Here is a 49,178-nt window from a genome sequence, read left to right as displayed (position 1 = left end):
CAAATGATTGGCAGCATGAGTCGCAAGGGCAACTGTTACGACAATGCCTGCATCGAATCTTTCCACAGCGTTCTCAAGAAAGAGCTCATTTACCAAACGAAATTTAACACTCGTAAACAGGCGTATGATGCGATTTACGAGTACATTGAATTGGAGTATAACCGCATCCGTATCCATTCGTCGATCGGTTATCTGACTCCGTATTTGTACGAAAAAAGGTACTATGAGCAACTCCAGGCAGGATAAAAGTTGTGTCCACTTTCTTGACAGTGATCCAGGATACCCGATTGAATTGCCTTTTCGGCACTTAAATCGGGGGCCGAGGCGAAAACGGACTTTGCAGTTGCTATTAAGGCAACTGCAATCCCGCTAGACCGGTTTGGCGAGTCGGATACCCGATTGAATTGCCTTTTCGGCACTTAAATCGGGGGTCGTGGCGAAAACGGGCTTTGCAGTTGCTATTAAGGCAACTGCATTCCCGCCCGGCCGGTTCGCTTGGGGAAGCGGCAGAACATGGAACCGAAATAGAAATGAACCTCCAATCTCCACGATTGCCGTGGTTTTTGGAGGTTCGTTTGTTCTTATATCCGCCTAAATCATCAGCAGCTCGCGAATTTCCTCTTCGGTAATGGCCGACAGCGCTTCTTCGCCGGGCTGGATGACTTCGGCGATCAAGTCCTTTTTGCGCTGCTGCAGCTCCACGATTTTTTCCTCGATGGTGCCCTGCGCGACGAGCCGGATGACCTGCACGACCTTTTTTTGCCCGATCCGGTGCGCGCGGTCCGCCGCCTGCTGCTCGACCGCAGGGTTCCACCACAGATCGTACAGAATGACGGTGTCGGCGCCCGTCAGGTTCAGGCCCGTACCGCCCGCCCGAAGCGAGATGAGGAATAGATCCTTCTCCCCTTCGTTGTATCTCCCGCACAGTTCCACCCGCTCCTTCGCAGGCGTTTGGCCGTCGAGGTAAAAGTACGGCAGCCCCCGCAGCTCAAGCTCCTCGCGAATCAGACCCAGCATGGACGTGAATTGCGAGAAAATGAGCAGCCGTTTGCCGCCGGCAAGCGCCTCCTCGACAATTTCCAGCAGCTGTTCCAGCTTGCCCGAATCGCCCGTGTAATTTTCCACGAACAACGCGGGATGGCAGCACAGCTGGCGCAGCCGCGTCAAGCCGGCCAAAATCTTCATCCGGCTCTTCTGGAAACCTTCCGTGTTCAGATGGGCGATCGTCTCCGCCTGCAGCTTGGCCAAGTAGGCCACATACAGCTTCTTCTGCTCGGCGGTCAATTCCGACATTTGCAGCGTTTCGATTTTGTCCGGCAGCTCTTTCAGCACATCGCTCTTCAGCCGCCGCAGAATGAACGGCCGAACCCGCCTGGCCACCGTCTCGCGGGGCAGCTCGGCAAACCGGCTGCGACTTCCGAACAGCTCCGGGAATACGGCGTCGAACAGCGACCACAGCTCCTCCAGCGAATTCTCGATCGGCGTCCCGGTCAGCGCAAAGCGGCACCCCGCCCGGAGGACCTTGACCGCTTGGAATGTTTGGGTCGCATGGTTTTTGAGCGCCTGCGCCTCGTCGAGAAACAGCGTGTGAAACCGCTGCTTGGCGTAATGCTCCATATCCCTCCGCAGCAGCGGATAGGAAGTGATCAGCACGTCCACACCGTCAAGGTTCTCAAGGACGCCGCTTCGCTCCTGCTTATCGCCGGCGGCGAGGCTCACCCGGAGCTCGGGGGCGAACTTCGCGATTTCGTTGCGCCAGTTGTAGATCAGCGAAGCGGGGGACACGATCAGCGCCGGCAAGCCCGACTCCCGTATCTGGTCCCGGACGGATTCGATGAAGGCGATGGCCTGCAGCGTCTTGCCGAGTCCCATATCGTCGGCGAGTATGCCGCCAAAACGATAATGGGCGAGCGTCTTCAGCCACTGGAAGCCGAATTTCTGATAATCCCGCAAAACGGGCGCGAGCCCTTCCGGCACGGCGAAGTCCAGGTTGTCCGGATTGCGCATGTTGTCCAGCATTTGCCTGAGCGCGCGGCCAAGCTTGACGTTCCGGGTTCTCGGGCCTGCATCCATCAGCGGCAGCCCCCGCACGGGGGCGAGGTCGAGCCGGGAGCCTTTGATCTCGTTTTTCCGAACGCCCATTTCCTCCATGAGGCGGGCGACTTCCGCAAATCCTTCGTCTTCCAGCGACAGGAACGCACCGCTGGACAGGCGGTAATATGTTTTTTTCTCGATCAGCGTCTTCAGGATCAGGCCGATTTCCCGTTCGTCGATGCCGTCCATATCGAAGCGGACTTCCAGCCATTGCGTCCGGGCATCGAGGTCGATCGTCATGCGGGGCGGGGGAGGCGTGTCGCGCAGCATCGCTTCCAGGGCGGCCGTCGCCGAGACGTCGGCCCATTTCTCCAGCTGCGGGAGCAGCCGGTATTGGAACCGGCAGATCCGCTCCTCGTCATCGAGATACAGCTCGCTGCCGTTGTACTTGAACGAAGCCCGTTCGATAAGGCTCATAATGCGCCCTTCGGTTTCCATATCGCGCAGCAGGATGCGGTCCGCGTCCGCTTGCCTGCTTTTGCCCGGCTGCATCGGATCGATCGCGATGTCATCGTAGATGTAGGTCAGCCTGGCGAGCAGCCGGTTGTTCAGCCAATCCAGCTCCACTTTCGCCTGCAGCTTGGGGCTGACGATCCGATCGGCGACCGCCTGGGCGATGGTTACGTTTCCGATCCGGCGCAGCCCCGGGATGACCCGATCCATGAACGGCTCGATCTGCGCCGGGGGAATGAGCATCTGCTTCCCCGGCTTATAGGCGAACATGCGCTTCAACTCGTCAAGCCGCCGCAGCGAGGCATCGTCCATCCGGTGCAGGATGCCGTCCGCCACGACAACGCCGTAGCTGTCCATGACAAGCGTCCGTTCGAGGCCGCGGATGTCCAGCTGAAAACCTTCCTTCGGCGCCTGGTTCAGCTCGAACTCCAGCGGCGGCGGCTCGTCGGTCACGATAATCCGTTCGGCGGTCCGCATGCCGTGCTCGAACCGGACGTTCGCCGATTCAAACAGCGGCAGCATTTCCTCCCACGCGTACGGGGGGATGATCATGCGGCGCTCAAGATGCAGGGAGGAGCCGCCGTTATGGCTGCGGAAGGCTTCGCGGTAGGCTTCCTCGCTGCGCCCGATTTCGATCAGGCGGCGCACGATCGCCTGATCCTCCGGCTTGAACGCGTGCACCGTCGGATCGTACGTGAACAGCTTGGCGAACGCATACGGCAGCTTGGCCTCGACCTTTTGCAAAAAATCTTTTATTTTCTGAACGACATACAGCCGTTTCGGCCCCACTTTCATTTCGACGGCCATCAAAGGGGAACGGCCGTGGTCGTTTACGGGCGAACAGACGAACTCCGTCTCGAGTAACTGCGGCTCGCTTCCGGGCTCTTCGTCGTTCGGATAGGCGGCCGCGGGCGGCGCGTCGAACAGGGAGATCATGTTTTTCGCAAACTGAATATCCCGGCTGGTGAAGACCGGCGCCGGAGGCGGCGTGAACGGAACGATGCGGGACGGCTCCGCGGGCTTGGGCTGCGACTCGTAGAGATGGATGAGCACGGCGGCGATATGCTTGCAAAGGTACTGGCTATGATAGGCAGGACATGTGCATCTGGCGTCCTGAATGCCGGTATCGTCCATCACGATCCGCTGATAATAATCCGTGCCGCCGGCCACGCAGGCGCTGTATTGCCGATGGGCCGCGTCGTATTCGACGCCGGTTACCCGATGTTCCTCGTAATATTTGCGCCCGCGTTCATACGAAAGATGTCCGCACAGCAGCTTGATTTGTTGAAGCGACAGGGAGCTGGTCATCGTTCGTTTCCTTCCGCTTATTGTCAATACTTCATTATACCACAAGCGATAAGCGGTAAACGATGCGGGTTGCGCGCGAACGCGGGATTCCGGCTTACCTTTCTTTAAGTTGAACCAGATGCGTGAGCCGGGGGGAAACGATCACTTTGATGACGTGGCGGTCTTTGTCGTACTCCAGCTTGCCGGAACCGGCGGAAGAAACGGGGGATGCGCCGAGCACGTAAAACAGATCGTCGGCCAGCGTCCGCAGGCACACGTCCCGCTCCGACTCTTCGAGTTCGTCCCATTCGTATCGCGTCATTTCAAACGTTTCGTAGCAGTCGGGAATGGAAACCAAAGCATTGGTCAAATCGTCCAAAATACGATCGTACGGCCTTGTGTATCGGATCGCCATCGGCTCACGTCCTCTCGCGGGTTCAGGATCAACGTATTCCAGGTATTGCATAAACTTTATTTGCAAAGAATAAGTCCGTATAATGATTACTTGAAACCGATCTGCGCGGAAGAACGATAGGAAGAACTACAGGGGATGATCAAAGTGACTGCCAGGCAGCGAATATGGCGCCTGCTATCGAAACCGTTCGTCTTTTTTTCCATTCTGATGGCACTCAAAATTTATCTGGCCCGGTTCGTGATCTTCGACGGAGGCCATGTCTGGATGCCGCTCGCGACGGGCATTCCCTCGGTATGGGTGGCGTTTTGCCTCGTCGAGCTGCTGTTTCACAAACGCAAGCTGGGCGCTTATTTGGTGGTCAATCTGATTCTGACGACCGTTTATTTTGCCGTCATCATGTATTACAAGTATTTTGGCGTCATCGTCACTTACCATGCCTTGCAGCAGGTCGGCCAGGTAACGGAAGTGAAGAGCAGCGTCTTCTCGCTTTTGCATCCTTATTTTCTTCTGATCTACGTCGACATTGTCGTTTTGTTTATTTTACTGCTTGTCAGCCGCAAGGTGCGGGCTTGGGGAAGAAGCCTTGCCGTCCGCGAGCCGCGGAGCGCCACCGCTGCCGTCGGCGTTCTCTCGCTCGCCATGTGCGTGGCCAGCATCTATCCCTATAAAGACGGAATGAACGAGATTTTGCAGGCCCAAAACATGGGCATTCTCAATTATGAAGCGTACGTCGCGTTCGGAGCCTCGAAGGACGAGACGATCGATTCGAGCAAGGTGACGCAAGAGAAAATCCGGGAAATCAAAGGGAACGAAGCCAAGGCCAACCCCGCCTATTGGGGAGCGGCGAAAGGCAAAAACGTCATCGTCATCCAGCTCGAGGCGTTCCAGAACTTCCTGATCGGCTTGAAGCTGGACGGGCAGGAGATTACGCCCAATTTGAACCGGCTGGCGAGCGAAAGCCTTTATTTCCCGCATTTCTATCAACAGGTCGGTCAGGGCAACACCTCCGATGCGGAATTTGTCGTGAACACGTCGTTCTACATCCCCCAGCACGGCGCCGCATCGCAGGTTTATGCGGACAAAGAGCTGCCCAGCATGCCCAAGACGTTTGCGGAGAACGGCTATGAAACGGCCACTTTCCACACGAACGACGTCATCTTCTGGAACCGCAAAGAGCTTTACAAGGCGCTCGGATTCGGCAAGTACTACGACAAGACGTTTTTCGGCGAAGAGGACCCCGTCATGTTCGGCGCATCGGACGAAGTGCTGTACGACAAGACGGCGGCCAAGCTCGGATCGATGCAGCAAAGCGGCAAGCCGTTCTATGTGCAGGTCATCTCCATGTCCGGCCATCACCCGTTTAATTTGCCGGAGCGCAAATACAAGATGAAGCTGCCCGACAAATACGAGGACACGCTGGTGGGAGACTACATCCGGGCCCAGAATTACGCGGACTTCGCGTTAGGCCAGTTCATCGACAAGCTGAAGGCGAACGGCGTCTGGGATAACAGCCTCGTTGTCATCTATGGTGACCACCAGGGGCTGCCCGTATACTCGCTGACCAAATACGAGAAACGATTGATGCGGGAAATCTACGGCCGCGAATACGAGGCTCCGGATATGCTGAATATTCCGCTCATCATCAAGCTTCCCGGACAAACCGAAGGCAAGGTGCTCGAGCAGACGGGCGGGCAATCCGATCTGTTCCCGACCATCGCGAATTTGGCGGGCATTTCGTTGGCGAACCATATTCATTTCGGCCAGGATATCCTGAACGAAACGCATAACGTGCTGCCGCAGCGGTACTACCTGCCTTCGGGATCGTTTATCAACGACAAGGCCGTATTCGTCCCCGGACTCGACTTTAAGGACGGAGTCGTCTATCCGTTCGGCGGGGGAGAAGCCGGGAAGGACCTGGTGACCGAAGAGCAATATAAAAATGCGCTGGAGCTGATCAGCATGTCGGACAGCTATGTGGAGTCTCTGCCGGAAAGAAAGTAACAAAATCAAGCAGACGTCTCCACCAATCGGCTGCAAGCAATTGGACGACCCCCGCCGGATAATCCCGGCGGGGGTCTTGTTTAGCTTAAGCGCAACCGCGCGACTCTTCCTGAATTCACTTGCACGAATACAACGAAAGCCCTGCCTCTCAATCGTTCTTGCGGCTCCTCGGCCGCTCCAGTGAGAATTCGTGTTTCCTTCCAGCAGCCGTTTGAACATAAGGAATGTGAAAGGGAACGGGAGGCATAATCCCCTTTGACGGAAAAATCAGAGGGTTACACTTAAATTAGTGCTTAATGTTATCATGAATGGATAGGAATGTCAACTTCCTTCCGCCGTTTTCGGCAAAACGACGGTCACGATCGTTCCTTCCCCCGGCGCGGAGCGGACTTGGGTCTGGCCGCCGACTCCTCTGGCGCGCTCTTCCATGCTGAACAGTCCGACGCCCTGCCTTTCCGGCATCGGCACGAATCCGACGCCGCGGTCTTCCACCCGCGCGTGGACATGCGTTTCGGATTCCCATACGTCGACCCGGGCTTCGGCAACGCCGGCATATTTGCCGATATTGGTCAACGCTTCCTGAATGATCCGGTACAAGGCGGTTTCCACTTGCCGGTCCAGCCGGCCGGAAAGCTTGCAGGTCAGATGGACGCGGATGCCGTAATGCTGGGAAAACATCTCCGAATAGCTTCGCAGGGCCGGCGCGACCCCGAGATCGTCCAGCACGGACGGGCGCAGCTCCCAGGCCAGATTCCGCACCTCTTCCATAATGGCGGTGACGTCTTGGCGAAGCTGCTTCAATTCCGGCGGGTGGTCGGGGTTGGCCAGCAGCCGGTCGAGATGAATGGCCATGCCGAACAAGCTCTGTCCGATGCCGTCGTGCAGCTCGCGGGAGAAGCGTTTGCGCTCTTCTTCCTGAATGCGCATGACGCGCGTCATCATTCGCTGCAGCTCCTGCTCCGCCTGCTTGAGCGGAGTCACTTCGTTGCGGATGGCCAAATATTGATAGGGCTCGCCCTTTTCGTCCAGAAACGGCACAATGGTCGTGTACACCCAGTAATAACTGCCGTCTTTCGCCCGGTTCCGGATTTCGCCCCGCCACACGTTCCCGGAGCGGATGGTGCGCCACAGATCGCGCATGAACGCTTTGCTATGGTAGCCCGAATTGATGATCCGGTGATCGCTGCCGATCAGTTCTTCCCGGCTGTACTTGGAAATTTCGCAAAATTTGTCGTTGACGTACTGAATGATGCCTTTGCGGTCGGTTACCGCCACGATCGACGATTCGTCCAGCGCAAGCTTCAGATGGTTGAGCTGCTGCAGCGTTTGCCTGAGGTTGCGGCGGAAGGCGGCATCCATTTGAAACGCAGGGTCGTCGAGACATTCCAGCAGCTTGTTCACGCGTTGCGTCTCTTCAGGTGTCAAACGTCAGCAACCCCTTCTTGAGCGCATATTTTACCAGGTCGGGCCGCGTCTTGAGACCGAGCTTCTCCATGATATGAGCTTTGTGGGTTTCCACCGTCTTGACGCTGATGACCAGGCGATCGGCGATTTCTTTGTTGGAATAGCCTTTGGCGATCCAGCCGAGCACTTCCTTTTCCCGTTCCGACAGCTGTTCGTAGGAATCGGCCCCGTCTCCGTTGCGGACTCGCTCCATATACTCGTTCATCAGCCGCTTCGTGGCGGTCGGATACAGATAGGCGTCGCCTTGGGACACGGACCGGATCGCGGCGAGCAGTTCCTCGTGCGGCGCGCTCTTCAGAATGTAGCCGGAAGCGCCGGCTTTAATCGAACGGAACAGGTACTCTTCGTCATCGTGCATGGTCAAAATGAGGACGGCGGTGTCCGGCAGCAGCTTTTTCAATTCGGCCGTTGCGGTGAGCCCGTCCTTCCCGTGCGGCATGCTGAGGTCCATCAAGACCAGGTCGGGCTTAATCTGTAGAGCCATCCGAATCGCTTCGTCTCCGTCCGCCGCGTCGCCGACCACTTCGATGCCGGGCTTGCTTTCCAGCAGCATCCGAAGTCCGGAGCGGACGACGGCGTGGTCGTCCACGAGCATGATCCGAACCATTCTCTCTCCTCCTTTCCCGTTTACGTCTTTATCATATCAGGAGAACTCTCCAAAACGAACCTGCCGGTCTTTCGCGTCGCATTCGCCCAGTTGGCCGAGCCAGTTGGCGGAAAGCTGGAGCACGGCCAGATTTTCCGGAGTGTAGCAGCGGACGGAACGGTTGCCCGCCAGAAGCACCCCCTTCAGGCGGCCTTGCGACAAGACGGGGAAGCCGGCTGCGACCTGCAGCTTTTCGACTAACATCAAGGGAGATTGCTCTTTCATTCGTGCGGTGCCCGGGTTGCAGGGGTCCAAGATGAGCGGCCGGCCGATTCTCGGAACGGTGCCTTCCAAACCGCGGCCGATCCGGATCGAGAGCATGCGGTACCGTTCGTCGCCGCAGCCCGACGCGACTTCCCAGACCAGGCGGCGCTCCCGCTCCCGGTACCACGCCAATGCCGCCACGTCGACCGAAATCAGTTCGCGGAGCTGCTCAAGTTCCTTTTCCGCAAGTTTGCAAACGTTTTCCACTTTCCTTTTCACCTCGTTTCCCTTGTTATGCCGACCCTTTTATCCTCTCATCATTTTATTCTTTCCACTTGCCGCTGTAAGTCGGGGAATTCCCTTAATTTCGGCTAAGAAATGGCCTGACGGAACCCTTACGGAAAAATCAGGGAACTGTCCTCGTCGTTTTCAGCGTTTGTCCCGATGGGGAAAACGGCGCCGGCAAGCTATGATGGAGCCAGAAGAGAGGAGTGGATGCAAATGGGAAACTGGCTGAGAACAAACCGGATCGCCGCCGCTTTGCTTGTGGCCGTGAGGTTTTACCTCGGGTGGAAATGGGTGGAAGCGGGCTGGCACAAGATTGCGGACGGTTTTAACGCCGCAGGGTTTTTGAACAAAGCGATCAAGAACCCGGTGCTGGAGACCGGTACGGAAAACGCGATGTACCCCAATTACGTCGCTTTTCTGAAGCATTTTGCGCTGCCGAATGTAAAGCTGTTCAACTTCCTGATTCCGTGGGGCGAATTCCTGGTCGGGCTGGGCCTGATTTTGGGCGGACTGACCCTCACGGCGGCATTTTTCGGCATGCTGATGAATTTCATGTTCCTGATGGCGGGCACCGTATCGAGCAATCCCTGGATGATCTTGTTCGGCATCATCATCCTGCTGGCCGGTCCCAACGCGGGCAAGTTCGGGCTTGACTACTATCTGCTGCCCGCACTCAAACGCGCGTACCGCCAAATCGTCAAACGTCAACCGCCAACCCCTCCGGCCGCTCCGGTGAACGGATAAGGAGCCGCGGGATGGATTCATTCGCCAACGATTCTCGACTCCCCACCCCCTGTATTGCCCCGGACTTTATGCCGCAGCTTTTGCGGCGAGGCCGGGGCGTTTTTTTGCGCGTGCGGCCGCTCCCATTAGCTCATGAACGAACAAGGATGTTTAAACGCTCTGCCGGACAGCCGCCGTAGCCCATGAGCAGTCGCAGTCTGAGCGTCCTTATCTTGGTTAACGCGACAATATAGCAACTCGATAGCAACTCGGCTAAGCGTCTAAAGGTGCGCGGCTAAATTGGAATAAATCCAATCGAATGCATCGTTCAGGCGCAGGAAGCCGGTCTATGTTGGATATATCCAGTGTTTTGGCCCGAAGAAGCCGAATCTGCACGGCTCTCGGGCCTTTTCGTTGGAGAAAATCCAGCATAAGTGCCGGAAAGAAGCGAAAGGAGCCGGTATCCTGCACAAAATCCAATGCCCGGAAGGAACCCGACGGTTCCGCCCCATTCCGAATCCGGTCTTCAAAAAACGCCGATAGAAGCCGACAGAGAATGTGGATGGGGCCGTCGTCTTTTTTTTTGGCGTGCCCCGGCGGCCACAAAAAGTCGAACGTGCGGTCGAACGAACGGTCGAAAAATTTTGAAACCATGTCCGGCTAGGCTCGTATATTAGGATGAAAATTGCGGCCTATCGGACGGAAAGACGCCAGATCGGCTTTCGACCGGCCGTTCGATAAGATGGCGCCGCGATGGCCAAGTTCAAAAGGGAGTGGAGAGATGAAGAGCGTCATCAAGTTTTCGCTGAACAACAAGTTTGCGCTTTGGTTGTTCACCCTCATCGTCCTCGTATCCGGTTTATATTCCGGTGTGACGATGAAGCAAGAGAGTTTGCCCAATCTGTCGCTGCCGTTCCTGAGCGTGACGGCCGTGTATCCGGGCGCGACGCCCGACGCGGTGGTCGACGAAGTGACGGCGCCGCTGGAGCAGCGGCTTCGCAATCTGGACAACGTGAAAAACGTAACGTCCACCTCCATGGAAAATGCCGCCAACATCATCGTGGAGTTTAACTACGGCCAAGACATGGACAGGGCGGCCACCGACGTTCGCGAAGCGATCGACGCGGTGACTTTGCCGAGCGGCGTGGAGACGCCGACGGTGTCCAAGTTCTCGTTCAATTCCTTCCCGGTCATCTCGGTTAGCGCAGCCGGTCAAGGCAGCCTCGAGGATCTGACCAAAATCGTCGAAGACGAAATCAAGCCCGCGCTGGAAGATATCCAAGGCGTCGCTTCGGTGTCGGTGGCCGGACAGTATATGAAAGAAGTGCGGCTGACCTTCGACAAGGCCAAGCTTGCCCAGTTGGGCCTTAGCGAAGATACCGTCAAAAGCCTGATCCAGGCCGCCGCCGTCAAGGCTCCGCTCGGCGTGTTCGAGCTGGACCGTTCGGAAAAATCGGTCGTCGTGGACGGCCGCGTGGCGACGCTGGACGACTTGCGCAATCTGACGATTCCGGCCGTCGGTTCCGGTGCCGCCGCCGGTTCCCCGGCAGGCGCTTCCGCCGGCTTCCCCGCAGGCGGGGCTGCCGGTGCGGGCGGTCCGGGCGCTGCCGCCGGTACGGGCGCGGCTGCCGGAGCAGGAGCCTCCATGCCGGCGCTGCCGGCCGGGGTGCCTACCGTCAAGCTGGGCGAAATCGCCAAGCTGGAGCTGGTCGGCCAGGCGGAGTCGATTTCCCGGACGAACGGGAAAGAATCGATCGGCATCCAGGTCGTTAAAGCCAACGACGCCAATACGGTCGATGTCGTCAACGCCGTCAAGGACGAAGTGGACGCATTCAAGAAAAAGTATCCGGACATGGAGTTGGTCGTTCTTCTCGACCAAGGCAAGCCGATCGAAGATTCCGTGATGACGATGGTGGAAAAGGCGTTGTTCGGCGCTCTGTTCGCCGTCATTATCATCCTGCTGTTCCTGCGGAATTTCCGGTCGACGATCATTTCCGTCGTTTCGATTCCGCTCTCGCTCATTATCGGCGTGCTTTTGCTCCGGCAATTCGATATTACGCTTAACATCATGACGCTCGGCGCAATGACGGTCGCGATCGGCCGGGTCGTCGACGATTCGATCGTCGTCATCGAGAACATTTACCGCAGGATGTCGCTGTCCGGCGAGAAGCTGAAAGGGAAAGAGCTTATCATCGACGCGACCCGGGAGATGTTCACGCCGATCATGTCCTCGACGATCGTGACCATCGCGGTGTTCCTGCCGATCGCGCTGGTAAGCGGCATGGTCGGGCAGCTGTTCATCCCGTTTGCGCTCACGATGGTGTTCACGCTGCTCGCCTCCCTGCTTGTCGCCATTACGATCGTGCCGATGATGGCGCATTCGATGTTCCGCAGCGGCGTCAAGCCGGGCAAGAACGAGCATCACGACAAGCCGGGACGGCTCGCCGAATGGTACAAGCGGATGCTTGCTTCCACCTTGCGGCACAAGGTCATTACCGTTGTCGTGGCGTTTGCCCTGCTGTTTGGCAGCTTCCTCCTGGTGCCGCTGATCGGGACCAGCTTCCTGCCGGAAGAAGAAGACAAGTACATGATGATTACCTACAAGCCGGAACCGGGCGCCCGCCTCGAAGATGTGGAAAAGAGGGCGCTGCAGGCGGAAAGCTATCTTCTGGAGCAGCCGGACGTGACGAACATGCAGTATTCGGTCGGAGGCAGCGGCAATCCGTTCATGATGGGCGGTTCCAAATCGGGGCTGTTCTATCTCCAATTCGATCCTGACATCAAGCAATTCGAGGAGAAAAAAGAAGCGATCGTCGCCGGCCTGCAGAAGAAGGTTCCGGAGGGAACCTGGAGCGAAATGGACATGTCGGGCGGAATGGGCGGATCCAGCTTCAGCCTCGGCGTTTACGGCGAATCGCTGGATCAGATCCGGCCGGTAGCCGAAAAGATCGCGGAGATGATGAAGCAGGATCCGGCCTTCGCCAAAGTCGACACGAGCCTGTCCGAAACGTTCGGCCAATACACGATCGTCGCCGACCACGCGAAGCTGAGCCGGTACGGTTTGACCGCCGGGCAAATCGCGATGAAGCTGATGCCAAACCGCGATCGGCCGGTGCTGACGACCGTTCAGGAAGAAGGCAAAACGTATAACGTGTATGTGGAAGTCGACAATAAAGCATACGCCACAATTGCCGACATCGAAAACGAAACGCTGCAATCGCCGCTTGGAATGGAAGTCCCGATCAAGGACGTAGCCAAGGTCGAGGAAGGAACGGCTCCGAGCTCCATCACCCGCGAGGACGGCCGGATGGTGGTCAACGTAACGGCGGAAGTGACCACCAATGACGTCGGCAAAGCTTCCTCCGATCTGCAAAAGAAAATCGACGAGCTGGACTTGCCGGTCGGCGTCGAGGTCAAGTTCGGCGGCGTAACCGAACAAATCAACGAGACCTTCACGCAGCTCGGGCTGGCGATGGCGGCGGCCGTCGCGATCGTGTACCTGGTGCTTGTCCTGACGTTCGGCGGCGCGCTGGCTCCGTTTGCGATCATGTTCTCGCTGCCGTTTGCCATCATTGGCGGCCTGGTGGCGCTGTGGCTGGCCGGCGAAACGCTCAGCGTATCGGCGCTTATGGGGGCGCTTATGCTGATCGGGATTGTCGTGACGAACGCGATCGTGCTCATCGACCGCGTCATTCACAAGGAGCGGGAAGGCCTGCCGACGAGAGAGGCCATTCTGGAAGCGGCCGGAACCCGTTTGCGTCCGATTCTGATGACGGCGCTGGCGACGATCGGATCGCTGCTTCCGCTGGTGTTCGGAATCGGAGGCGGAGGCGGCATCATTTCCCGCGGACTTGCCGTTACCGTCGTCGGCGGTTTGATCAGCTCCACCCTGCTGACGCTGTTTATCGTGCCGATCGCATACGAGGTGTTGATGAAGCTGCGGCGCAAGCCTAAGGAAGGTTAAGATGAACGACAAAAAGAGGATGGTGCTGGAGGCGGCCCTCCGATGCTTTTCCCAAAAGGGGTTCCGGGCCACCTCGATGCAGGATATCGCGGACGAAATCGGAATGGCCAAAGGTTCCTTGTACTTCTATTTCAAATCCAAGGACGAATTGCTTTTGTCGGTGGTCGGTTTCGTCATCGAGCGCCTGATGTCCGGGATGAGGGAACTGCCGGAAGAGCGGCATTTCCCTCCAAGGGAGAAGCTTTGCCTTCAGCTCGCCCGCCATTTCGCCAACTTCCGCCGGGAACGGGAATTCGCCGCATTGCTCATGAGAGAGCCTGCTCTCGGAGCGAAATCGGAAGTACGGGACGCTTTTTTGGCTTTCAAGAGCCGTATTATCCTGTGGTACCAACAGCGCATTCTCGAGATTTACGGCCGGGAGGCCGAGCCGTATTCCTGGGACGGGGCGGAGCTGCTGAGCGGAATGTCGCTCCACTACATGAGCCGGATGCTGGAGGGAGGCAAGGCGTTTGGCGACCGTCGGCTCGCGCGTTTTCTGGTCCAGCGGCTTGACGATGTGATGGAGGGGATGATTCGCAAAAAGGAGCGGCCTCTGCTCAGCCGGGAAGACGTGCTTTCGTACGACGGCTCCTATTCCGATCCGGAGATGAAGTTCCGTCTAGCCGCAAGCGAGCTGCGCAAGGCGGCGGAGCAGGCGAAGGACGGGGAGTTTCCGGCCGAGCGCAAAGCGGACTTGTTCGCCAGCTTGTCCTTGATGGAGGACGAATTGGCGAAGCCGGTTCCGGAACCCCTTGTTCTCCGCGGCATGCTGGCTTACGTGAAAGAGCTGTCGCTTCCGGCCTGGGCCGACCTGGTCGAGCGGCTGGAGTCGAGCCTGTACCTTGACCGATAGCCGCCGGGCCATACGGTTGTCTTGCATTGGAGACACAAGCTTAGGCCGGGAAAATCAAAAAAGGGCGCCTCGCGCCGATCCTTGCGGATCGGGCGGGGCGCCCTTTTTGCCGCTCTCCATGCTTTACGGACAGACGGAATACGAAATGCCGAAATCCAGCTCGAGCGCGCTGCCGGGTTCGACAAGGATCAGTCCTTCCTTGCGGTTCAATGCTCCGTTCGGAGCGGTCCACGGCTCGACGCAGATGAACGGCTTGCCTTCCACCGACCACAGCACGACCGTACCGAATTGCGGGCTGTAGTCAAGCTGAACCCGGCCGTTCTGGCCGAATGGAAACGCGACGGTCGGCGTCTTGGGATCGAGAAGCGCCACCGATTCGACGAGCCCGCTCAAATCGACGGTGCCGGCAAACGGCTTGATCTGGCCGTCATTGTAGTCGAGCAGGCGGGTGGCGTCGGACTCGTAGAACAGCCGTTTGTTTTCGCCTGTGGCGAAATACGGGTGAAACCCGGCCTGAACGGGCATCGGCCGGTCCGACAGATTGCGGTACGTCTGCCGGATACCGAGCCTGCCTTCCTTGAGCTGAAAGGCAAACCTCAGTTCGAAATCAAACGGATAGGAAGCGAGCGTCTCCTCGCTGCTTTTGAGAACAAGCGTCAGCGCGGCTTCGCCGTCGGTTTTCTCGTCGGCCACTTCCCAAGCGGAGGTGCGGGCGACGCCGTGGTTGCGCATCCGGTAGACGGCGCCCTCCCACTCATACTGCCCGTCCTTCAATTGCCCGCAAATCGGGAACAGGATCGGAATGCCGCCGCGGATGTTGGCGCTCGGATCGAGAAAGGTGGCGCGATCCAGATACAACAGTTCTTGGCCGTGAAGCTGGCAGCCGATGACGATGCCGCCGCGTTCCGGACATATTTTCACGCTTGACCGGGTAGCCGGTTCTTTCAGTTCGTAAATCCGGTAAGTGTCGGTATAGGAATCAATCGCATACGCATTCGTTGCGGTCATGCTTGTCCCTCCTTTGTCTTCTTCCCTACATTATAGAGCTTGCGCGTCCGAAAGTGGAGCAAGGCCGTTGGGCCTTAATCCCGCAACAAGTCCCACTTCTCTCTCGTCTATTAGCAGTAGGCACAGAGATGGGGGAGTGGAGACGATGGACCCGCGCGCAACGGCGGCCAAACCGGCGGCGCACCCGCCTCGCGGCGGAAAAAGAAGGGCTGTCCGCAAGCGGCGGCTTGGATTTTGGCGGGCGATCGGGCGGCTGTTCGTGCTGGGGATGGTGCTTGCCGCGCTGTCCGCCGCGTGGCTGTTCCTGACGCCTTCCGGCACCGCGCTGCGGTACCGGGCGGCCGATACGCTGATCACGACGCAGCACCGGCATTGGGCGAAATATATTATTGGCGAAAAGGGATTGCGCGAACGGGTCGCGGCTTATGCCGCGAAATTCGAGCAAATGGGCGAGGAACGGGACACCCATGTCATTCGTCCGCCTGCGGAGAACGGCGATGCGAATCCAGGGGAGAACGTGGAGACGAAGCCGCTTACGCAAGTGGAGGAAGTGGACGGAAGCGGTTACCACGGCTACTTGCTGACCGTCAGTGATCCGAAAAAAATCCGCCTTGTCGTCCCCGCCGTCAAAGGGCGCGGGGAAAAGGTCTCCAGCATGGTGAAGCGGACCGGAGCCGTGGCCGGCGTCAACGCCGGAGGTTTTGCCGATCCGAACTGGAAGGGAAACGGATTTCAGCCGATCGGGATCGTAATCTCCCAGGGCAAAATTTATTATGACGGCTTGGGCGGCAGCAAGAGCACGCAAATCGTCGGCATCGACCGCGACGGCAAGATGATCGCGGGACGCTATACGGTCCAGGAGCTGCTGGACATGAACGTCTCGGAAGCGGTGACCTTCCAGCCGCGGCTGATCGTAAACGGCAAAGGACTGATCAAAAACCACAAGGACGGCTGGGGCATCGCGCCGAGAACGGTCATGGGGCAGAAGGAGGACGGTTCCATCCTGTTCCTCGTCATCGACGGCCGTCAGCCGGGATACAGCATTGGGGCGGACCTTTACGACTGCCAGCAGATTATGCTCGAGCACGGGGCGGTCATTGCGGCCAACCTCGACGGAGGATCGTCGACGGTTCTGGTGGAGGAAGGCGGAAAGGTCGTGAACAAGCCGGCGTCCAAGCACGGCGAACGTTATTTGCCTACGGCGTTTCTGGTTTTTGACGACCCTTCCTCGGTCGACGTGCCGAACATATGGGAAGGCTTGAAGCCGAGCGATATCGATCCGTCCAAGTGGTGACGGCGTTGCCGCCGATCAATACAGCATCTCCCCGAGCGGTCCTTCCTCGTCGATGATGTCCTGGATTTCATAGACCGAAATCGGGAAATAAGGAAATCCCCAAGCGTATGGAACGATGGCGTACAACGGAAAATAAAGGACAAGGGACTTGTCGGCAATGTAAAAATCCTGATCTTTTGCCATTCCGGGGAATTTTTCGAGCAGCGGAAGATCGCGCGCCTTGATTTGCGCCTCGATGATCCGGTTCAGCCGCTTCTCGTAGTCGCTTCCCGGCTTGAACAGTTCGCCGAGCGAATAGCTGCGGCCCGTATCCGCATCGAAGGTGAGCGACTTTTGCAGCGTATTGCCGTGAGCCCCGCCGGCGAACGCATAATTCAGCAAGGACAGGCTAAGGACGCCCCGCTGGTTCGTTTTGATCTCGAACGTGCCGTCCATCTCCCGGATGTCGGGGCTGGGGTAGCCTTGCTCTTTCATCAGCGATCTCGTCTGTTCCATGATGAGATCGTTGATTTTTTGTTTTGCGCCGGGATTCGTTCCTCCGGTAACGACCGGCACGTTGATCTTCACATGATCCTGCGCGATGTTGGCGATGATAATCGGGAGCATGAGCGTCTGGCCGTTCATCTTCTTTCCCCTTCCCGCATGGGCTGCCGTCTCCCTAGCATATGCGCGCCGGGAATTCGGCGTTCGCGGAGGGGAGGCTGCCGCCGGCGATGCGACCGGCTTGCCGCCGGAAGACGCATCCAGGCTTGCTGTCAGAACAAGGTCAGTTGCACCGGCGCGCACATGGCGGCCCGTTCCGCGGGTGCTTGGACGGGGCCGGCCGACGCTTGCCGCGCTTGACCGGCGCCTCCCGGCTCGGCCCGGTTCGCTGGGCGGCGTTCGCTGTACGCGCCGGTATCGGACAGCCCGTATCGCGCCAGGCACTCGGCAATCCGGCGCTTGACCGGCCGGACATACGACTCCGGCGGCCGGGCGGAGCGCCAATACAAGCGGCCGTAACGCTCCGTCAGGCGGGGGTAGGCTTGCCGCAGCACGTCGAAAAACCAGGTCTTCACTTCCGGCGTAGACAACCGGAGAAACGAAACCATCAGCCGCTTGATGCCATGATCCGCGCATGCGGACGCGAGCGCTTCCGTCGCCGCCGGGCCGTCCGTGATGTAAGGCAGGACCGGCGCCATGAAGACGTTCGTTTCAATGCCCACTTCCATCAGGGCGCGGGCGCATTTGAGCCTCTGCCACGGAGCGGGCGTTTGCGGCTCGAAGGTTCGCCATACGTGCGGATCGAGCGTATGCAGGCTGATGTTGACCGAGGAGCCGGGCATCCGGCGGAGCAGATCGAGGTCGCGGAGCACGAGCGGGGAGCGGGTGGTGATGCTGACGGGAACGCCGAACTCGGCCAACACCTCCAGGCATCCCCGGGTAAGCCGGAGCCTGGCTTCCAGCTGCTGATACGGGTCGGTTGCCGTGCCGATCGTGACCGATTCGGGAAGACGGGAAGCGGCGGCCATCCGGGTTAGCTCTTTTCGAAGGAGCGACGGCGCGTCCTCCTTCCAGAAAATCCGGTTTTGAAAAGCGTCGTCCGCAGATTGCCCGAGATAGACGTGCGTGCTGCGGGCGTAGCAGAAGCTGCAGCCGTGCTGGCATCCCCGGTAAGGGTTAATGGACCAGTCGAACGGCATGGAAGGGGCTTTGACCGCGTTCAACACCGATTTGACGGCAAGCGGCTCGTACTGCGTTCTCGTCATTTGGCGCTCCTCCTTCGGTCCTGTTTTCTAAAGGGAGTTTACCAAACATATGTTCCCCTGTAAACCGCCGGCTTTTTCCATGAAACGAGCAAAGAAACGCACAAAAAAATTTTTTTGAAAAACGCTTGACATTCTCGGTCGAATTCTGTAATCTATAAAAGTGTTCGCGAGAACTTCGCTGGTGTAGCTCAGTTGGTAGAGCAACGCATTCGTAATGCGTGGGTCGGGGGTTCGAGTCCCTTCACCAGCACCACTTAACTGTCCAATGACGGCGCGTCATTCCGATCTTGAAGGAGGACGCGCTTTTTGCTTTTCGGTGTCCGCTTGCAGACGTTTAAGCGCTCATGATTTTATGCCGTTTCCTGAAAAAATGATAGATAACCAAAGCGCCGGAATATGCGGCATATCCCATGATGCACCCGGACATATTCAGCATCGCGTCATCCGCATCCGCTATGCCTAAGCAGGTCGCGAATTGAAAACCGTCGTTTTTGTTCGCGATCGTGTTTTGGACGCTCTCTTTGACACGTCCCGGATTTCCAAAATACTTTAAGAATCGATTTTTCCAGTAAATTAAAATGAAAGGGAAATCATTGACGATTGACGATCAGGTCAGCAAAGAGGCATGTTTCTGCCCCTGGCCGGTTGGCAGCCGCCTTCGGGTGAAGGCGGTTTTTTGGCGTCGGCCGTTTCCAGAATTATGGACATTTTAAAGACCTTGTCTTTTAATCGGCGCGCCTTTTAACATGGTAGTCAAACCACGATTTGCCATTACGAAAGGAGCGCTTATGAACAACGTAGAACAGTTGGAAGCGAAGCTGGCCGAACCTTCGGACGCGCTGATCGAGGATCTGGCGCAAACCGAAGGGGATCTGCTGTTGCTCGGCATCGGCGGGAAAATGGGTCCGAGCATGGCGCGGCTGGCGCTGAACGCCATCCGAAAAGGCGGTTTGAACAAAAAAGTGATCGGCGCCTCGCGTTTTTCGTCTCCGGGTTTGCGGGAGGAGCTCGAACGGGACGGGGTCGAGACGATCGCGGTCGATCTGCTGAACGACACGGAGCTGCAGCGGCTTCCGGACGTCGAGAACCTCATCTACATGGCGGGCAACAAATTCGGCACGAGCGGGAACGAATCGTTCAGCTGGGCCATGAACGCCTATGTGCCGGGACGGGTGGCCGAAAGGTTCAAACGTTCGCGCATCGTCGTTTTTTCCACCGGGAACGTCTACCCGCTGACTCCGATCGCGCGCGGAGGGGCGACCGAAGACGGGGAGACGGGGCCGATCGGGGAGTACGCGCAATCCTGCCTGGGACGGGAGCGGGTGTTCGAATACTTTGCCAAAAAGAACGGGACGCCGATGACGATCTTCCGGCTGAACTACGCCATCGATTTGCGATACGGCGTTTTGCTGGAAATCGCCAAAGCGGTGAAGGAAGGAAGAACGATCGACCTTCGCATGGGGCACGCCAACTGCATCTGGCAGGGCGACGCCAACGAGTTCGCGCTGCGCTCCCTCAGGGTGTGTTCGACTCCGCCGAACGTGGTGAACGTGACGGGGCCGGAGACGATCTCGCTGCGCTGGGCGGCGGAAGAATTCGCCAAGCGGCTCGGAACCGATCCGGTCTTCGACGGCACGGAATCCGATACGGCGCTTCTCAGCAATGCGGCCAAATCGTTCCAACTGTTCGGTTATCCCCGCGTATCCCTCGCCCAGATGATCGACTGGATCGCCGATTGGGTCAAACAAGGCGGACAGACGTGGAACAAACCGACACACTTTCAGGAGCGGGAGGGGAAATTCTGATGAGCGGAAGCGGAACGCTCGACGAAGCGAAACGCAACGCGCTGCATGAAGGGCTGGTCATACCGGCGCACCCGCTTGCCCTGAAGGAGGACCGCAGCCTGGACGAAACCCGCCAGCGCGCGCTTACCCGGTATTATATCGCTTCCGGCGCCGGAGGCATTGCGGTCGGCGTGCATACGACCCAGTTCGAGATCCGCGAAGCGGGCCTTTACGAGACGGTGCTGCATCTGGCCTCCGAAGAAGTCGACGCGGCTTCCTTGAAACGGCCGTTCCTGCGGGTGGCCGGGATTTGCGGCCCGACGGAGCAAGCCGTGGCGGAGGCGCGGACGGCGGCCGCGCTCGGGTACGACGCCGGCCTGCTCAGCATGGGAGGGCTGCAAGGTTGGACGGAGGAAGAAGTGCTGGAACGGGCAAGGCGGGTGGCGGCGGTCATCCCCGTATTCGGATTTTATTTGCAGCCTTCCGTCGGCGGAACCATTTACAGCTACCGGTTCTGGCGGGCGTTCGCCGATATTCCAGGCGTCATCGCCATCAAGATGGCGCCGTTCAACCGCTACCAGACGATCGATGTCGTCCGCGCCGTCTGCGAATCGCCCCGCAGGGACGAAATCGCCCTATATACGGGCAACGACGACAACATCGTCGTCGATCTCCTGACCGCCTACCGTTTTCGGGTAAACGGGCGGTGGATCGAAAAGCGGATCGCGGGCGGACTGCTCGGCCATTGGGCGGTATGGACGCGGAAAGCGGTAGAACTGCTGGAGGAGATCAAGCAGGTGCGGGAATCGGGGGCCGTCCCGGCGTCCTTGCTGACGAGGAACGTGGAAATCACCGACGCGAACGCGGCTTTCTTCGATCCGGCGAACGGATTCCGGGGCTGCATCGCGGGCATTCACGAAGTGCTGGTCCGGCAAGGGCTGCTGGCCGGCCGGTGGTGCCTGAATCCGGAGGAGGACCTGTCTCCCGGACAAAAGGAGGAAATCGACCGCGTTTACAGCGCGTATCCGCATTTGAACGACGACGAGTTCGTTTCGGCGCATTTGAGCTCCTGGCTGTCGAAGTAGAACCTCGAAACGGACACGGCTCTTTTGGCGAACCGTGCCCGTTTTTCGTATAGTCAGCGGGGCGGGAGGGAAGCGAATGCGGTTCAAAGACGTTTTCTCCATTATCGGCCCGGCGATGATCGGGCCTTCCAGCTCGCATACGGCGGGCGCCGTCCGGCTCGGCCTTGCTGCCCGCCGGCTGCTGGGCGGGACGCCGGTCGAAGCGGACGTCGCTTTTTTCGGCTCGTTTGCCGAGACGTACGCCGGGCACGGCACCGATCGCGCGATTGCGGCCGGACTGCTCGGGTATGCGACGGACGACGGCAGAATCCGCACGGCGCTGGAGGCGGCGCATGCGGCCGGCATGGCGATCGCGTTCCGGGAGGGAATCGGTCCGTACCCTCATCCGAATACCGTGCGCCTGAAGTTGCGTTCGGCCGAACGCGAGACGACGATGACAGGCTGCTCCATCGGCGGAGGAGCGGTGGAAGTGGTCGAAGTGGACGGCTTCGACGTCCGCTTCTCGTGCCACTATCCGACGTTGGTGCTGTTTCACCGGGATCGGGTCGGGTTTTTGGCGGAAGCGACCGCGTCGCTGACCCGATCGGGCGTGAATATCGGCAGCATGGACGTCGACCGCAAGGAGCGGAACGGGGAAGCCCTTACCGCTCTGGAGCTGGATCAGTCCCCGCCCGCCGCTTTGATCGGCGAGCTCCGGCATCTGGCGGGCGTTCGGCGCATCTGCACGATCGATTTGACCCGGGGAGGGGAGTAAGCCATGCGGTTTCGCAGCTTGCAGGAGCTGGCGGACGTTTGCGCGGAGGAAGGAAAGCCGATTTCCGCCGTCATGATCGAGGATCAGGCGAACGAAAGCGGACTTGGCGAAGAAGAAATCCGGCGGCGCATGTCCGAATATTACGCCGTAATGAAAGAAGCGGTCGCACGGGGAATGCGGGAGGACACGACGTCGGCCAGCGGGCTGACCGGCCTGGACGCGCAGCGGGTAGGACGCCTTGTGCAGCGGGGGGAAAGCGTCCTCGGCGCCGATGCGGGCAAGGCGTTGTCTTACGCGCTGGCGGTGTCGGAGGTGAACGCCTCGATGGGAAGGATCGTCGCGACGCCGACGGCCGGCTCGTGCGGGGTCATCCCCGGCGTGTTCGTCAGCGCGCAGGAAAGGTTCGGCTGGGACGACGGGCGGATGGTCGACGGGTTGTTTTGCGCGGGGGCCATCGGGTACGTCATCGCTAACCGGTCGTTCGTCTCCGGGGCGGAGGGCGGATGCCAGGCGGAGATCGGTTCGGCGATCGCCATGGCCGCCGGAGCGCTGACGGAGCTTAGAGGCGGAACGCCGATGCAGTCCGTTCACGCCGTCGGCCTGGCGCTCAAAAACACGCTCGGCCTCATCTGCGATCCGGTCGGAGGGCTGGTGGAAATCCCCTGCATCGTCCGCAACGGCTTCGGTGCGGTGACCGCGCTGGCGGCAGCCGACATGGCGCTGGCCGGCGTCAGGAGCGTCATTCCCGGCGACGAAGTGATTCAGGCCATGCTGGAGGTCGGCTCGGCGATGCCGGAAGCGTTCCGGGAGACGGCCAAAGGCGGGTTGGCGAATACGCCGACCGGCCGAAACATCATGAAGGAATTGAAAAATCGCGCCAAGCGATCGGAAAGGGAGCGGTCCGATGACGGAGCTTGAATTGTTGAGGGAAGCGTTTGACCTGCAGGAATCGCTGGTGAGCATGCGGCGCATGTTTCATCAAAATCCCGAATTGAGCTTTCAGGAGCGGTTGACTTCCTCCGAAGTGGCCGCCGAACTGAAGCGGATCGGAAGCTGGAGCGTCAGGACGGAGGTCGGAGGGTTCGGGGTCGTCGCGGAATTGACGGGCGCGGGCGGAGGGCGGACGGTCGCCTTGCGGGCGGACATGGACGCGCTGCCGATCGCGGAAGAGACGGGGCTGCCGTACGCGTCGGTTCGGCCGAACGTCATGCACGCCTGCGGCCACGACGCCCATACGGCCATGCTGCTCGGCGCCGCCCGCCTGATCGCGCGGCGCCGAGCCGAGCTGGAGGGGACCGTCCGGCTTTTGTTCCAGTCCGCCGAAGAAATCAACGAAGGGGCCAAAGCGATGATCGCCGAGCGGGCGCTGGACGGAGTCGACGAAATTTACGGTCTGCACAACGATCCGCTGCTGCCGGCCGGCCGCTTCGCTTTGCGTTCCGGGAGCATGATGGGCTCGGTCGACCGGATCGAAATGACCGTCGAGGGCAAGGGCGGCCACGGAGCCATCCCGGATGCGAGCGTCGATCCGGTCGTCGCCGCGGCCTCCATCGTCATGGGCCTGCAGACGGCCGTAAGCCGGGAAATCTCCCCCTTCGAGCCGGCGGTGGTCACCATCGGAAGCCTGCAGGCGGGGGAAGCCGGCAACGTCATTCCTTCCCGCGCCCGCCTGACGGGAACGGTGCGGACGTTCTCGCCCGAAGTCCGGCGCTCCATGCCCGAACGTCTGGAACGGTTGGTCCGGAAGCAGGCGGAGGCGTTCCGCTGCCGGGCCGAGCTGCGCTATATCGAGCAGGTTCCCGTCCTGTCGAACGACCAAGCTTGTTGCCGGGCGGCATGGAACGTCTTGACCCGCCTCGCCGGGGAGGCGAACTTGGAGGAAGCCAGGCCGACGATGGCCGGAGAGGATTTCTCCGTCTATTTGCAAGCGGTGCCCGGGTGCTTCGTCTGGGTCGGCTCGGGGTCTTCGGACGGCGGGGAAGCGTACGGTCTGCACCACCCGAAATATACGATTGACGAACGCTGCCTGCCTTACGGGGCGGCTTATTTCGCGGCGATCGCCATGGAGCGGACGAGGCCGGACGGGTAAAAGGTTTTTTCGCGGCGGCGCCGAATGTATTTCTCATTCCGCAATGCAGCACGCGAAGACGGAGGTTGATCGATGTGGCAAGGCGAAATACGGAAGAGCAGCGCCAGGAGATCAAAATCGGCATTATCGGACCCGTCCCGGCGGTGGAGCAAATCAAGCAGACGATCAAGGCGTTCCCGACGTTCAAACCGGTTTTCAAAACGTTTCGCGAGGAAAAAGCGGTCCCCGCGCTGGCCGCCGAGTTGCGCGGACAAGTGGAAGTGATGCTGTTTTCCGGTCCCCATCCGTATCAGTTGGCGCAAGAAGCCCATCGTTTCGACATTCCGGTGCACTACGTGCCGCTGAAAGGGACGGGGCTGTTCCGCGCCCTTTACCGGCTCCATAAGGAATACGGGCTGTCCTCGCTTTCGGTCGATTCCGTTCCGCCCAAGGCTATGGCCAAGACGCTCAAGGATCTCGGAGAAGAATTCGTCGAGGTGTCCTGGTTCTCCGGCGGGCTGAACGCTCCCCTCGACGATCTTGTCGCCTTTCACGCCCAATGCTTTCGGGAAGGCCGTTCCGGCGCGGCGTTAACCGGAATCCACGCCGTATCCGAAGCGCTGAATCGGCTGAACATCCCCAACGCGTTTTTGATTCCGACGGAGCAGGACATTACGGTCGCGCTCGAGAGGGCTCTTCTGGCCACGGAAACGAGAAGGAGCAAGGAGTCGCAGGTCGTGTTCGGCTTCGTGAACGTGGACGATTTCGGCAAGGTGGCGGGAACCAAGTCGTCCGAACACGAAGTTCAGCGCCTGAAACTGGACGTTCACCGCACGCTGCTCGGATACGTCGAATCGCTGGACGGCCACCTGACCCATCTGGGCGGAGACGAGTACATGTTCGTGACGACGCGGGGGATCTTCGAGCGGGAGACCGGGGGGTACAAATCGGTCCCCCTTGCCAAAGTGATCGATCAAGAGTACGGCCTTTCCCTCAGCATCGGCATCGGCTTCGGGCGGTCGGCGGGCGAAGCGGGGATGCACGCCCGGGCGGCGCTTCGGCATTCCAAGGAAGCGGGCGGCAATTTCTGCTTCATCGTCCGGGAAGACAAGAGCCTGATCGGGCCGCTTGAAATGACGGAGTCGCTGGAATACGACCTGTCCCTGCTCGACGCCCGAATGCTGAAGGAAATCGAATCCGCCGGCCTGTCGCTCCAATATGTCAGCCGTCTGATCGGCAGCGTCACCAGACAGGGCCGGACCGACTATTACGCGCAGGAGCTGGCGGAGATACTGGGCGTAACGGTGCGAAGCACCCATCGTTACCTGACGGCTTGGTACGACGCGGGCTTGGTCGAAATCGTCGGCGAGACGAAAGGGGAGTGCAAAGGCCGGCCCCGGCAGATTTACCGCCTTTCGTTCCTCAAGGACTTGATCCGGTAGAAGCCGGAGTTGACAGGCGTTCTTCCGGTTGGCTATCATTTGGATATATACCAGATAAGAACCAATGTCGGCGGGAACCGGCATGCATAGCGAAGGGGTTTGGAGATGACCAACAAACCGAGCCGAACGACATTCCGGAAACGGTTGGATGAAATGGTATCCCTGTTGAGAGAAGAAATCGTGTCCGGCAAGCGTCCGATCGGCGAATTTTTGCCGTCCGAGCAGGCCTTGGGCGAGCAGTTCCAGCTCAGCAAAAATTCCGTCCGGAAAGGCCTCGAGATGCTGGTGGCGGAAAAGCTGATCGAGAAAGTGCCGAGAGTCGGCAACCGCGTCGCCAGACCGGACGCGGAGGGCGTCGTGACCGTAAAGTTCGGCTATTATCCGTCCGTCCTGCAGGAAGGGCTGATCAACCGGGTGCTTTCGGACTTTCACACCGGGCATCCGCATATCCGGGTGCGGTCGATTCCGCTTCCGTACGACCAGTTCGCCGGCACGGTCGCGGAATACATGCGAAGTGACCTGCTGGACGTGATGACGATCAACTATACCGATTTCCGGCACATGGCGGAGGGCGGGCTCACGGATCTGCTCGAGGAGCTGGAACCGAAGCCCGAGCTGTATCCGTTCGTTTCCAAAGCGTTTGCGGACAACGGCGCCGTCTGCGCGCTCCCCTTCATTTTTTCGCCGGTCGTCCTTTGTTACAACCGGGATCATTTCGTCGAAAAGCAGCTTCCCGAACCCGACAGCGGCTGGACGTGGGACGAATTGCTGGCCGCGGCGGAAAAACTGAGCGAAAGCCAAGGCCGGTACGGGTTTTACTTCCACCTGCTGTCCGATAACCGGTGGCCCGTCTTTCTGCTGCAGTCGGGCGCCGCATTCGCCCCCGGCGACGGCGGGAACGACGGGCGGCTCAGGCGCAGCCTGGCGCTGTTCCGCCAGATTCAGCGGGACCGCAGCCTGTTTCCGAACTATATGTCGGAAAGCGACGCCGACGCGGAGGATCTTTTTCTCCAGGGCAAGCTGTCCATGATCATGACGACCTATTTCAGCCTGAACCGCTTTATCGGCGCCCCCTTTTCGTTCGACGTGGCCCCGCTCCCGCATCTGGGCGAGGCGAGAACGCTGCTTTTGGCCATCGGGGCGGCGGTCAGCCGGAAATCGAAAGTGAAAGAAGCCGCCCGGACCTTTCTGGACTACATGCTGTCCTATCCGGTCCAGCTCAAGATCCGGCAGCGGACGCTCAGCATTCCGGCGAACAAGAAGGCTGCGGAATGGCAGGGCAAAGAATCGATGGTTCGCCCCTCCCGCTTTCATATGTACCGGGAAATCATCCCGACTTTCCGCTTGTTTACGGATTTGAATCTGGCGGCGTCCCAGCTGGAGACGGTGCGGAAGGAACTGAAGCTGTTCTGGTCCGGCATGGAAGACGAAGAATCCGTCATCCGGCGGCTGAAGTCGCAGCTTTATCCGGTTGGCGCGCGGCAATAGGAGGAATCCGGCGCAAGGAGAAGAACGGCTTCGGCCGTTTTTTGTTTATGTCATATTATCTACCCTGCCAGAACAACCCCAAGCATCCCCTGTCCTTAATCCGTCTTTATTTGTCAGTTTTGTTGACGCATACCCCGAGGTTTTCTATGATGGATATAGACTAGATATGAACAAAAACGAAGACATCGGCCGATTACGGGGAGAGGGGGAGGCGGAAAGCTTTCGGATGCGGAAAAACAGGTTCAATGGCGCGATCTGTCGGCTGTCTTTAAATGGTCCATAAAGCCGAAGGGCGTTGACGACGCTTTCAAAGCTCCTTTACAATGCAGATATGAACCAGATAAGTATTAGAAATAGCGTTGCGACATACTCCAAAACCGAAGGGAAGGTCTGCATGTTCAAAAAAGGGATTCTTCTTCTCGCGATCCTGGTCTGGTCTCTGGCGTTGGTCGCCTGCGGCTCGAACGGCAACCGGGATACCGCCGCTTCGAGCCCGCCGGCATCGCCGCCGCCGTCGGCATCGGCTTCCGGCGAAAGCTCCGGCACGCCTGCGGGCGAAGCGTTGTCCGGCGAAATCACCGTCTGGGCCCATCCGTACGTCAGCGAGGAAAAAGCTTCGGAATTGAAAGCGTTTTGGAATGCGGTCATTCAAGATTATAATGCGAAATACCCCAACGTGAAAGTGAAGTACGAGGAAATTCCGTGGAAGGAACGGGAGCAAAAAATCTTGACCGCGATCGCTTCCGGAACGGGACCGGACGTCTTCTACCAAATTCCGGACCAGGTGCCGCAGTTCGCCAATCAAGGCGTGCTGGCTCCGTTGGACGACTACCTGGCGGACGCGGATTTGGCGGATTTCAACGAAGGGGCGCTTCGGGCCGGCAACTTCGGCGGCAAGCAATACGCGCTGCCGATTCTGCAAGAGACGCAAACGCTCATTTACAATGCCGATATCGTGAAGGCGATCGGCGAGGACCCGGCGAAGCTCCCGACGACTTGGGACGAATTCAACGCCTGGGCGGAGAAGGCGGTTTCGAAAGGTTATTACGCCCGCGATTTCGCCGGAGCGGAAGCTTGCTGCAACGCGACTTTGTATCCGCTTTTATGGCAAAAAGGCGGAGACGTTCTCGCGGAAGACGGCAGCGTCATTCTGGACAACGAAGCCGGCGTGGCCACCTTCCAATACATCAAGGACATGTACGACAAAAAATGGATTCCGGCCGATTCCGTCTCGAACAAAGACCAGTTCCCCGAATTTTTGTCCGGCAAAATGATGGCGATCTGGGGAAGCGGGTATACGGTCAACGTCCTCAACGAAGAAAAAATCAACTACGTCATCGGCGAGCCGCTGACGGATAAGGTGAAAGCGACTTTCGGGACGGTCGGCATGTTCGTCGTGTCGGAAAAAAGCAAAAACAAAGCGGCGGCGGCCGAGTTCGTCAAGCTGCTTACCAATAAAGAAAATCAGGAGGCCTTCAACAAATTGACGAACTACATTCCGGCCCGGAAGTCGGCGGGGTCCATCCACGACGGCGACGAAGCGATGAAGAAGATGACCGAAATCGCCGCCGTCTCCCGCCCGGGAATCGTAAGTCCCGTCGCGCGGACGATTATGCCCAAGATCCAGGCGGAAATCGCCGCCATGCTCGAAGGCGCCAAAACGCCGCAGGAAGCCGCCGGCGCAGCCGCTCAGGCCGTGAAAGACGAATTGGCCAAATTGTAAGGAAGCCGTCGCCGCTTGCGGGCGCGCACGGTTTTGCGGGAGCCGCGCAAGGGGTGCGCGGCTCTTCTGTTCCAATCTGATCTTCGGGGGGACGCGGATTGAAAGCATATGCGACGGCGGATACCGCCAACGTCTCGGCGAAACCCGGGTTGGCCGCCCGCTTGAAAAAAGAATGGCGGAAAAACGCGTTCGTCTACGTCGTTCTGGTGCCGGTTTTGCTTCATTTTCTCGTGTTTCAGGCCTTCCCGCTCGGCTTCAGTTTCGTACTTTCGTTCATGGACTGGCCGATCATCGGAAAAGCCGAGTTTGCCGGATTCAAGAATTGGGAAACGTTCCTTCACGACAGGCTGGCCTGGAAGTCGATCGGCAATACGCTCCTCTTCTCGCTGTATTACATTTTGCCGACAATGGGGATCGGGCTGCTGCTCGCGCTGCTCGTGAGCGTCCGGTCGAAGCTGGCCGGCTTTTTCAAAAGCGTCTACTTTGTGCCGGTCGTCACGTCCTTCGTCGTCATCTCCGGCATTTGGGCCTGGATATTCAAAGGGAACGATACCGGCATTTTCAACTACGTGCTAAGCTGGTTCGGAATCGGGCCGCAATTGTTTTTCTCGGACTCGAAGCAGGCGATGATCGTGCTGGCGTCGCTGAGCGTGTTCAAAGTCTGCGGAAGCACGATGGTGTACTACTATGCGGGGCTGAAGTCGATTCCGGCGCATTTGTACGAGGCGGCCAAAATCGACGGGGCTTCGGGCTGGACGATGTTCTGGCGCATCACCTTCGTCCTGCTGCTGCCGATCCATTTTTACGTGGCCATTTTTACGACGATCGGTTCGTTTCAAATCTTCGATTCGGCCTTCCTGCTCACGTCCGGCGGACCGAATTACGCGACGACGACAATCGTCTACTACTTGTACCAGGAGGGCTTCGTCGGCCTGCGCATGGGGTATGCGAGCGTGCTGGCGTATGTCCTGTTCTTCATCGTATTGATCCTGTCCCTTGTTCAGCGGAAGTTTCTGGGCAAGGAAGTCCATTATTAACGGGGTAGCCGGAAGGGAGCCGCCGATATGCCAGCCGCGTTAAAAAGACTGCCTTTGTACGTCGTCTTCGCGCTCTTGGGCGCCGTCTTTCTGTTTCCGTTCGTCCTGATGGCGCTCGGCTCGTTTCAGAAGGTGGGACGGGCGATCGCCGACCCGCTGTTCTGGATTCCGGACGAACCGACCCTGTACAACTTCAACTACATCTTCGAAGCCAGCAACTTTGCGAGATGGATCGGCAATTCCTTGTTCCTGACCTTGGTCCCGGTAGCCGCCCAGCTTTTTCTCGCGGGCTTGCTCGGCTACATTTTCGCGAAAAAGCGGTTTTTCGGCAGGGAAACGATATTTTGGCTGCTGATGGCGGTCGTCATGGTGCCGAACCAACTGCTCATCATCCCGAAATTCATCATGTTCAGCAAGTTCGGCTGGGTCAACACGTACGCCTCCATTATCGTCCCCGAGCTCTGGTCGATTATGGGCGTATTCCTCGTCCGGCAGTTCATGCTGACCATCCCGAACGACATGGAGGAAGCGGCTTACATCGACGGCGCCGGAGACTTTCGGGTGTTCTTTCAGATCATGCTGCCGCTGGCCAAACCGGCGCTGGCCACGGTAGGGACGTTCGCTTTCATCTCGTGCTGGAACGACCTGTTTACGCCGCTCATTTTCCTGACGGCGGAAAAGATGTATCCGATCACGGTCGGCCTGTCCTCGCTATTGACCAAAGAAGGGAATTTCGGCATCGAGATGGCGGGCGCGGTCCTTTCGTTCATTCCGACGTTCTTGATTTTCCTGTTCTTTCAGCGCTATTTCACCGAAGGGATCGCCATGTCCGGCATCAAATCCTGAGCGGCGGCCGCTCCAAACGCATAGAGACATACCACTTGACGGAGGGAGAACAACCTTGAAAACTGTGATCGCCCAAGCCGGCGCCGTGAAAACGGCGGAACAGCCCAAGCCGCGGGTAGCCCCGAATTTCGTGTTGATCCAAACGGTCTTTTCGGCCATCAGTCCGGGGACCGAAATGTCCATGGTAAAGCGGGCCGGCGACCGGCCCGTTCAGCTCGGCTACAGCGCCTCCGGCATCGTGCTGGAAACGGGAGAGGGGGTTGCCCACGTGCGCCCCGGCCAAAAGGTGGCCTGCTACGGAGCGCCGTTCGTCCATCATGCCGAAACGCTGGCGGTGCCCAAACACTTGGTTGCGCCCGTGCCGGACGGCGTGACCTTCGAAGAAGCGTCGCTGGCCGGATTGGGCGCCATCGCGATCCACGCCTTGCGGCAAGCCGACCTCCATTTCGGGGAAAGCGTCATTGTCGTCGGCCTGGGGATTCTCGGCCAGATCATCGCCCAGGTCGCGCATGCCGCTTCCTGCCACGTGATCGGCCACGACCTGCTCCCTTCCCGCTGCGAGCTGCTGCGCCGGGCGGGAATATCCCGCGTGTACGATACGGCTGAAGAAATGGAGCGCCATTTGTCCGAACATACGAGAGGGGAGGGGGCGGACGCGGTTATCCTGTGCGCCGGCGGCCATGCGCCGGAGCTGATCAACGCATCGCTGAGGCGCCTCCGCGACAGAGGAAAAATCGTCGTCGTCGGCGATTTGAAGATGGAATTCGAACGGGAGCTCATGTTCGCGAAAGAAGCGCAGATTCTCATTTCCCGCGCCGGCGGACCGGGCCGGTACGACCGGGATTACGAGGTGGACGGGTTCGATTATCCCGTCGGGTACGTCCGGTGGACGGAAGGCCGCAACGTCGAGGAGTACCTGCGGTTGTTGGCCGAAAAGAAACTTCGCGTTCGGGAGCTCATCTCGGAGGTCGTGGACGTGGAAAACGCGGCGGATGCGTACCGGCTGTACACGAGCGCTCCCGAGCGGACGGTCGGCGTCCTGCTGCGGTACGCAGGCCGGCCGGCATGAGAAAACCTCCATCAGCTCGTCGATTTGGACACTTCCCATGCGGAACGGTTCGTGCCGGCAGATCGATAAACGTTGGAAAAAAGAAGAAGGTTTCGGCGCGAGCGATTCTTTTGACAAACAAATATTGCACTTACATCCGTCCGGGATTAGACTGGAATTACCTATGACGATTAGGGGCGGATTCCCGATGCGAATGAACTGGTATTACCGGATGATGCTTTCCTACACGCCGATTTTCTTTGTCGCCATTTCCTCGCTGATTTTAATTTTCTTTACTATGCTCAACCGTTCGTCCGAAAACCGCTACATGGAGACGAACAAGGCGATTGTCCGGCAATTGATGGAGAGTACGGACGCCACGCTGAAGCTGATCGAGCGGAACGTGGTGAGCGAATTGTACACGGACAAATTGCTGCAAACCTTCTTTAACGACGAGCCGAAATCGTTGTTCGACTACTACACGATTCAGAAAAAGCTGATCGACGTCAAATCGACGCTTCCGTTTGCCAGTTCCATCTATTTGTACAACGCCGCAACCGACAAAGTCTTAACGGAATCCGGCGTCTTTCTGCTGCCGTCTTTCGGCGACAAGGCGTTTTTTGCGGACGCGTACGAGAGGCGCGTTTCCGCCGGCTGGACCGATCCGCGGCCGTACAGCCTGTCGGCGGACGATCCCAACAAGCAGCAGGTCGTTTCGCTGATCAAGGTGTACCCCTACGCTGCCGACAAGCAAGGCGCCGTCGTCATCAACGTTTACTTAAGCTCGATTGTGGCGTACCTGAACCAGTTTCATCCGAAGACGACCGAATCGGTTCAGCTTCTGGGCAGCTTTTTTCATCCGCCGGACACTTCCGGGCTTGATATGTACGTGCGTTCAGAATATACCGGGTGGTATTACCGGGCGGACATCATCCACGCGGAGGAGTATTCCGTGCTGTCGATGCTGTCGAACATTTGGTTCATTATCGTGCTGGCGATCATCGTGCTGGCTCTCGTGCTGTTCACGCTGATCACGCACGTCCACTACAAGCCGATTCAGGCGATCCTCGCCAAAATGGAAGGCTACATGGCGCGGAAGAGCGAACAGCTCGGGCTCAAAACGCATGCGAACGAGTTCAAGTTCATTGAAACGGCGATCGACGACTTGCTGCGAAAATCGGTCGATTATGAAAACCTGCACAAGGAAGGCGAGCGGCTGCGGCGGCAAACGTTGTTCCTGGAGCTGCTCGAAGGGTTCCGGACCCTGACCGAGCCGGAATGGGAGAAGCAGATGCGGTCGTTCGGCCTGCCGCATACCTACAAACAGCTCGGCGTCGTGGTGCTGGAAATCGACCGCTACCGTTCTTTTACCGAGAAATACAAACCGGCCGATCAGAACCTGCTGAAATTTTTGCTGGAGACCGCGTTCCGCGAGCTTGTCCAGCAGCGGGGCTTGTCGATGTGGCACGCTTGGGTCGAACCCCGGCAAATGGCCGCCGTCCTGCACTTGCATGAGAGCGGTACGTCCGGACAGGAGACGCTGCGGCAGGCATGCGAAGAGTTCCAAAAGTGGCTTGCCGGCAATCTGGAATTGACGGTGTCGGCCGGGATCGGCGAAGCGGTCGATTCGATCGAAGACATTGCAAGCGCTTTCCGGAATGCGAAGGAAAACGTGTCCTTCAAAGCGGCATTCGGAACGGGCAGCATCATCGACAACCGAACCATCGGCGCGAGAACGAACGGAGAATCGTACCGCTGTTATCAGGCGATCATGGAGATTGCCCATTATTTCCGTTCGGGCGACGAACAATGGAAGTCCGGGCTCGCCGATCTGATGGGGAGGCTGCAGGACATGCCGGCTTCCCGCTTGGAACTTGCGGCCTTTCTGAACAACCTGATTCACAGGCTTGGGAAAGAGATCGGCGCCTTGTCGCCGGACATAAAGCGGCGGTGGTCCGACCGTTACGAACGCCGGCTCGCGCAAATCGCCGACGAGACGGAAACGATCGCCGAGCTGCACGAGAGCCTGGAGGCGGAAATGGCCGCGTTGGCCGAAGAGATCGAGCAGGAGCAAGTCAGCCGCAAGAAACATAAGATCGCCATGCAAATCAAGGAATACATCGACCGCAATTATGCCGATCCCAGCCTGTCCCTCGTTCAGGTCGGCGACCGGTACGGGCTCAAGCCGCGCAGCGTCAGCAGCCTGTTCAAAGAAGAAATCGGCGAAAATTTCCTCGATTACCTGCTCAAGGTGCGGTTTAACCACGCCAAGGAGATGCTCGTCCATACGGATGAGCCGATTCAGAACATTGCGGAGAAGGTCGGCTACACCCACGTCATTTCGTTCCATCGCGCGTTCAAAAAAATGTACGATCTGCCGCCCGGAGAATATCGGAACGTCTATCGGCTGCGGCTGTTGGAATAAGCGCCAAGCCGGCCGTTTCCCGCAGGCAGGACGGACTGTTGAGAAACGCTCAACAGTCTTTCTTTTCATTCCGTAATTTAACACGATACCGCGTTAATGTAATAAAATAAGGCAAAAAAGTAAAGCGCCGGAAAACGGTTAAGGCCTGAAGGCACGGCGTTTTTGGCGTATTGGTTAACCGGAGGATTAATGACAATTTCCCGAACGGATTTCACCTGTTACAGTGAAGGGCGAGCGTGATCACCTCATGGAGAAGCGAAAAGCGGGGAGGACTGGCATGAAATCCATTCGCCAAAATTGGCAACTGTACTTGCTGCTGTTGTTTCCCTTCGTTTATTTTGTCTTGTTCAAGTACATTCCCATGCTGGGCGTCGTGGTGGCGTTCAAGGATTACAACATTTTCAAAGGCGTCATGGCCAGCCCTTGGATCGGCTTGGAAGCGTTCCGGGAAGTGTTCGCGATGGACGGTTTCTACAATGCGCTGCGCAACACCTTCGTGCTCAATTTGCTGGATCTTGTCATCGGATTTCCGATTCCGATCGTGCTGGCGATTCTGTTGAACGAACTGCGTATCCGGTGGTTCAAGAAAAGCGTGCAGACGATTCTGTATCTTCCCCATTTTATTTCATGGGTCATTATCGGCGGAATGGCGGTTCAGCTGCTGGCGACGCATTCGGGGGTCGTCAATCAGATATTGACTTCTTTCGGTTTGAAAGCGATCCCATTTTTGTCGGAGCCGATTTACTGGATTTTCTCCTACTTGGGCATCGGCATCTGGCAAAGCGCCGGATGGGGGACGATCATTTATTTGGCCGCTTTGACGGGCATCAATAAAGATTTGTACGAGGCGGCCGAGGTCGACGGCGCGAGCCGGCTGCGGAAAATGTGGCATATCACGCTCCCGGGGATCAAGCCGACCATCGTCATCCTGCTCATCATCAACATCGGCCATATGGCCAGCATCGGTTTCGATCGTCCTTACGTGCTCAGCAATCCGCAAGTGATCGACGTATCGGAAGTCATCAGCACATACGTATACAAAATCGGCATTCAATCGGCGAGGTATACGATCGCCACCGCCATCGGCCTGTTCCAGGCGGTCGTCGGTCTTGTCTTCCTGCTGTCCGCCGAGCTGTTTTCCCGCAAAATCAACGATCAAGGCATTTGGTAAGGAGGTTGGCATGATGAAGCAGTACGGCAAGTACGGCAATGGCAAAGCGGCGGATTATGTCATCATGGGTTTTATCGCGGCGGCGAGCCTGCTGTGTTTGGCGCCGATGCTGAACATTCTGGCGCTCTCGCTCAGTTCGAACGGACCGATTATGGCCGGCAAAGTCACGTTTATTCCCGTCGACATCGATCTGACCGCTTACAAAACCGTATTCGGCAACGCCGCCATGATCAAATCGCTGGTGTTTACCGTTTGGATGGTCGCGCTGTTTACCGCCGTCTCCATGACGATGACCATCATGGCCGCTTATCCGCTCACGAAGCCGAACTTGAAGGGCCGCGGTTTTTTTCTGTTCATCATTGTCCTGACCATGTTCTTCAGCGGGGGCATCATTCCCGACTATCTGCTGATGCGAAATCTGAATTTGCTGGACACCGTCTGGGTGCTCGTTTTGCCCGGCGCCATTAACGCGTTCTACTTGCTGATTCTCAAAACCTTTTTCTCCTCCATTCCGGTTGAACTTGAGGAGTCCGCGCGCATCGACGGGGCCGGCCATTTTACCATTTTGCGCTACCTGGTATTGCCGCTGTCGCTCCCGGTTCTCGCGACGTTGGGCCTGTTCTATGCGGTCGGGCGGTGGAACGGGTTTATGGACGCGCTGCTGTACATTACGAAGTCGGACTTGTATCCGCTGCAACTGAGGCTGTACGAAATGGTCATCAACAGCCAGGTCATCGACATGGCGGAAGGGATGAACAATGCCGCCGCTCCGGTGCCGGAAAGCTTGAAGGCCGCTTCCATCATGTTCGCCACCGTCCCGATTCTGCTCGTCTATCCGTGGCTGCAGCGCTATTTCATATCCGGCATGATGATCGGGGCGGTCAAAGGCTGATAGTTACCCTTCTAAAGGGTTTCTATACAAACATATCATTCAAAAGGGAGTTGAAAAGAGATGTTCAATTGGAGGAAAGGCTTCGCGGGATTGCTTGCGGTGGTGATGACGGCCGCGCTTCTGGCCGCCTGCGGCGGGAACAAAGGCAACGACGCCCAAGCCAGCGGCTCGCCGCCGTCCGCGTCCGCATCCGGGCCGGAGAAATCCGAACCGCCCAAGGGCGATCCGATCACGCTGCGGATCGAGCTGTTCGACCGCAACAACACCCCTGCCGGGGCGCCGCCGATTACCGACAACTTCATGACCCAGTATATTCAGAAAAACTTCGGGGACCCGAACAACATCAAAGTCGAGTTCGTCACGGTGCCGAGATCGCAGGAAATCGACAAGCTGAACGTGCTGATGGCGGCGAACCAAGCGCCGGATCTGGTGTTCACCTACGACACGCCGACGGTCCGGAAGTACGTGAAGGACGGCGGCTTGACCGACCTCGGGCCGCTTCTGGAGCAATACGGGCAAAACCTGAAGAAAGTATTGGGAGACGAAGTGCTGGAATACGGCGTGTTCGAAGGCAAGCAGTACGCGATTCCCGCTCGCCGCGTTCTGCTGCCTCAGACGACGACGATTATCCGCGGCGACTGGCTGGAAGAGCTGGGCCTGCCCGTTCCGACGACGACCGAACAGTTCTACAACGCGTTGAAAGCGTTTAAAGAGAAAAAGCCGGGCAATGCGGGAGACAAAATCATTCCGTACGGCTATATCGACTACTTCCATACGCGTCCGCTGGTGTACTCCTTCTGGGAATGGGATAAAATTTCCGACGAAGATCTGTTCGCCAACCCGGAATGGCTGATGCCGGGCAACAAGGAAGGCTTCCGCTTCCTGAACAAGCTGTACAACGAAGGGCTGATCGATCCCGATTTCCCGCTGACGATGAACAAAGATACGACGCAGTTCCAGAAAGACCTGATCAACGGACGCATCGGCGCGGCCACCACCAATACGAACGAACCGGTATACCAAGGCTATTTGGCGGAAGTGCAGAAAGCGAATCCGAACGCCAAGCTCATCCCGATCGATCCGTTCTCGGACTCCCGCGGCAAGCATCCGAAGCCGGTCTATACGCCGAACGGCATCTATTTGCTCGTTCCCAAAGCGAGCAAGAATGCGGAGGCGGTCATCAAATATTTGGACTGGATGGCGCTGCCGGAAAATATTATCGCGCTGCAGAACGGCATCGAAGGCGAAACGTACGAGATGGTGAACGGCGTCCCGCAAACGCTCGACAACGATAAGGCGAAGCAAACGCTGTACAATTACACCGATTACCTGATGATTCTGAACGGCAAATTCGTCAGCCTGACCGACGAGAAACTGAACATCGCGGCCAACGCGTCCGATCCGAATTTCAAAGACTTTACCGTCGCCAGCATCGAGGCGGGATCGAACGACGGCGTCACGAAGCCGACCGTCACCGCGGCGATCGAATCGGAAATCAAGTACGCCACGACACTCAAGGAAAAAGACGACGAGATCTTTGTGAAGGTCGTGACGGCCAAACCGTCCGATTTCGATAAAGTGTACGACAAGGAAGTGCAAGACTATATGAAAATCGGCGGCCAAGCCGTCATGGACGAGAAACGGGCGGCTTACCGCGCCGAAAAAGGCCAGTAAAACCGGTTGAACCGTCCCCTGTTGCAAGCCGAACGGGGGACGGTTTCCTTCCGCATTCAACCCAAAGGAGATGCATCCTATGATCCGTGTAGCCGTCATTGGAACGGGTGCCATATCCGACGCCCACATTGGAGCGTATTCGCAGTTCGCCGATAGATGCCGGATCGTCGCCTTGTGCGACATCGCTTCGGAGAAGGCGGAAGAGAAAAAACGGAAGTTCGCCCTGGACTGCGCCGTGACCGGCGACTGCGACGAGCTGCTGTCGCGCGGCGATATCGACCTCGTCTCGGTATGCACGCCTCCGTTTACGCATGCGGAGATTGCGATTAACGCGCTTCGCGCAGGCAAGCACGTGCTGGTGGAGAAGCCGATGGCTTCGTCGCTGGCGGAGTGCGACCGGATGAACGAAGCGGCGGCGGCTTCGGGCAAGATTCTGTCGGTCGTCAGCCAGAACCGGTTCGGGGACGCGGCCATGAAGCTGAAGCGCGTGCTCGAATCCGGGCTTGTCGGGCGGATCCTGCATGCCCAGGTCGATTCGTTTTGGTGGAGAGGGTATTCCTACTACGATTTATGGTGGCGCGGCACCTGGGAAAAGGAAGGGGGAGGGTGCACGCTGAACCATGCCGTTCATCATATCGATCTGTTTCAATGGATGATGGGCATGCCGGATCAGGTGACGGCCGTCATGCGCAATACGGCGCACGACAATGCCGAGGTGGAAGACTTGTCCGTCGCCATCCTGTCCTACCCCCGGGCGATTGCGCAAGTGACGAGCTCGGTCGTGCATCATGGCCAGGAGCAGCAATTGGTCTTTCAAGGCGAGAAAGCGCGGGTCTCCATGCCGTGGCGGGCGACGGCATCGCTTGCGCAGGAGAACGGCTTTCCGGTCGTGCATGCGGAGCTGGAGCGCGAGATCGAAGCTTTCGCCAGCGGCATTCCGCCGCTGCGGCATGTCGGCCACAAAGGGCAAATCGACGACGTGCTGACCGCGATCGAAAGCGGCACCGGCCGGGTGTTGGTAACGGGACATGAGGGCCGAAAAACGCTGGAAATCATCAATGCGATTTACGAGTCGGCCGCGACGGGAGCGACGGTTGCGCTGCCGCTTCGCCCGGACAGCCCGTTCTTTACCCGGGACGGGATCCTCGCGCATGCCCCGCGCTTCTATCCGAAGAAAAACGCGATCGCCGCCTTCGGCAGCAATGAAATTTCCATCAGCGGCGAGCAGAAGTGACGGCCTGCCAATTTTCATTTCTGCGGGGGAAAACGGCTGAAGGAAGGGGATACGATGGCCATGAAGCACCGGATATACATCCCGACGCGAGCAGCGGAAGCGTAAGAGAACGGTACGAGGAGTACGCCGGAATGAAGCCGAAGGGCTTCACGGCGGAACTCTCTATCATTTGAACATCAGAACCAACTGAAAACGGGACGAAGCAGATACGGACTCTGCTTCGTCCCGTTTGCGCCGTTCGGGCGACACCCGCCCGGCGGATTACCTTTGGAAAAACTCGATCCATTCGTTTTCCGGTCCGTAGATGAAGAAGTACTTGTGGCCGTTCGGCAGCGTCGTGATTTGATCGTGGCCTTCGACAAAAGGAATATTCAGCTTCTTCAGCCTTTCGTACTCCGCCTCGAGATCGGGCACGTTGACCGCGAAGTGGTGCACTTTGCCTTCCGCCGGCAGCTGGTCGTTATATCCTTGGATCAGCTCGATTTCGGTTTCGTCCGAGCCCTCGAAGCCCAGAAAAGCGAGCTGCAGCACGCCGTTCGTGTGGGTGAACCGGGCTTTGACCTGAAGCCCTACGATTTCGGTGTAGAACCGGATCGTCGTATCCAAATCTTTGACAATGACGCCGACGTGATCGATTCGTTTCTTGGCCATGGCGGGTTTCCTCCTTTTGGAATGCCGTTCGATTTGAAAAAAGTATAATCCTTTAATATATAGTAGTCAAGTCGGAATAATAAGAAATTTGTCTTGACAAGTCGAAAGAGCATTCTATACTATGAAAATAGTTTTAGGACATCGGAATTATCGCCAATCGAATACCGGCTTACTGGTCCGCCAGCAGCTCCACAACCGCCATTCTCATCGGGAATGGCGATGTGGAGTTTTTTATTTTTTTTGGATTCGGGAGGTGAGAAGCGGCAACGACAAGTCTTTCTATGAACCGGCATTTCGATTTCATAACCATATAGGGAGTGTACGATTTTCATGAAAAAGACGTTAGCTTGGTTTCTTACGGCCGTATTTCTTCTTTTAGCCGCCTGCACCAACGAACAGAACGCGGCGGAGTCATCCTCCCCGCCCGCCTCTTCGACCGTATCGCCCTCGCCGTCGCCATCCGCTTCATCCGCCCCGTCGGCAGAGGCGGCAACGGAGAGCAGCGCGGCCGACACGCCATCGGCGGCGCTTCCGGACAAGCTGCAGAAGCCGTTGAAAATCGCGCTCGTCACCCGGATTACGACGGGTTCCTTTTTCGCCCAATACAGCCAGGGGATTAAAGACCAGGTCGCAGCCTTCGGCGGCGAGCTCAAAATATTCGATTCGAACAACGACTTGGCCAAAATGGCTTCCAACGTGGAGGCGGCCGTCAACGAGAAAGTGGACGCGATCCTGATCAACAACGGGACGGCCCAGGCGCTCGCCCCCGTCGTGCAGAAGGCGCTGGACGCGGGCATTCCCGTCGTCGCCTACGACAGCGACTTAACCCTCCCCGGCGTTACTTCCATCGATCAGGACGACTATTTGCTGGGCTGGCAGTCCTTGAAGCAGCTCGCGACCGACCTGAACGGAAAGGGCAACATCGGTATTCTGTGGGTCGCCGGCTACCTGCCGATGGAGCGCCGCGAAGTCATGATCGAAGCGTTCAAGAAGCGGTATCCGAACATCAAAGAGGTTGTCCGCGCGGGAAGCGTAACCGCCAATACGGCGCTGGACACGCAGGCCCAAGTCGACGCTTGGCTCAAGAAATATCCGGAACCGGGGCAGCTGCAGGCGATTTACACCACATGGAACGAATTCACCCGCGGCGCATACCAGGCGATCAAGCAATCGGGGCGCACCGACATCAAAATATACGGCATCGACCTGACGGAAGAAGACTTGCCGCTGTTTCAGGCGGAGGACAGTCCGTGGGTCGCGGCGTCCGCCACGAATCCGACGGACATCGGCCAGATCCAAACCCGGCTCGTCTATCAGAAGGTTGCCGGGGAAACGGTTCCGGACAGCGTGTCGATCGAGCCCCATTTGATCCTGAAATCCGCGTTGCCTAAAGAAAAAATCTCGTTTGCCGATCTCGGCAAGTACGTGCCGGGCTGGGGCAGCTCCGATACGGCCAAATCGCCGTGGATGGAGGAACTTGCGAAGAGGGCTCAAAAATGACGCTTGTTCTTCGGTCTATCGAGCATGGATTCGGCGCCCAAAAGGTGCTGGACCGGGTTACGTTCGCGGTCGCGCCGGGCGAAGTGCATGCCTTGCTGGGCATGAACGGAGCGGGAAAAAGCACCCTGCTCCATCTGGCCGCCGGGGTGTATATTCCACAGGGGGGGACGGTCGAGATCGACCGTCGTCCCGTTGCGTTCCGATCCCCGAAGGAAGCCGCGGCGGCGGGAATCGTCTTTTTGACGCAGGAGGTCGACCGCGGACTGGTTCCGGCGCTTACGGTGCACGAGAATCTGACGGTCGGCCTGCTCAAGGATGAGCGCCGAATCGGTTTCTCCCGGCGGACTAACCGTCTCAGGGCCCGGGAGATGCTGCGGCGCTTCGGACTGGACTGGAACGTCAACCGGCCGGTGGCTTCGCTGTCCATTTACGAGAAGCAAATGCTTTCGATCGTACGGGCCGTGGCGGGACAGGCAAAGTACTTGCTGCTGGACGAGCCGACGGCCTCGTTCGACCGGAAAGAGGCGGAGCGGTTCGGCCAGCTGATCGAGGAGCTCAAGCGGCAGGGCATCGGGATCGTGTTCGTTTCCCACCGGATGAACGAGATCTTCGCTTTGTCCGATCGGATCAGCGTTCTTCGCGGCGGCAAGCTGGTCCTGGAGCGAAAGACCGGCCAGACCACGCTGGAAGAGGTGGTGGCCGCGATGACCGGAGGGGAAGCGTCGATTCGGCGCCGGCCATACAAGGAGTTTGAAGGTCCGGAGCAATTCGCGGTTCGCGGCCTCCCGCTCGATCCCGATGCCCCCGGCATCGGCTTGGGGCTCAAGCCGGGGGAAATCGTGGTCGGCTTCGGCCTGCTGGGCAGCGGAAAAACCCGTCTTGCGCGCGCGCTGTTCGGAGCCTCGAAGCCCTACCGCGCCTTGATCCGCGGCAACGAGCGCCTGATCCGGGGAACGCGCGGGGCCGCCCGTCAGGGGCTTGCGTTCGTTCCCGAAGAGAGAGGAAAGCAGGGGATTTGGAAACGGTACGATATCCGGACGCACTTGGCGCTTTCTTTCCGGGGCTGGATCTTCAAATCCAGGGAAATCGCCTACGCCCGGGAACTGATCGGCGCGTTCGCCATATCGCCGGCGATCCCTTCTTACAAAGCGGGCGCGCTCAGCGGCGGGAACCAGCAGAAGGTGGCGATCGCGAAGTGGTTTGCGCGCAAGCCGGTGCTGGCCATTTTCGACGAGCCGATGAAAGGCATCGACGTGGCCGCCAAGGAGACGATCTTTCGAATGATCGAATCCTTGGCGGACCAGGGGGCTTCGATCTTGTATTTGACGGCCGAGCCGGATGATGCGCTGCGCATCGCCGACCGGATCTTTGTCCTGTCCCGGCGGCGGATCGTCGCATGGATGTGCTCCGACAAGGCAACGGCGGAGATGCTGTTATCGGTTGCGGAAAGGGGAGAACAGCCGAGTGGAGGCAATTGAAGTCCGGTCAAAAGAACGGTTGCCGGCGACAAAAACGGTGCCGGAATGGTTGTTCCGCTACGGCGCCGTCATTACGATTGTCGGCGTTATCGCTTATTTTTCCGTCGTGAACGAGCACTTTTTTACGTACAGCAATTTAAGCGATATTTTACGATCCATTTCGATTGTGACGTTTCTTGCGCTGGGCGTGACGTTCAGTCTGGTGGTCGACGGCTTCGACGTGTCTGTCGGCTCCACGACCAGCCTGGCGACGATCGCCGCAGCCTCCGCCCTGGTGCTGCACCGGCAGGAGCTGCTCGTGGCCTTGCTGATCCCGTTGCTGTGCGGCGTCTTCGTGGGGCTGCTCAACGCGCTGCTCATCGTCAAACTCAAGCTTCCGGATCTGCTCGCCACGCTGGCGGTCATGTACATGGTCAACGGGATCCAGCTCACCTATTCGAAAGGCTATTCGATTTACGAAGGGATGCCGTCTTCCGTCGGGGAACAAACCGGGCGCTTCATTCCTTCCTTTAAATTCATCGGCCAGGGGGAGCTGTTCGGCGTGCCGATGCCGGTCCTTTTGATGCTGGCGTTCGTCTTGATCTCCTATCTGTTTCTCGAATTCACCACGTTCGGCCGGCGCATGTATATGGTCGGAGGCAATCCGGAAGCGGCCAATCTGTTCGGCATTTCGGTGTCCGGCTATCGGGTGTTCGCGTATGTCGTGAGCGGCTTGTTTGCGGCCCTGGGCGGGATTTTGCTCGCCAGCCGGATCGGCACGGGACAGGTGTCCGCGGGAGCCCCGCTGCTGATGGATGCGGTCGCGTCGGCTTATATCGGGTACGCCTTGTTCGGGGAGAAGCGGCCGAGCGTCGTCGGCACGCTGCTCGGATCGATTCTGATCGGCGTGCTGCTGAACGGGCTGACGATGATGAACGTGCCTTATTTCGCGCAGGACATCGTCAAAGGCGGCATTTTGGTATTGGCGCTGGCCTTTTCGTTTTTGAGAAAAGATCCGGCGCATCGATAAAGGAGGAGGATTTCGGATGGAGAAAAGAAAGCTGGGAAGCAGCGGTCTTGAGGTATCGGTGATCGGCTTCGGCGCTTGGGCCGCAGGCAAAGTGGGATGGGGCCGCGTCACCGAAAGCGAGCTGGAAGAGGCGATCATCCGCGCCTACGAAGAGGGGGTCAACTTCTTCGATACCGCCCCCGTATACGGCTTTGGCGAATCGGAGCGCCTGCTGGGCCGGGTGCTGAAGCCGTTTCGAAAACAGGTGATCATCGCGACCAAATTCGGATTGGTCTGGGATGCGAACGGAATCCATAACGACGTATCCGCCGCGGGCGCGCGCCGAGAAGTGGACGAAAGCCTGAAGCGGCTCGGAACGGACTACATCGATCTGTACCAGGTGCACTGGCCGGACCCGACCGGAAAAGTGCCGATCGCCGAAACGATCGGCGCGCTGAAGGATCTTGTCCAGGAGGGGAAGATCCGCCATATCGGCGTGTCCAATTTCTCGGTCGAACAGCTAAGGGAAGCGCAGGCGATCGCGCCGATCGTCTCTCTTCAGTCTCCATATAACCTGCTTCAGCGGAAGGCGGAGCGTCTGAAAGAAATCGCAGCCAAGTACGGAAAAACGCCCGGGCAGGTCGCCTTGCGCTGGCTGGCGGCGAATCCCGCGGTCACTTCCATTATCGCAGGGGCCAAGACGGCCGCACAGGTGGAGGAAAACGTAGGCGGCGTCGGCTGGGACATCGACGATCCCGATCTGCGGACGCTTGACGCAGCGTTTCGCGATGAGTGAGCCCGCCTCCCCGGGTGCGGTAGCCTTGTCCTGATCGATCCGATGGATGCCGGAATAACGGGTTCAATGCGCTCCTCGCCTCTCTGTCCGGTCCGGACAAGAGGAGGAGCGTTTCCGTTTTGACCAGAAAGGATCGTTGACAAAATCCGAGTAACCCGATAAAATATCAATACTGACTGACCAGTCAATCTGGAGGGAGGGGTAGTTATCGCCTCTGATCAGCAAGCAACGCAGCGGGATTTGCGCAGGGAGCAACTGCTGGCGATTGCGGTGGAACGGTTCGCCAAATACGGTTATCACAAAACGAAGATTTCCGATATTGTGGCCCAGGCCGGCGTGGCGCAAGGAACGTTTTACTGGTATTTCAAAAGCAAAGAATCGATTGCGCTCGAAATTATCCAATCCGGGAAGGAACGCTTGCTTCAGGTCATCGGCAAAGGCTATCGGACCGAGCCCGGGACCGTGCAGGAGATGGTTCAGGGCTCTCAGCGGCTGCTGGCCGACATTTTCCGGTTCGCCCGCGACAACCGTTATTTTATGGAACTGCTGCTGACCGAGCGCGGCGAGGACGAGGCGATCCGCCAAGCCTTCAGGGAGGCGCGCGTTGCCATGGAGGAAGCGTTCAGGCGCAATATCCAAAGGGCCATCGAGTTCGGCATGCTGCCGGAATCGATGGATCTGCACGTGCGGGCGGCGCTCCTGATGAGCCTGATCGAAGGGATTGTCGCCAGATGGCTGTTCGGCCCCGTTCCTCCGGATTCCGATTTGGCGAATCTTACGCCTGAACAATTGGCGGCAGAGGCGGTCCGGTTTGAGTTTTTCGGCTTGCTGGGCATTTAGCCGCCGCATGGTACGAGTTAAGGAGGATGAAGGGAGTTGCTGGCATACGCGATCCGGCGTATCGCGATGATGGTGCCGAGCTTGGCCGGGATCATCGTGATCACATTCATCTTGACCAGGGTGCTGCCGGGCGATCCAGCCCTGATGATAACGGGCGAGCAGGCGTTGCCGGAGTTCGTGGACAAAGTTCGCGCCCAGTACGGGTTCGACCAGCCGCTGCTGGTGCAGCTATGGGAATATCTGAAGCAATTGGCGAGGGGAGACCTCGGATACGCCTGGCACACGGGTCATCCCGTAGCCTCGGATTTCATCACGCGGTTCCCCGCCACGCTTGAGCTTACGCTGGCCAGCATGATCATTGCCCTGATCGTCGCGCTGCCTCTCGGCATCTTGGGGGCCGCAAAGCAAAACTCGGTATTCGACCACATCGCGCGGTTTCTATCGTTTGTCGGGTCGTCCGTGCCGATCTTCTGGCTGGGGCTGCTGCTGATCGCGCTGTTCTATTCGAAGCTCGGCTGGTTGCCCGCTCCGGTCGGCCGCATCAGCGACGGCATTTATCCTCCGACGCATGTGACGGGGCTTTATGTGGTGGACAGCCTGCTGAGCTGGGATATGGTCGCGTTGAAGGATTCCCTGCTCCATCTGCTCATGCCGGCCTTTTGTTTGAGCATGGGGACGATCGCGATCGTGACGAAAATGATCAGGGCGAGCATGCTGGAAGTCATCAAGCAGGATTTCATGAGGACGGCAAAAGCCAAAGGGCTGTCGGAAACGGCCGTCATTTGCAAGCACGGTCTCATGAATTCCCTAATCCCCGCGTTGACGGTGATCGGACTGCAGTTCGGCTATCTGCTCGGAGGAGCCGTGATCACCGAAACGATCTTCGCGTGGCCGGGGGTCGGCAATTACGTTACGGAATCGATTCTTTCCGCCGACTACGCGCCGATTCAGGCCATGACGCTGATCAGCGCCGTGCTCTACGGCGCGGTGAATCTTCTGGTCGAGTTGCTGTACGGCGTATTGGATCCGAGGGTGCGTTATGATTAAGCTGAGAACATTGCTGCGTAACCGGTTGACAGTCATCGGGTTGTCGATCGTGTCGGTTTGGATCTTGCTGGCGCTGCTTGCGCCGCTGCTGGCGCCTTACCACCCGAATGAGCTGAATCCGGAGGACAAGCTGCTGCCGCCCAATTCCGAGCATTGGTTCGGCACCGACAATTTCGGAAGGGACATATTCAGCCGCGTCCTGTACGGAGCGCGGGTCACCGTATGGACGGGCATGGTGTCCGTCGGCATCGCCTGCGTCATCGGCATTCCGCTGGGCGCCGTCGCAGGCTATTTCGGCGGAAAAACCGGCAATCTCATCATGCGCGCCATGGATTCGCTGCTTGCGTTTCCGTCGCTGATTCTGGCCATGGCGCTTGCGGCCTCCATCGGACCGGGGCTTTTGGGCGCGCTGCTGGCCGTCGGGATCGTCGCCATACCGGAGTTCGCCCGGCTCATGTACGGCCAGACCGTCGTCATCAAGGAGCATGAATACATCGAAGCCAGCCGGGCGCTGGGCGTCCGGCACCATTGGATTTTGCTCCATCACGTGCTGCCGAACGCCTTCGGCCCCTTGCTGGTGCAGATTACGCTCGGACTCGGTTCCGCCGTCCTCACCACGTCGAGCCTGAATTTTATCGGGCTTGGCGTAAGGCCGCCGACCGCGGAATGGGGCGCGATGATCTCGTACGGACGGGACTATATTCTGTCGGGCGAATGGTGGATGACGGTCTTTCCCGGATTGGCCATTGCCACGACCATTTTCGGATTTTTCCTGCTTGGGGACGGGCTGCGGGACGAACTGGACCCTCACAGCCGTTCCACTAAATAAATAGAAGAGATACTTCATCGTTTGGGAGTGGACAAAAATGAAACGACAAAAGCTGCTGGTTTTCATCTCTACGTTATTGGTCGTCTTGCTGCTTGCCGGCTGCACCAAAAGCGCGAATCCGAGAGAAGGCGCGGGCGCGAGCCCGAGCGCTTCCGACAGCGGGGCGCAGTCGTCGCAGCCGGCTGAGTCTGCCGGCGCGAAGACGATTACGATCGCGTATTCGCAAGGCGCCGGCCAAACGATGGACCCGCACGAGGCGGGCGATTTAACCTCCGCTTCCTACGCGTTCGCGCTGTACGATCAGCTCGTCACAAGCGGAACGGAAGAAAAGGACGGCAAGACGATTGGCCGCACCGACAAAATCGAGCCTTCCCTGGCCGAAAAATGGACCGTGTCCGACGATCTGAAAACCTACACGTTCACCTTGCGGGACGGCGTGAAATTCCAAAGCGGCAACCCGGTGAACGCCGACGCGGTGCTGTATTCGTTCGAACGGGTGCAGACGAAAGGCGAAGGCGGTAGCCTGTACAAACTCGCCAACATCCAATCGGTCAACAAAATCGACGACAGAACCGTCGAGTTCAAGCTGAACGCGCCGAACCATTTGTTCCTGAAGTATCTGGCCACCTTCACGTTCTCCATCGTGGACCCGTCCGTCGCCAAAGGCCAACCGGACGATTATTTGACGCGGCACTCGGCCGGTTCCGGCCCGTTCTCCCTGGAGAAATGGGACCCCGCTTCGGAAGCGGTGTTCGTGGCGAACAAGAACTACTGGAAGGGCGCGCCGAAGGTTGACAAAGTGATCGTGAAATACGTCAAGGAAGCTTCGAACCGCGAGCTGATGCTGGAGAAGGGCGATGTCGACGTCGCGCTCGACATTCCTCCGAAAGACGTGGAGAGCCTGAAGCAAAAGGACAACGTGGTCATCCAATCGGATTCCACGAACCGGATCGTCTACCTGGGCATGAACGCCAAATTCAAACCGTTCGACCAGTTGAAAGTCCGCCAGGCGATCAACTACGCCATCGACCAGCAGAAGCTGATCCAGAGCGTCATGTACGGACAGGCTTCCCCCATGACCAGCTCGATCTCGAGCAAATCGCCGGCGCACACGTCCGAAGGGAACCCGTATAAATTCGATTTGGAAAAAGCGAAGTCCCTGCTGAAGGAAGCCGGGTACGAAAATGGCTTTACCTTCGATCTGGTGGTCAATTCTTCTACGCAAGACTATGAGGACATTGCGGTTCTGCTGAAAGCCGACCTGGAGAAAATCGGGGTGACGTTGAACATCAAGAAAGTGGCCCCGGCCCAATACCGCGAGCTGGTCAACAACAAGCAGGCGGCCGCCTTCCTCGGCAAGTATACGTCGCTTGTGAACGACCCGTCCTACCACTACGGCTTTTTGCTCGACAGCAAAGGCGCCTCCAACTACACGGGGTACTCGAACAAGCAAGTGGACGAACTGCTGGCCAAAGCCAACGTGGAACCGGACGAAGCCAAGCGGACGGAGCTTTACAAGGAAGTCCAAAAAATCGTTACGGCCGACGCTCCGTGGGCGTATCTGTACGAAAGCAATCTGATCGCCGGCTTCAGCAAGGACGTCAAGGGTTACATTTTCTACCCGGATGAAATCATTCGGTTCGTTTCGCTCTATAAATAAGATCAAGACAAGGCCCCCGAATCCCTTCGGGGGTTTCCCACCTGAGCACGGGAGGCAACGATGACCAAGCTTCTGTCCGTCGACAATCTGACCGTAGAATTTGCCGGCCCGTCCGGCCCCGTCCGCGTGGTGGACGGCATCAGCTTCTCGCTGGAAAAGGGAGAAACGCTGGGCATCGTAGGGGAGTCCGGCAGCGGAAAAAGCGTCACCTCCTTGTCCATCATGCGGTTATTGCCC

General features: G+C 58.3%; 40 protein-coding genes and 1 tRNA gene. 32 read left to right on the top strand and 9 right to left on the bottom strand.

Annotated elements, in window-relative coordinates; translation table 11 throughout:
- A partial coding sequence (locus F560_RS0117040; RefSeq protein WP_019006971.1) for an integrase core domain-containing protein occupies positions 1–246 on the top strand: 246 nt, incomplete at its 5' end.
- 345 nt (positions 247–591) lie between these two features.
- On the opposite strand, the gene F560_RS0117035 is transcribed toward F560_RS0117040, so the two are convergent.
- On the bottom strand, positions 592–3,855 hold the full coding sequence (locus F560_RS0117035; protein WP_019006970.1) for a DEAD/DEAH box helicase: 3,264 nt from the start codon (positions 3,853–3,855) through the stop codon (positions 592–594).
- Positions 3,856–3,949: 94 nt separating this feature from the next.
- Positions 3,950–4,249 carry a hypothetical protein gene (locus F560_RS0117030; protein ID WP_019006969.1) on the bottom strand — a complete coding sequence of 100 codons (300 nt, stop codon included), beginning with the start codon at positions 4,247–4,249 and terminating at the stop codon, positions 3,950–3,952.
- A 135-nt stretch (positions 4,250–4,384) separates the two neighbouring features.
- Here F560_RS0117030 and F560_RS0117025 point away from each other — a divergent pair, with 135 nt between their 5' ends.
- Complete coding sequence (locus F560_RS0117025; RefSeq protein ID WP_019006968.1) at positions 4,385–6,250, top strand: LTA synthase family protein; 1,866 nt, start codon at positions 4,385–4,387, stop codon at positions 6,248–6,250.
- A 321-nt stretch (positions 6,251–6,571) separates the two neighbouring features.
- On the opposite strand, the gene F560_RS0117020 is transcribed toward F560_RS0117025, so the two are convergent.
- From F560_RS0117020 to F560_RS23535, 3 genes are read right to left on the bottom strand one after another with little or no spacing between them, the layout of a single operon-like run.
- Entirely contained in the window at positions 6,572–7,651 is a 1,080-nt protein-coding gene (locus F560_RS0117020) for a PAS domain-containing sensor histidine kinase (RefSeq protein WP_019006967.1), read from the bottom strand.
- Positions 7,652–7,664: 13 nt separating this feature from the next.
- Positions 7,665–8,321: a response regulator transcription factor gene (locus F560_RS0117015; protein ID WP_019006966.1), complete on the bottom strand. Its 657-nt coding sequence runs from the start codon at positions 8,319–8,321 to the stop codon at positions 7,665–7,667.
- A 36-nt stretch (positions 8,322–8,357) separates the two neighbouring features.
- The gene (locus F560_RS23535; protein WP_019006965.1) at positions 8,358–8,831 is read right to left on the bottom strand and encodes a GAF domain-containing protein; all 474 of its coding nucleotides are present in this window, start codon (positions 8,829–8,831) and stop codon (positions 8,358–8,360) included.
- Between the two features lie 234 nt (positions 8,832–9,065).
- Here F560_RS23535 and F560_RS0117005 point away from each other — a divergent pair, with 234 nt between their 5' ends.
- From F560_RS0117005 to F560_RS0116990, 3 genes are all read left to right on the top strand, one after another.
- Complete coding sequence (locus F560_RS0117005; protein WP_019006964.1) at positions 9,066–9,596, top strand: DoxX family membrane protein; 531 nt, start codon at positions 9,066–9,068, stop codon at positions 9,594–9,596.
- Between the two features lie 760 nt (positions 9,597–10,356).
- Positions 10,357–13,539 (top strand): efflux RND transporter permease subunit, encoded by a 3,183-nt coding sequence (locus F560_RS0116995; protein ID WP_019006962.1) that lies wholly within the window; start codon positions 10,357–10,359, stop codon positions 13,537–13,539.
- Between the two features lies 1 nt (position 13,540).
- Positions 13,541–14,431, top strand: a complete 891-nt coding sequence (locus tag F560_RS0116990) for a TetR/AcrR family transcriptional regulator (RefSeq protein WP_019006961.1) — start codon at positions 13,541–13,543, stop codon at positions 14,429–14,431.
- 123 nt (positions 14,432–14,554) lie between these two features.
- On the opposite strand, the gene F560_RS0116985 is transcribed toward F560_RS0116990, so the two are convergent.
- On the bottom strand, positions 14,555–15,439 hold the full coding sequence (locus tag F560_RS0116985) for an aldose epimerase family protein (protein ID WP_019006960.1): 885 nt from the start codon (positions 15,437–15,439) through the stop codon (positions 14,555–14,557).
- A gap of 145 nt (positions 15,440–15,584) precedes the next feature.
- Here F560_RS0116985 and F560_RS0116980 point away from each other — a divergent pair, with 145 nt between their 5' ends.
- Entirely contained in the window at positions 15,585–16,733 is a 1,149-nt protein-coding gene (locus F560_RS0116980; protein ID WP_019006959.1) for a phosphodiester glycosidase family protein, read from the top strand.
- Between the two features lie 15 nt (positions 16,734–16,748).
- On the opposite strand, the gene F560_RS0116975 is transcribed toward F560_RS0116980, so the two are convergent.
- Positions 16,749–17,357, bottom strand: coding sequence for a DUF3298 and DUF4163 domain-containing protein (locus F560_RS0116975; protein WP_019006958.1), 609 nt, complete (start codon positions 17,355–17,357; stop codon positions 16,749–16,751).
- Between the two features lie 131 nt (positions 17,358–17,488).
- Positions 17,489–18,481 (bottom strand): SPL family radical SAM protein, encoded by a 993-nt coding sequence (locus F560_RS0116970; RefSeq protein WP_019006957.1) that lies wholly within the window; start codon positions 18,479–18,481, stop codon positions 17,489–17,491.
- Between the two features lie 177 nt (positions 18,482–18,658).
- Here F560_RS0116970 and F560_RS0116965 point away from each other — a divergent pair.
- The 17 genes from F560_RS0116965 to F560_RS0116880 all read left to right on the top strand — a co-directional run bounded on the left by F560_RS0116965 (position 18,659) and on the right by F560_RS0116880 (position 39,152).
- Positions 18,659–18,734, top strand: a tRNA-Thr gene (locus F560_RS0116965).
- 535 nt (positions 18,735–19,269) lie between these two features.
- Entirely contained in the window at positions 19,270–20,286 is a 1,017-nt protein-coding gene (locus tag F560_RS0116955) for an NAD-dependent epimerase/dehydratase family protein (RefSeq protein ID WP_019006955.1), read from the top strand.
- Positions 20,286–21,350, top strand: a complete 1,065-nt coding sequence (locus tag F560_RS0116950; RefSeq protein ID WP_019006954.1) for a dihydrodipicolinate synthase family protein — start codon at positions 20,286–20,288, stop codon at positions 21,348–21,350. The genes F560_RS0116955 and F560_RS0116950 overlap by 1 nt, the downstream gene beginning before the upstream one ends.
- 76 nt (positions 21,351–21,426) lie before the next feature.
- On the top strand, positions 21,427–22,104 hold the full coding sequence (sdaAB, locus tag F560_RS0116945) for an L-serine ammonia-lyase, iron-sulfur-dependent subunit beta (protein WP_019006953.1): 678 nt from the start codon (positions 21,427–21,429) through the stop codon (positions 22,102–22,104).
- A gap of 3 nt (positions 22,105–22,107) precedes the next feature.
- Positions 22,108–23,022, top strand: coding sequence for an L-serine ammonia-lyase, iron-sulfur-dependent, subunit alpha (gene sdaAA, locus F560_RS0116940; protein ID WP_019006952.1), 915 nt, complete (start codon positions 22,108–22,110; stop codon positions 23,020–23,022).
- Positions 23,009–24,193: a M20 metallopeptidase family protein gene (locus F560_RS0116935; protein WP_019006951.1), complete on the top strand. Its 1,185-nt coding sequence runs from the start codon at positions 23,009–23,011 to the stop codon at positions 24,191–24,193. Before sdaAA ends, F560_RS0116935 begins: the two co-directional genes overlap by 14 nt.
- 74 nt (positions 24,194–24,267) lie before the next feature.
- Positions 24,268–25,614: a hypothetical protein gene (locus tag F560_RS0116930; RefSeq protein WP_019006950.1), complete on the top strand. Its 1,347-nt coding sequence runs from the start codon at positions 24,268–24,270 to the stop codon at positions 25,612–25,614.
- A 105-nt stretch (positions 25,615–25,719) separates the two neighbouring features.
- Entirely contained in the window at positions 25,720–27,102 is a 1,383-nt protein-coding gene (locus F560_RS0116925) for an extracellular solute-binding protein (RefSeq protein ID WP_019006949.1), read from the top strand.
- Positions 27,103–27,496: 394 nt separating this feature from the next.
- A complete protein-coding gene (locus F560_RS0116920; RefSeq protein ID WP_019006948.1) occupies positions 27,497–28,825 on the top strand; it encodes a sugar ABC transporter substrate-binding protein in 1,329 nt (442 codons plus the stop codon).
- Positions 28,826–28,923: 98 nt separating this feature from the next.
- On the top strand, positions 28,924–29,862 hold the full coding sequence (locus F560_RS0116915) for a carbohydrate ABC transporter permease (RefSeq protein ID WP_019006947.1): 939 nt from the start codon (positions 28,924–28,926) through the stop codon (positions 29,860–29,862).
- Positions 29,863–29,889: 27 nt separating this feature from the next.
- The gene (locus F560_RS0116910) at positions 29,890–30,708 is read left to right on the top strand and encodes a carbohydrate ABC transporter permease (RefSeq protein ID WP_019006946.1); all 819 of its coding nucleotides are present in this window, start codon (positions 29,890–29,892) and stop codon (positions 30,706–30,708) included.
- A gap of 55 nt (positions 30,709–30,763) precedes the next feature.
- Positions 30,764–31,777, top strand: coding sequence for a zinc-dependent alcohol dehydrogenase (locus tag F560_RS0116905; protein ID WP_019006945.1), 1,014 nt, complete (start codon positions 30,764–30,766; stop codon positions 31,775–31,777).
- A gap of 187 nt (positions 31,778–31,964) precedes the next feature.
- The gene (locus tag F560_RS0116900; protein ID WP_019006944.1) at positions 31,965–34,181 is read left to right on the top strand and encodes a helix-turn-helix domain-containing protein; all 2,217 of its coding nucleotides are present in this window, start codon (positions 31,965–31,967) and stop codon (positions 34,179–34,181) included.
- 277 nt (positions 34,182–34,458) lie between these two features.
- Positions 34,459–35,352, top strand: a complete 894-nt coding sequence (locus F560_RS0116895; RefSeq protein WP_019006943.1) for an ABC transporter permease — start codon at positions 34,459–34,461, stop codon at positions 35,350–35,352.
- 13 nt (positions 35,353–35,365) lie between these two features.
- Complete coding sequence (locus F560_RS0116890) at positions 35,366–36,244, top strand: carbohydrate ABC transporter permease (protein WP_019006942.1); 879 nt, start codon at positions 35,366–35,368, stop codon at positions 36,242–36,244.
- Between the two features lie 60 nt (positions 36,245–36,304).
- Positions 36,305–37,918, top strand: a complete 1,614-nt coding sequence (locus F560_RS0116885) for an extracellular solute-binding protein (RefSeq protein WP_019006941.1) — start codon at positions 36,305–36,307, stop codon at positions 37,916–37,918.
- A 79-nt stretch (positions 37,919–37,997) separates the two neighbouring features.
- Positions 37,998–39,152, top strand: a complete 1,155-nt coding sequence (locus F560_RS0116880) for a Gfo/Idh/MocA family protein (RefSeq protein ID WP_019006940.1) — start codon at positions 37,998–38,000, stop codon at positions 39,150–39,152.
- A 261-nt stretch (positions 39,153–39,413) separates the two neighbouring features.
- Here the strand turns inward: F560_RS0116880 and F560_RS0116875 are convergent, their stop codons facing one another.
- Positions 39,414–39,803: a VOC family protein gene (locus tag F560_RS0116875; protein ID WP_019006939.1), complete on the bottom strand. Its 390-nt coding sequence runs from the start codon at positions 39,801–39,803 to the stop codon at positions 39,414–39,416.
- 330 nt (positions 39,804–40,133) lie between these two features.
- Between F560_RS0116875 and F560_RS0116870 the strand changes: the two genes are divergently transcribed.
- From F560_RS0116870 to F560_RS23530, 9 genes are all read left to right on the top strand, one after another.
- Complete coding sequence (locus tag F560_RS0116870) at positions 40,134–41,303, top strand: sugar ABC transporter substrate-binding protein (protein ID WP_019006938.1); 1,170 nt, start codon at positions 40,134–40,136, stop codon at positions 41,301–41,303.
- The gene (locus F560_RS0116865) at positions 41,300–42,781 is read left to right on the top strand and encodes a sugar ABC transporter ATP-binding protein (protein WP_019006937.1); all 1,482 of its coding nucleotides are present in this window, start codon (positions 41,300–41,302) and stop codon (positions 42,779–42,781) included. Before F560_RS0116870 ends, F560_RS0116865 begins: the two co-directional genes overlap by 4 nt.
- Positions 42,782–42,800: 19 nt before the next feature.
- Positions 42,801–43,790, top strand: a complete 990-nt coding sequence (locus F560_RS0116860) for an ABC transporter permease (protein ID WP_026298350.1) — start codon at positions 42,801–42,803, stop codon at positions 43,788–43,790.
- A gap of 16 nt (positions 43,791–43,806) precedes the next feature.
- The gene (locus F560_RS0116855) at positions 43,807–44,565 is read left to right on the top strand and encodes an aldo/keto reductase (RefSeq protein ID WP_019006935.1); all 759 of its coding nucleotides are present in this window, start codon (positions 43,807–43,809) and stop codon (positions 44,563–44,565) included.
- 240 nt (positions 44,566–44,805) lie between these two features.
- Positions 44,806–45,405, top strand: coding sequence for a TetR/AcrR family transcriptional regulator (locus F560_RS0116850; RefSeq protein WP_019006934.1), 600 nt, complete (start codon positions 44,806–44,808; stop codon positions 45,403–45,405).
- A gap of 36 nt (positions 45,406–45,441) precedes the next feature.
- Entirely contained in the window at positions 45,442–46,452 is a 1,011-nt protein-coding gene (locus tag F560_RS0116845) for an ABC transporter permease (RefSeq protein WP_019006933.1), read from the top strand.
- A complete protein-coding gene (locus F560_RS0116840; protein WP_019006932.1) occupies positions 46,445–47,281 on the top strand; it encodes an ABC transporter permease in 837 nt (278 codons plus the stop codon). The genes F560_RS0116845 and F560_RS0116840 overlap by 8 nt, the downstream gene beginning before the upstream one ends.
- A 37-nt stretch (positions 47,282–47,318) precedes the next feature.
- Positions 47,319–48,941 (top strand): ABC transporter substrate-binding protein, encoded by a 1,623-nt coding sequence (locus F560_RS0116835; protein WP_019006931.1) that lies wholly within the window; start codon positions 47,319–47,321, stop codon positions 48,939–48,941.
- Positions 48,942–49,001: 60 nt separating this feature from the next.
- Positions 49,002–49,178 (top strand): ATP-binding cassette domain-containing protein (locus F560_RS23530; protein ID WP_033396328.1); only part of this gene is annotated, 177 nt, incomplete at its 3' end.

It is taken from the genome of Cohnella laeviribosi DSM 21336 (assembly GCF_000378425.1).
Classification (GTDB): domain Bacteria; phylum Bacillota; class Bacilli; order Paenibacillales; family Paenibacillaceae; genus Cohnella; species Cohnella laeviribosi.
The sequence above is the reverse complement of the archived record's forward strand: the minus strand, read 5'-3'. Positions and strand labels throughout refer to the sequence as shown.

Coding starts and splice junctions, on each gene's coding strand:
- F560_RS0117035 (WP_019006970.1), bottom strand. CDS start 3,855: ATGACCAGCTCCCTGTCGCTTCAACAAATCAAGCTGCTGTGCGGACAT.
- F560_RS0117030 (WP_019006969.1), bottom strand. CDS start 4,249: ATGGCGATCCGATACACAAGGCCGTACGATCGTATTTTGGACGATTTG.
- F560_RS0117025 (WP_019006968.1), top strand. CDS start 4,385: ATGATCAAAGTGACTGCCAGGCAGCGAATATGGCGCCTGCTATCGAAA.
- F560_RS0117015 (WP_019006966.1), bottom strand. CDS start 8,321: ATGGTTCGGATCATGCTCGTGGACGACCACGCCGTCGTCCGCTCCGGA.
- F560_RS0117005 (WP_019006964.1), top strand. CDS start 9,066: ATGGGAAACTGGCTGAGAACAAACCGGATCGCCGCCGCTTTGCTTGTG.
- F560_RS0116995 (WP_019006962.1), top strand. CDS start 10,357: ATGAAGAGCGTCATCAAGTTTTCGCTGAACAACAAGTTTGCGCTTTGG.
- F560_RS0116990 (WP_019006961.1), top strand. CDS start 13,541: ATGAACGACAAAAAGAGGATGGTGCTGGAGGCGGCCCTCCGATGCTTT.
- F560_RS0116985 (WP_019006960.1), bottom strand. CDS start 15,439: ATGACCGCAACGAATGCGTATGCGATTGATTCCTATACCGACACTTAC.
- F560_RS0116980 (WP_019006959.1), top strand. CDS start 15,585: ATGGACCCGCGCGCAACGGCGGCCAAACCGGCGGCGCACCCGCCTCGC.
- F560_RS0116975 (WP_019006958.1), bottom strand. CDS start 17,357: ATGAACGGCCAGACGCTCATGCTCCCGATTATCATCGCCAACATCGCG.
- F560_RS0116970 (WP_019006957.1), bottom strand. CDS start 18,481: ATGACGAGAACGCAGTACGAGCCGCTTGCCGTCAAATCGGTGTTGAAC.
- F560_RS0116955 (WP_019006955.1), top strand. CDS start 19,270: ATGAACAACGTAGAACAGTTGGAAGCGAAGCTGGCCGAACCTTCGGAC.
- F560_RS0116950 (WP_019006954.1), top strand. CDS start 20,286: ATGAGCGGAAGCGGAACGCTCGACGAAGCGAAACGCAACGCGCTGCAT.
- sdaAB (WP_019006953.1), top strand. CDS start 21,427: ATGCGGTTCAAAGACGTTTTCTCCATTATCGGCCCGGCGATGATCGGG.
- sdaAA (WP_019006952.1), top strand. CDS start 22,108: ATGCGGTTTCGCAGCTTGCAGGAGCTGGCGGACGTTTGCGCGGAGGAA.
- F560_RS0116935 (WP_019006951.1), top strand. CDS start 23,009: ATGACGGAGCTTGAATTGTTGAGGGAAGCGTTTGACCTGCAGGAATCG.
- F560_RS0116925 (WP_019006949.1), top strand. CDS start 25,720: ATGACCAACAAACCGAGCCGAACGACATTCCGGAAACGGTTGGATGAA.
- F560_RS0116920 (WP_019006948.1), top strand. CDS start 27,497: ATGTTCAAAAAAGGGATTCTTCTTCTCGCGATCCTGGTCTGGTCTCTG.
- F560_RS0116910 (WP_019006946.1), top strand. CDS start 29,890: ATGCCAGCCGCGTTAAAAAGACTGCCTTTGTACGTCGTCTTCGCGCTC.
- F560_RS0116900 (WP_019006944.1), top strand. CDS start 31,965: ATGCGAATGAACTGGTATTACCGGATGATGCTTTCCTACACGCCGATT.
- F560_RS0116895 (WP_019006943.1), top strand. CDS start 34,459: ATGAAATCCATTCGCCAAAATTGGCAACTGTACTTGCTGCTGTTGTTT.
- F560_RS0116890 (WP_019006942.1), top strand. CDS start 35,366: ATGAAGCAGTACGGCAAGTACGGCAATGGCAAAGCGGCGGATTATGTC.
- F560_RS0116885 (WP_019006941.1), top strand. CDS start 36,305: ATGTTCAATTGGAGGAAAGGCTTCGCGGGATTGCTTGCGGTGGTGATG.
- F560_RS0116880 (WP_019006940.1), top strand. CDS start 37,998: ATGATCCGTGTAGCCGTCATTGGAACGGGTGCCATATCCGACGCCCAC.
- F560_RS0116875 (WP_019006939.1), bottom strand. CDS start 39,803: ATGGCCAAGAAACGAATCGATCACGTCGGCGTCATTGTCAAAGATTTG.
- F560_RS0116870 (WP_019006938.1), top strand. CDS start 40,134: ATGAAAAAGACGTTAGCTTGGTTTCTTACGGCCGTATTTCTTCTTTTA.
- F560_RS0116865 (WP_019006937.1), top strand. CDS start 41,300: ATGACGCTTGTTCTTCGGTCTATCGAGCATGGATTCGGCGCCCAAAAG.
- F560_RS0116855 (WP_019006935.1), top strand. CDS start 43,807: ATGGAGAAAAGAAAGCTGGGAAGCAGCGGTCTTGAGGTATCGGTGATC.
- F560_RS0116840 (WP_019006932.1), top strand. CDS start 46,445: ATGATTAAGCTGAGAACATTGCTGCGTAACCGGTTGACAGTCATCGGG.
- F560_RS0116835 (WP_019006931.1), top strand. CDS start 47,319: ATGAAACGACAAAAGCTGCTGGTTTTCATCTCTACGTTATTGGTCGTC.